Genomic DNA, 41461 nt, shown 5'->3' on the forward strand with positions numbered 1-41461 from the left:
ACTCCACACCGACATCGGCCGGGTCCAGAGATGGGACCCGGCCGAGTCGTTTCGGGCTGCCGCCGGTATGTGCGGCGCGACTCGTTGGTATCTGAAGGAGAAGACGTGGGATCGGCCTTGGAGTGGGTGCTACGCGACGAGGTCGCTGCCGCCGACTTCGCCGAGGTGACCAGCGCGCCTGGCGCACTTGTCGCCGGTTGCCATCTCACCGCTCTCGAGATCGGTTACTCGGCTCGGTCTCATGCCGATTACCTCGCCAAGATCGCCGGTCAGAAGTCTTTGGTCTGGCTTCCGGTAACGGAAGAAGCGATGGACCGGGCATTGGAAGTCCAGGGTCTTCTCGCTGCCCGAGGCGCGCATCGCCTGCCGATCCCGGATTTGATCCGCTCGGCGACCGCCGAGGTGCACGGGGCGACCGTTCTGCACGTCGACAGCGACTATCAGACGATCGCGGATATCACCGGTCAGCCGCATCGGCGGCTCGGGACGAGCTGACTCGGTCACCGGTCGGTACAGCGAGCAGCGGGCAAGGGCTCAGCACGCGCGGAAGTCGGTGCCGGGCCGGAGTGGTCACCCCGGCCCGGCACCGGACTACGGCCGGGTCAGCGCGGCGTACCGGGCGAGATGTTCGTCGCTGGAACCGAATTCGTGCTCGACCACGGTGAGCCGCTTGAAGTAGTGGCCGATGGCCAGCTCTTCGGTCATGCCCATCGCACCGTGCAGCTGCACGGCGTTCTGCCCGATGAACCGCGCCGCCCTGGCGACGGTGACCTTCGCCGCCGAGACGGCGCGGGCGCGGTCCTCGGCGGGTGCCCGCAGCGAATGGACGGCCAGATGGACCGCCGCGATGGCCTGTTCGAGTTCGATGTACATATCGACCATGCGGTGCTGCAATGCCTGGAAACTGCCGATCGGCTGACCGAACTGCTCGCGCTGCTTGGCGTAGTCGATGGTGTCGGCGAGCACTTTGCGCATGCAGCCGACCGCCTCGGCGCAGATCGCCGCGGTCGCCTCCGCGATGGTCGGTTCGATGACGGTCCAGCCGTCCGATTCCGTGCCCAGCAGCGCGTCGGCGGGCAGGCGCAAGCCGGTGAACACGAGATCGGACGCGGTCCGGTCATCGATGGTGCGATAGGTATGCACGTCGACGCCGGCCGGGGGCTCCGAAGCGTCGAATTCGAGCCGGAACAGCGAGATGCCCGCCTCGTCGCGCCGTTCGCCGGCCGTGCGCGCGGTGATCAGCAGGTCGGTGGCCAGCGGGGCACTGGTCACCACCGTCTTCGCGCCGTCGAGCACCCAGGCGTCGCCGTCGCGGCGGGCGGTGGTCGATATGTCGTTGAGCGCGTGTCCCGATGTCGGTTCCAGCCCGGCGAACGCGATGAGCGCGTCACCGGACACGATCCGGCGCAGCACGGCATCGGCCTGCTCTCCGCCGGACCGCTCGAGCAGCCCGGCGCCGATCACGACGGTGTCCACGAACGGCTCGACCACCAGCGCGCGGCCGAGTTCCTCGGCGATCACCATGAGCTCCACGGGACCGCCGCCGGTGCCGTCCACCCGCTCGGGCAGGGTCGCGCCGAGAATGCCCAGTTCGTCGGCGAACCCGCGCCAGACGGCAGGCTGCCAACCCGACTCCGATTTCGCCGCGGCGCGGCTCTTCTCCAGGTCGTAACGGGCGCCGAGGTATCCGGCGATCGCGGAGCGGAGCATTTCCTGCTCGTCGGTAAGCGTGAAGTCCATCAGAGCCCCAATGCTGCTTTGGCGAGGATGTTTCGCTGAATCTCGTTGCTGCCCGCGTAGATCGAGCCCGCGCGGTCGTTGAAGTACTTCAGCGGCGCGACGGCCTGCCAGTCCGCGCCACTGTGGTAACCGTCGGCAGGTGGCGTGAACTGTGCGATCGGGCCGCCCGGTTTGGTGGCGTGCGGCTGATAGACGCGACCGCGCGGTCCCGCGGCTTCCAGCGCCAGCTCGGTGAGCTTCTGGCTGAGTTCGGTGCCGAGAATCTTGAGTATGGAGGACGCGGGACCCGGATTCTTACCCTGCGCCATCGCGGAGAGGGTGCGATATTCCAGGACCTCGAGCACCTCGGTGCGGATCCGCAGATCCGCCAGCTTCGCCGCGAACGCGCGGTCGTCGATCAGCGGGTTGCCGTCCGGGCCGGGCTGCTGCGCGGCGTTGGTGGCGATGTCCTGGGCCATGACCTGCAGCCAGGGCGACGCCGCTCCGCCGCGCTCGTGCACCAGCAGATACTTCGCGACGGTCCACCCGTCGTCGATCCGGCCGAGCACATTGGTCTTGGGCACCCGCACGTTGTCGAAGAAGACCTGGTTCTGCACCTGCTCGCCCGAGGTCATCACCAACGGCCGGATCTCGATGCCCGGCGCGGTCATGTCGATCAGCAGGAACGTGATGCCCTGCTGTTTCTTACCCGTGCGCGAGGTGCGCACGAGACAGAAGATCCAGTTCGCCTCGGTGGCGTGGGTGGTCCAGATCTTGCTGCCGGTGCACACGAAATCCTCGCCGTCGTCGACGGCGGCCATGGCGAGCGCGGCCAGGTCCGATCCGGCCTCGGGCTCGGAATAGCCCTGGCAGAAGAAGACCTCGCCGGTGAGAATGCGCGGCAGATAGAACGCCTTCTGCTCCTCGGTGCCGAACGCGATGATCGCGGGCGCCACCATCCTGATGCCCATCGGCGACAGCGCGGGCGCACCGGCCAGCGCCGATTCTCGCTGGAAGATGTAGTGCTGGGTCAGGCTCCAGTCGCATCCGCCGTGTTCCACCGGCCAGGCCGGCGCCGCCCAGCCGCGCTCGTGCAGGATGTGCTGCCATCGCATGCTCGCCTCGTGGTCGGGATACACGCTCGTCGCCAAGCGCCCGGCCTGCCGCAATTCCGGCGTCAGCTTCGCGGCGAGGAATTCGCGCACCTCGTCGCGGAACGCCAGATCCTCCGCTGACCAGTCGTAATCCATCTGCCCTCCCAGAGGGGTGTGCACCGTTGCTTCCGTGGCGAATATCCCGCCACCACGAGACAGAATGTACGGCCGCTTCTCTCAGCGAGTCAAACTGACGTCACACGCCCGCAGATTCTCCGCCAGGAGGACCAGAGCCGCCGACAGCCGGGCCCGCATCGCGAGCCCGGCTACCGATCGGCACACTAGGAGCGGGGTCAGCCGCAGGAACTCGGCTCGCCGATCTTGACCACCGACAGCACGGCCTCACCTTCGCCGATCAAGGATCCGGGTGTGGGCGCCTGCGCCACCACGATCCAGTTCCGGTCCATCACCTGCATGCGCCCCTTCCCGGTCGCGTCTTTGGATCGAGAGAAGAAGACGCCTGCCGCCTGGATCGCGTCTTGCGCATCCTGCAAGTTCATGCACACGACGTTCGGCATAGCGGCGCGGGGAGCCGCCGGTTGCGATGCCGGCGCAAGAGGAGGGGTCGTCGATGCCGCGGGAGCGACGGGCGCCGCCGGAGCGGGCACGGCCACCGCGGACGTAGCGGAGGTGATCACAGCACTTCGGCTCACCGGCGTCGCGGAGGCTCGTTGCGACGTCGAATCGTCCTTGCCGCCACCTCCGACCGCACTGCCGATTGCGCCGAGCACCAGGAGCCCACCTAGCGCGGCCGCCACCCACACCCACAGCGGCGCCCGATTCTTGCGCGGCTGCTGCTGCCCCGGAGGGGGACCGTACGGGCTGAACGGGGGCTGTTGGGTCATCGGCAGTTTCCCTTGCTCTCATCCGGATTCACGCACCGACGGTCGATGCACACAGACAGAAGATCGAGACGTCAGTCACAGTTGTTACCGACTTGCTATCAATTCGGTCCTGTGGCAGAGCGAATCGATCAGCAGTCTTCGAAGAAGGCTTTCGCGTAGCCCACGGACTGATAGGCGTAGTCGTAAGCCCAGCGGGGGAGGGAGAGATCGGGTTCGGGGTCGATGAAAAGGAGTTCTCCGTCCCAGCACTTCCGCAGGATGTAGCGGGCACGGGAGATATGGGGAGTGAAGGTGACGACGATGACTCGGCGCCAATTGTGGGCGCGGGCGAGGCGGGCGAGTTCCCGGCCCTCGCCGCGAGTGGTGCGCGGCGACGGGTCGAAGCACAGGACTTCGAAGCTGTAGCCGCCGTGGCAGATCCGGTTCAGCATGACGCTGTTCTCATAGGGATCGGAGAACACCACGCGGGGCGCGTACCCGTCGCGCGCCAGGCGCAGGCCCAGTTGTTCGCGGCCGTCATGCGCCCCGCCCAGGACGAGAACGGCGTCCGCAGGCGCGAGCGGGTCGGTCCGCGGACGCACGTACACCGGCCACAGCGCGACCGTCGCGACAACCACCGCCAGACCGGCGCCGAGCACGCTCCAGGCCAATCGACGACGTCGCACCACGCCGATGCTAGCCGGGCCGCGGCCACCGTTACGCCAGGTCAGGGCACCTGGTCCGGGGATGTCGCCGCATGTACATCTGCTGTTGCCCCGACCCTTGCCTCACTGACGTGGCGTGGCCACCGGCGGGGCTTACCAATCGATCATGCGATGCACAGTCTTCGGAACCGGGTATCTCGGGGCCACGCACGCGGCGTGCATGGCCGAACTCGGGCACGACGTCATCGGAGTGGACGTGGACCCGGGCAAGGTCGCGAAGCTGTCCGACGGAGTGGTGCCGTTCTACGAACCGGGCCTGGAGGGTGTGCTGCGTCGCAACCTCGATGCGGGCCGCCTTCGGTTCACCACCTCCTACGCCGAGGCGGCCGCGCACGCGGAAGTGCATTTCCTCGGCGTGGGCACCCCGCAGAAGAAGGGCGAGTACGCCGCCGACCTGAAGTACGTGCACGCGGTGGTGGACACGCTCGCCCCACTACTGGAACGTCCCTCGGTGATCATCGGCAAGTCGACGGTTCCGGTCGGCACGGCGGCCGCGCTCGGGTCACGCGCCCGCGCACTGAGTTCCACCGACGTCGAGGTGGCGTGGAATCCGGAGTTCCTCCGGGAAGGCTTCGCGGTCAAGGACACCTTGCGGCCGGACCGGCTGGTCCTCGGCGTCGACCGGGAACGCACTGCCGCCGGATGGGTGGAGGAGCTGGTACGCGAGATATACGCCGACCTCATCGCCGCCGAGGTGCCGTTCCTGCTGACCGACCTGGCCACAGCCGAATTGGTCAAGGTCTCGGCGAACGCTTTTCTGGCGACGAAGATTTCGTTCATCAACGCGGTATCGGAGGTGTGCGAGGCGACCGGCGCCGACGTGACCATGCTGGCCGACGCGCTCGGCTACGACGCGCGCATCGGCCGTCGATTCCTCAACGCCGGCCTCGGTTTCGGCGGCGGATGTCTGCCGAAGGACATCCGGGCGTTCATGGCCCGCTCCGGCGAACTCGGCGCCGATCACGCCGTCGCCTTCCTGCGCGAGGTGGACAACATCAATATGCGCCGCCGAACCAAGGTGGTCGACATGGCCGCCCGCGCCTGCGGCGGCTCACTGCTCGGGGCCAACGTCGCGGTGCTCGGCGCGGCGTTCAAGCCGGAGTCCGACGACGTCCGCGATTCACCCGCGCTGAATGTGGCCGGCATGATCCAGCTGCACGGGGCGGTGGTGACCGTCTACGATCCCAAGGCGCTGGAGAATTCGCGCCGGGTGTTCCCCACCCTGAACTACGCGACCTCGGTCGCCGAGGCGTGCGAACGCGCCGACGTGGTGCTCGTGCTCACCGAATGGGACGAATTCACCGCCCTGCGCCCGCAAGATCTGGCGGGAGTGGTGCGCGCCCGCTCGATCATCGACGGCCGGAACTGTCTCAATCGTGCCACCTGGAGAGCAGCCGGATGGGTGTACGCGGGACTCGGCACACCGTAGAGTTGCGGGTCGAGGCGGGCTACTGCCAGACAGACGACCAGTCCTGCCTTAAGCACAGCTGATCGCCGGCGGTAGGGTCCGTCCAGCGGGCCCTCCGCCGACGCACGGCGCAGGCTCGCATGTCGTGCAGTGTGAAACGAGATGGGCAGCTGATGAGTTCGGTACTGGGAGTTTCGGTGGGGGCCGGCGCTGTCCGTATGGCGCGACCACACGCCGACAACCCCCACGGGCATGTCTCCCCGCATTCTTTCGATCTGCAGACTATTGCGGTCGTCGACCAGAGCGTGGAAGAGCTGGCGGCCGAAGCCATCGGGGTCACCCTGGAAGCCACGCCGGGCATCGGCGCCACCGCGATCGCCTACCGCAGTGAGCAGCACGCCCGCGCCATTCGCGCCGCCATGGCGCGCCAGCAGCTGACCAATTACGAACTCGTGCCGGAGATCGCGGCGGCACTCGAGTTCGCGCAAGCCACCGGCGACATCCGGGGCATCTCCTCGCTGGTCGTCTACGACCTGGGCAGCTCGGGGCTGACGGTGAGCGTGGTCGACACCCAATCCCGCGAGGTGCGCCACAGCGAGCGCACCAGCGACATCAGCGGTGACTATCTCGACTCGTTGATCCGCGAGCAGCAGATCGCCTCGGGGCGGATCGCGCATCCGCCGAACGCCGCGGGTCTGGCCGCCTTGGACGCGCTGTGCCGGGAGGCCAAGGAGCAGCTGACCACCAACACCGCGGTGGCACTGCCGAGCGAGCAGGGATTGGTCCTGCTCGCGCAGGAGAACTTCGAATCGTTGATCATGCTGGCCATCGAGTCGTCGGCGCGGATGGCACGCGACGTGATCGTGCGCTCGGACCGCCCCGTGCACGGTGTGCTGGCCATCGGCGGTTGCGCCCGGATCCCGTTGGTGGCCAAGGTGCTCGAACGCTGGATGGGCGTGCCCGTCGTCGTGCCGGACAGCCCGGAGACGGTGATGGCCCGCGGCGCCGCGCTGCTGGCCAGACCGGTGCGCAAGGAGACTCCCGCCGCGGGCGCCGCGCTGGACGACGAGCTGTCGCCCGCCTGGTTGTCGGCCCCCGCCCAGCGTGGCAGACGCGAGATCAGCGGCGCGGTGCTGACGGTCAGCGCGCTGGCCGTGGTCGCCGCGATCGGGCTCGGCCTCGGCTACGGACCGCAGGTGCTGGAACGGGATTCGCACACCAGCGAGGGCTCGCCCTCGTTGACGCCGACCACCGCACCGCGCACGACCAGCTTGGATCCGCAGATCGCGGTCGCGCCGGGTACCACGGAGTCGCCCGCGCACGAATCGATCGCCGCGCCACCGCCGAACCGGCGGCAGACCACCAGCGAGGCGGCACCGACGCCCGGCCCGAACACCATAGTGGTGCCCGGCCTTCCGCCGATCGTGGTTCCCACGATCCCGCCGGAGGTCTTTCCCTTCCCCCCGCCGCCGCCGCGCTGAGCGGGGCGACCGCCGGGCGAAGTCAGGCCCTGGCGTGTCGGGCTCGGCGCGGAGGCGGGGGCGGGGTGGGCTGTTTGGTCGTGAACGGCCGGGCCAGCAGCACCGCGATGCCGGTGGTCAACGGCACCGAGAGCGCCAGCGCGATGCCGCCGACCGCCGAGCGCGCGATCTCGATGGCCACCGCGTCACCGGTCAGCACGTCGCGGATCGACCGCCCCGCCACGCTGAACAGCAGCAGCAGCGGCAGCGCCCCACCGGCGTAGGCCAGCACCAGCGTGTAGACGGTACTGGCGATGTGGTCGCGCCCCACCCGCATTGCGGCGGCGAAAACCTCGCGCCGGGAAGCCGATTCGTCGAGGGCGGCCATCTCGAACGCGGTCGACGCCTGGGTGATCGTGACGTCGTTGAGCACGCCGAGCGAACCGATGATGAACCCGGCCAGCAACAGGCCGGTGATGCTGACGTGCTCGATATAGGTCGCGACGTTCGTGTTCTGTTCCTCGGAAAGCCCGGTGAGATGGGTGATCTCGATGGTGAGCCAGGACAGCGCGGCGGCGAGCAGCATCGAGGTCAGCGTGCCGAGCAGCGCCGAACTGGTGCGCAGGTTCACCCCGTGAGCCAGATACAGCACCGCGTAGAGGATCAGGGAGCCCGCGACCAACGCGACCGGAATCGCGGGTTTGCCGTCCAGCAAGGCGGGCAGCAGGAACAGCACCAAGACCGCGAAGGCGAATACCAGGCCCAGCAACGCGCGGACGCCGCGCCAGCGCGCCACCGCGATGATCACCACCACGAAAGCCACAAAGATCAGCGTGAGCGGCAGCCCGCGTGAGTAGTCCTCGAACGAGTACAGCGGCGTGCCGCTCGGATCGGTCTGGCGGACCAACCGCAGTTCGTCGCCGGCGTGCAGGTCGGGTTGTCCTGGGCCAGGGGCGATCTCCAGCAACGTGTGGTTGCCCTTGTGCGGCCCGGACTCGATCGCGATCAGGCTGCGCTGACAGGCGTAGGCGGTGCTGCGCGGCGGTTCGGGCTTTTCGACGAACACCTTGCCCAGCGACGGGCTGCCGCACGGACCGACATCCTGCAGCACCACGGTGCCCGCCTCGGTCTGCACCGCGCCGCCGCCCGCGTTCTGCATCGGCAGCGGAATGTCGATGTGCTGCTTGCTCGGCCACAGCACGATCGCGGCGATGACGACGACGACCCCGATCACGGTGAGTAGCCCGATGACCACCCGCGCCGCGGTCGCGCCGATCGCGATCGGCCCCGAATGATCGTGGTGATGGTGGTGGTCGCTCACCGCGCTCCTACCTGTCAGATGTTGGTTCTGCCCGGAGCGAGCCTAAAGGATTTCATTTTCAAGACCGTCGCTGCGTTACCGAACCCAGTGGATACACGGCCAGAGCGATCCGATCGGAAAAGAAAGGGGGTTTTAGAGGGGGCGGCGGAGAGCAGGGGGATGTCTCCGCCGCCCGCAGGGCAGGCGGCCCAGGGGGGTAGGCGGCCTAACCCGAGGCCGGATGTGCCCAGGGGGGGTAGGCAATCCGACCAGGCACTCAGAGTGCCGAGGACCACTGTACACAAAAGTACTTCTTTTGCGCTAGTTAGTCGCCAAACCCGACATGTATCCGTACATCAGGTTTGTTTACGGGCCGGAAGCGGGGCGATTATATTGTTCGCCGCCAACTTCCCATTACTGGCGATAGCTGGCGAGGAAGTTGCCGAAGCGTTCGATCGCGACCGCGAGATCCCGGGCCCATGGCAGCGTGACGATCCGCAGATGGTCGTGGTTCGGCCAGTTGAAGCCGGTGCCCTGCACCATCAAGATCTTCTCCTGCAAGAGCAGATCCAGGATCAGCTTGGAGTCGTCGCGGATCTCGTACACGTTCGGATCCAGCTTCGGGAACGCGTAGAGCGCGCCCTTCGGCTTCACACACGACACTCCGGGGATCATGTTCAACCGCTCCCAGGCGACGTCGCGCTGTTCGAGCAGCCTGCCGCCGGGCAGGATCAGATCCTCGATGCTCTGATGACCGCCGAGCGCGACCTGAATCGCGTGCTGCGCGGGCACGTTCGGGCACAGTCGCGAGGAGGCGAGCAGGTCGATGCCCTCCAGGAAACCGGCCGCGTGCTCCTTCGGGCCGGTGATCGCCAGCCAGCCCGAGCGGTAACCCGCGACCCGGTAGGCCTTGGACAGCCCGTTGAAGGTCAAGCACAGCAGGTCGGGCGCCATGGTGGCCAGCGAGATGTGTTTGGCGTCGTCGTAGAGGATCTTGTCGTAGATCTCATCGGCGAGCAGCAACAGCTGATGTTTGCGCGCGAGGTCGGCGAGTTGCTGGAGCACTTCGGCGGAGTACACCGCGCCGGTGGGGTTGTTCGGATTGATCACCAGCAGCGCTTTGGTGCGGTCGGTGATCTTCGATTCGATGTCCGCGATATCGGGTTGCCAGCCATTGGCCTCGTCACACAGATAGTGCACGGGAGTGCCGCCCGCCAGGCTGGTCATCGCGGTCCACAGCGGGTAGTCCGGCGCCGGGATCAGCACCTCGTCGCCGTTGTCCAGCAGAGCCTGCATGGTGATGGTGATCAGCTCGGAGACGCCGTTGCCGAGGTAGACGCCGTCCACGTCGAGCTCGGGGAAGCCGGGCACGAGTTCGTAACGGGTGACGATCGCGCGACGCGCCGACAGGATGCCCTTGGACTCGGAGTAGCCCTGGGCGTACGGAAGTGCCGCGATGATGTCGCGCATGATCACGTCCGGCGCCTCGAACCCGAACGGGGCGGGATTGCCGATATTGAGCTTGAGGATGCGGTGGCCCTCGGCCTCCAGCCGTGCCGCGTGCGCGTGTACCGGTCCACGGATCTCGTAGACGACGTTCTGCAGCTTCGTGGACTGCTCCAGAACACGCGGGGGGCGGTGCGGATGATGAGGACTCACCCGTCCCATGGTGCCATCCGTCGCAACCGGATAAACCGTCACTCCGAGGTCGTGCCGGGCCGCCGTGCCCGCGACGGCGTCCCGGGCACGGCGGATGTGACGCGTCACTCATTGGGCCGGGCCGACCGGCGGGATGTCCTTCGCCGCGGTAGCGCCGCAGAATTCCTCGATCCGCTCGTCCAACCGGCGCGCCTCGACCGAGTCGCGGAAGGCCGGGGCCGCGATCCACCTGCGCATATCGGTCAGCCGCTCCTCGAGCTGCGCGATGCGCTTGTCCTCATCGAGCCCGAGTACCGGTTGCAGCGCCTCGGCGGCGCCGTCCAGGCTGCCGTTGATCAGGTGGGCGGCCGCGCAGTCGACCCTGGCCAGGGCTTCCGCGCCGTAGGAGCGCTGTTCGGAAGGCCCGTTCGAATACAGCTCGATGGCCCGCTGCGTGGCGCCGAGCGCGCGCTCCGCCTCCCCGAGGTGGATATAGGTGGCGCCGGCGTAGTAATTGGCCTTGGCGTCGTTGAAGCCGAAGACACCGCCCACTTCGTCGTGCAAGGTGTCGGTCGCGGCGATCTCGCGGGCGTCGTCGGCCGCACGGACGCAGCGATCGGTGTCCGCGGCGCTGCCCAGCGCCGACCAGATGCGCGCCTCGATGTTGAGCAGTCGCACCTGCGCGGTCGCCGACTCGGCGAATTCCTGCCCACTCTGGGCGAGCTGCACCGCCCGGCGAGGACGCTGCGACCAGTACTCGATCAGCGCGTGCATGCCGCGGGTCCAGGCTCGAAGGCCGTTGTGCCCGCACAGCTCCGCGTAGGCCCAGGCAGCCCGGATCTGTTCCCCCGCCGCGTCGTAATGGCCCAGATCGGTGCTCGCGTTGGCGAGCAGACCCGACAGCGTGCCCGCCAGGAGATACAGATGACCGGTATCGGCGGGCCGCTGATGGCCTTCCAATAACCGATACACCCGGCGTCGCACCCGCACCATGTCCACCATCATCGGAACCGGCGGAATACGCACGTAGTCGTTCGCGATGCGCACGACATCCGCGTCGAGCTGTTCCAAAGTGCTCGCACCGACATTGGTGCTCTCGGCCTTGCCGGCGTGCTCGCTGGCCTCGTGGGCAGCCGCCATGATCAGATCCCTCTCCGAAATCGCTGCTAACGCAACACCTCTCATCGCACCGGCGTCTATGAGAGCCAAAAGGTCCGCGTCACTCGAATAATGGACGCGCGCCGAGGCGTCGGCGCGCGTTTCGAATCCCGGCGGGGCGGCTCGATCGCTCGAGGGCTGATCGATCAAGGCCGCGAACCGGGCCCGCACCACATCGTCGGACCTGGCCAGTGAGGTATCCAGAGCGGCTTGGTTGATCGGACGTGGATGAACTCGGACGCCCCCGGCTTCCCACTTCGATACCAAACGTTCGTGCACACCCAAATGGGCGGCGAATTCCCTGATGCTCATCCGCTTGGCATCGCGAAGGGCGCGGGCCTCTTTGCCTGACCAATGCCTGACCACGGTGCCATCCCTTCCGAACGAACCCCTTCCAGAGTACGAGCGGTTTGTGAGCGCGGCCACAGGTGAAATGCGAACGGTATCAAAGGCAGCGGAAGGGCAGCGGTAAGCGGGCTGGCGGGCGATACCCAATCACGCTGCGGGCCGGGACCATTGAGCCGGAAGGCAAGGAGTTCGCCGTGAATGTCGAGAAGCTCAGGACCGTGGACGATTGGGTGGCGTTCTATCGGCACGAGTTCGGATTGCCGGTCACCGAGCGTGGCGGTTTCGTCATGCTACCGGTCACCGGGCGCGTCTGCGTCGTCCACCTGCCGACCGCGCGTGCCGAAAAAGTGCGCGCCTCACTGGAACAGCAGGGAACGAGGGGTCCCATGTTGGCCAGGCAGATCCGATGGAGCTTCCTCGCCGAGCCCGACAGTCGACCGGGACCGCAGGTGCTCGAGGTGCTCAATCGGCTGGATATCGGCCTGCCCACCATCGGCAGCGCCGTGATGTTGCCGACCGGTCTCGGTCGCTGGACCCGGGAAGGGTGCTTCTGGGTCAGCCCGCCGAGCCGCGGTGACACGCTTCCACCGCTGTCCGTCATCCTCACTACGGCGCTCGCGGTGGGAGCGGGCGGCGGGGACTGATCACCTCCGCGATCAGATCCCCGCTGCCGTCCGCCGGGTCCGCTTCTCCCCCACAGTCGACGAAGCGGACCCGGCGGTCAGCGTGATTCGGCAGCGTCGATCGCGGCGGCCGGAAGCGGGAAGTTGAGGTAGGACCGCGACGGAGTCGGTCCGCGCTGGCCCTGATATTTCGAGCCCGCCACGGCACTGCCGTACGGATGCTCGGCCGGGCTGGTCAGCCTGAGCAGGCACAGCTGGCCGATCTTCATACCGGGCCACAGCGTGATCGGCAGGTTGGCCACATTGGACAGTTCCAGCGTGATGTGCCCGCTGAACCCGGGATCGATGAAGCCCGCGGTCGAGTGGGTCAGCAGCCCCAATCGGCCCAGACTGGACTTGCCCTCCAACCGCCCGGCCAGATCGTCCGGCAGCGTGCACACCTCGAGGGTGGAGCCGAGCACGAACTCGCCGGGGTGCAACACGAACGGTTCACCATCGGCCGGCTCGACCAGGCTGGTGAGCTCGTCCTGCCGCTTCGCGGGATCGATGTGGGTGTAGCGGGTGTTGTTGAACACCCGGAACATCCGGTCCAGGCGCACGTCGATGCTCGACGGCTGGATCAAGTTCTCCAGCAGTGGCTCGACCCCGAGACGCCCAGCGGCGATCTCCGCACGGATGTCACGATCGGAAAGCAGCACGCGACGAGCGTAGCGCCTGCTCGCCGGTGCTCCTCAGCCGCACAGTGATATAGAGAGAGCGATATCCTCGCATCCATTCGGGCGGCGCCGCCCGCGATCGAAGGGATGAATCATGACCGAGGGCTCGCTGTTCGACCTGACCGGCCACGTCGCCGTCGTCACCGGAGGCAATTCCGGCATCGGTCTCGGCTTCGCCCGTGGGCTCGCGCGGGCAGGGGCCGACATCTGCGTCGTCGGCCGCAACACCGAACGCAACGAAGCCGCCGCCGCGGAATTGCGCGCGTTCGGCGGGCGCGCACTGGCGCTGAGCTGCGACGTGGGCGAGGAGCAGCAGGTGATCGACACCTTCGGGCGCGCGGCCGCCGAACTCGGCCGCATCGACTCGTGCTTCGTGAACGCCGGTGTCCCGCAAGGATTCATCCCCTTCGTAGAAACCGATCTCGCGGAATTCCGCCGGGTCACCTCCGTCAACCTCGATGCCGCGTTCGTGACGCTGCGTGAAGCGGCGAAGGTCATGCTCGCCCAGGGCGAGGGCGGCAGCCTGGTCGCCACCGCGAGCCTCGCCGCCCAGCAGGGCGTGCCGCGCGGGCAGTCCTACGCGGCGAGCAAGGCGGGGCTGATCGCCATGGTCAACTCGATCGCGGTGGAGCTGGCCAAGCACGGCATCCGCGCCAACTCGGTGCTGCCCGGCTGGGTCGAGACGCCGATGACCGAGGGCGCTTTCGCCTGGGACCGTTTCCGCGAACGCGTCCAGCCAAGGATCCCGGTTCGCCGCTGGGGCCTGGCAAGCGATTTCGAATCCGTCGCCGTTTACCTCGCCAGCCCCGCCAGCGCCTACCACACCGGCGACACTCTCCTGATCGACGGCGGCTACAGCAAGTTCTGAGGTCTTTCCGCGTCGGCACTGCTGCACTTGCCCCACCGAGCTGTGTTGCGCGGTCGTCGCCGGGGGCGGTGCTCACCCGCCCGGCCACGTTGCGTGGTGGCGACCGGCGGCGGCGTTCGTCTGGTGCTCACGCCCCGGATCGCGGGGCCGATCGTCCCTCGGGCACTAGCCGCCGCGTGCGCGCTGGTCGTCGAACACCGACGGGCCGCGATCGTCGGCCTGCACCCCTGGCGTTCGCCGACGTCGCCGGTGTCATCCGTGGCGGGAAGCGGACCGGTTACCTCGCAGCGTCCGGCATGGCAACGTGGAGTGGTGACCTCCTCCCGCATCCGGAACGTCATCGTGGCAATCACCGTGTTGCTGGTGGTGTGCGCCGCGGTTCTCACGGCAGGTGTGGTCGGGGGCGGCGGTCCCGGCAGGATCGATCGTGGTATCGCCGACTGGGCGGTCGCACACCGCACGGACGCACTGACCCCGGTCGCGGTGGTGGTGAGCGTGCTGGGCGGAACGCTCGCGATGACGGCCCTGGCCACCGCGAGTTGTCTCGTGCTGTCCTGGCGGCGGCGCTGGGCGCCGGCCGCGCTCGTCGCGATCACCGGACTAGGCGGCGGGTTGCTGGTGCGCGGTGGCAAACGGCTGACCGACCGCGACCGTCCGCCCGTCGAGGAACACCTGATCAACGTATCCAACCAGGCGTATCCGTCCGGGCACAGCATGGGCTCGTTCGTCGTGGTCGGCATCGTTCTGGTGGTCGCGCTACCCGGCATCCACGGACCTGCCCTCCGAGCCGGCACGGCGATCGTCGCTGCCCTATTCGTCGCAGCGGTCGGCCTATCCCGCATCTATCTCGGCGTCCACTGGACGACGGACGTCGTCGGCGGCTGGTGCTTCGGCGCGCTGTGGCTCATCGGCTGCCTGACGGTTTATCGGCATCTGGTGCCCATGTCCCCGAGCACCTCCGGGGACCACCTTTCGAGCAGAGAGACGGACAAGACCGCGACTTCCTCCGGTCATCGAGCGGAATAGTCCGGAGTAGACACCCGACGGCCGTACCGAGGTCCGAACAGCTCGTCATCAGCCTGTTACGAGATCGCCGTCCGAACACCGGGAATAGGCACGGTCCGGATGACGGACCCGAGGCCGTCGATTGCGCGGTTCGCGTCATCGCGGCTCGGCCATCTCTTCGAGCAGACGCGTGATCCCCGCCTCCGCGATCTCTTTCGCGCGCCCGAGGTCGTCGGTCGTCTCGGAGTACGCGCGGATCAACCCGCCCTCGGCGTCGCCTATGGTGACACGCAACGTGCCATCGGCTCGGATGACCCGGATGACGGCGTAACCACCGTCGAACGGTCTGGTCAACCAGTGGTCGGCCGCTGGACCACTCAGCGCCCAACCGTCGGCGGCGTCGATCGCGCGAATCCGCGACCACCCGGAGTGCTCCATCTCAGCCCGCCATCGTGGTCAGCTGAAACGGAGTACCTGGACGCTCGCCCTTCACCCTCGACCGATCAGGTGCGTGCTCCGCTGCCTGCGGAGGCTCGGCGACGCTCGTTCCGGAGGACCACGGACGCAGGCACAGTGCGCAGCAGGAATCCGCGGCTTCTCGGGCGATCGAGCCGACCAACAGCCTCACCCCGCCGAAGTAACACGCCATTGTCCATACGGCGGCGGCGATGGCCGCGACAGTCGCGGCCATCAGTAGTCACTCCGGGTCGAGCGGCTGTCCGGCATCGTCGACCGAGCTTTCCGCCTCCCGTGTACTTGATCGGCCCAAGCACGCACAGCAGCGACCACTACTTGCCCCGAGGGTCGAAATGTGTTGCGCGGAGGGACTATCCAGTGGCGGATCGCCCCAGCCGACGCGGTGGGCGATGGCAGCGCGATGCACGCCCCCGTCCGCGCGACATTGACATCCAGGCGGAACATCTCGGCGAACAACTTCACGTCGCCCAAGTCGATGTCGGGGCGAATCAGAAAGGTCCACCTGCCGGAGCGGGGGTGCCCGATAATCGGTCCGACCGCGTTCCCACAGCTCTGCAAGTGAGCCTTCACCACCTGACCGAGCCGCGTAGGCATCGTGACTCCCCACACGCTGCCCGCGCGAAGGACGATCCGGCCCAACTCGGGTGGATCGATGACGACGGGTAGATCGCAGGTCCGTCGGTAGTACTGACAACGGGACAGCAAGGTGTCCCCGAACGCTCCTTCGTCCATCAGAAGACCTCTGCTCACATCGAAGACGGTGGTTGGGTGCGCAGCGCCTCGCTGGGCCAGCCGGAACGTTTACCGAGGCGAGAAGTGGGGCGATTGGGACAGCCTCCCCACCGGCGCAGGACTAGGAGACCACCGAGGTGACACCTTGGGCTCTATCATTCTGAAATTTTCAGCATTCACGCTTGAACCCCCAGGAGAACTCTCATGCAAGTAGCTAATATCTTTCAATCTGAAACATAGGAGGATCTATGGGCCGAGAAGGTACTCCCCCGCCCCCGTCCCTGCCGAGACGTCGGTTCGGCAATCACATCCGCGACGCCCGGCACGCAGCGAACCTCAAGCAGCCCGATGTGGCCAAGGCGATGCGCTGGAGCGTTCCGACGCAATCTCGCATCGAGCGCGGCTACCTCGGCACGTTGAACGACCGGGACGTGCGCGACCTGTGCGCTGTTCTCGGAATCGAAGCCGAGGACGAGGTCGCGGCATTGATCGGGATGCTCGAAGAGGCGACCGCTCAACCCAAGAAGTGGTGGCAGCAGCAGTACGGCGAGGTCATGCAGGAACGGTTCGACGTCTACGTAGGACTCGAGTACGAGGCTCGCGCGATCGACATCTACCGCTCGGAGTTGGTGCCCGGCTTGTTTCAGACCGCCGATTACGCCCGGGCGCTGAACCACTTGTTCTTCCCGCACGAATCCGAAGAACAACAAGCGCGCCGAATCGAACTGAAGCTGAAGCGACAGGCAAGTCTCACCCGAAAGACCAAACCCCTGGAAGCAACCATGGTGATGGACGAAGCGATCCTGCGGAGGGTCGTCGGTAACGAGCGAACCATGGGCTCCCAACTGCACCATCTCGCCGACGTGAGTACGCGAGACAACATCGACATCCGCATACTGCCGTTCACCGCCGGATATCCCATGGGAACAGCAACCGGCGCGTTCTCGATACTTTCGTTCGAGGGCGACCCCCCTGTGGTGTACGTCGAGTCCTTTACGAGCAACATGTACCTTGAGGACGAGTCGGAGGTCGCGACGTACCGAGCCGCGTCCACGATTATCCGCCGCTCCGCGTTGGATGCGACAGCGAGCAGGAATCTGCTGCGGCAGATGGTGAAGGAGTTTGCAAGGTGAGCACCGACCTAGTGGGGGCACGATGGTTCAAAAGCAGCCACAGCGGGGGTCACGGTGATTGTGTCGAGGTCGCATTCCTCCGAGGGGGCGAAATCGGTGTCCGCGACTCCAAAGACCCAACTGGTTCTGCGCTGGTGTTCGCCCCCAGCGAGTGGGACGTCTTCACCTCTGGTGTAGCGGCCGGAGCGTTCGACCGCCCTCAGCGGCCCTGACTGACCCATAGCCCCAGGTCACAGCACTCTAGCTGGACTTTTCCCACCCCGTGCGCAGCTTCTGCTACAGTCTCGGTTGGCGCATCTGCGTCTTGCCGATGTAGTTCAATGGTAGAACTTCTGCTTCCCAAGCAGACAGCGCGGGTTCGATTCCCGTCATCGGCTCCACCGAAAGACCCTGGACCGGCACTCCGCCGATCCAGGGTCTTTCGTCTACCCGGCCCACGCCCGTCCTCGAGTTCGAGTGGCACATGGCTGAGGCGAATCGCGAGAGGCCCCTCCGTCATGTGCCACTCAACGCGGTACCAGGCGGTAGAGGGTGGTGGTTTCGGCGGCGCGGGCGGTGGCGAGTGGGGAATCCGGGTTGTTGGCTCGGGGGTGGGTGGGGCGGGTGTTCAGTTGGGCCGCTACTCGGAGGTTGGCGGTGGTGATGCGAGTTAGGAGTTCGTCGCGGGTGCGCAGGCCGAGGTGTTCGGGGAGATCGGAGAGGATCAGCCAGCCTTCGCCGCCTGGGTTCAGGTGGGCGCGCAGGCCGGAGAGGAAGGCGTGCAGCATCGACGAGTTCTCGTCGTAGACGCCGCTTTCCAGGGTCGAGGTGGGGGTGCCGGGGAGCCAAGGCGGGTTGCACACCACGAGGTCGGCCTTGCCGTCCGGGAAGAGAGCGGGGCCTTCGACGGCGACGGAGGACAGGCCCAGCCGGTCGAGATTGGCGCGGGCGCAGGCGAGCGCGCGAACACTGTTGTCAGTGGCAACGATTCGGCGGCATCCACGTCGAGCCAGGACCGCCGCGAGTACGCCGGTGCCCGTGCCGAGATCGAACGCGGTTCCGGCGCGCGCCGGCAGTGGCGCGGCGGCGACGAGGTCGACGTACTCGCCGCGCACCGGGGAGAACACACCGTAGTGCGGATGGATATGCGCGCCGAGGGCGGGCACGTACACGCCCTTCTCTCGCCATTGCGCCGCACCGAGTACGCCGAGCAGCTCGGTGAGCGCGACCACCGTGCGCCCCTGCGGCAGGCCATACGCCTCGGTGCACGCGCGGCGCACGTCGGGTGCGCGCCGCAACGCCAGGGAATACTCGTCTTCCAGCAGCACGAGCAACTTGCCGAGCACCTCCGCGCGCCGACGACGCGACGCGCGATACCGCCGGAACGCTTCGGCCGGATCATCGCCCGGCGGAACCTTCCGGTCCACCCGCCGGCCCATCGCACGCAGCAGCTGCCGCGCATTGTGAAAATCACCGCGCCATAGCAGGCCGGTTCCCGCTCGCGCCAGTCGACCAGCCGCGGCGGCGGTCGTGCGGTCGTCCACCACCACGACCGGGTCGGGTGGCGGCGCGCCATTCGCCGAATGCCAGCGGGCGGTAGTAGAGACGTCGTCTTCGGTCCAGGAAACGGTGGACACCGCGAACTCCTCGTAATCGAACGTGCATGGGCACGACGAGCACTTCGCCGCAGGGTCGCGCACAGAACTGTGCGGCTACCGCACAGGAATCACCCGGTCTGCCTACACCCGCGCCGAAGTGCGCGAGGAATCACCGAGAACCATGCCGAGCGTCACGACCAGGGCCTTTCCGAGGGAGACGCATGAGTCTCCCACAGCGGCGACTACCGGAGCAAAGCCCCCACCCTCAGTCGAGCAACCGGACGGCCGTGCGGATCGCCGCTTCGAAGCTACGGCGATTGTCCGGATGATTGATGCCGGGCGGAGAAGGCGAGGCTCCGCGCACCAAGTGGATATCCGCGCCGGTCAACGACATCTTCTGCCAGGCATGCTGTGCCGGACGGCCGAGCAGGACCACCACGCGCAGCCGCGGAAGCAGTTCGAGCATTCGGCGCGTGTACGGCTCGGCCCTGCCGAGTTCGAAACGCGAGGGGGTGCCACCCCTGATCGGAAACGGGCAGGCGTTCCAGGCGGTACACCGCGCCCGGTCAAGACCGGTCGCGGCACATGTGCGGAAGAAGTTCTCCGCACCCACGTCATCGTTGTCCCAGCTGAGAAATCTTCTGTCACGCAGGTCGGGGTCGGCATCGCCCTCAGGAGCTTTCAGCACGAACAACAGCTCCGCCTCGACACCGCCGAACAGCGGATCAATGTAGGGCAGATTCTCGGATCGGGTATCGGCTTCGATGCGCTCGACCAGCTGATTGAGCGCACGAACGTGCGGCAACTCGATCGCGGCCGCGGCCCGTTCGCGCCGAATCCGGCGCTCGCTCAGCGCTCTCGGATGATCGGGGATTTTCACGGACCACCTCGGGAACCGCCGACAGCGCTACAGCATCACTCTACGCGCTCGGATCAGGTCGTCGGGCGGTTCTCACCCGCGATTCAGGCCGCCCCGTTCGCCGTTTCGGCGTGCAAGCGGCGGAACTTGCTGCCGTGGAAGACGAGAGGGTCCACGTCGGTGCGGGTGGCGATGCGGTGGATACGCAGGATGACGACCGCGTGGTCGCCCGCCGGGACGTGCGCCTCCTGGACGCCCTCGATCCACGCGGACGCGCCGTCGATGAACACGGCGTCGCCCGACCCTCGGTGCAGTTGGATGTCGCGGAAGCGATCGCCGTCGCGGGTGCCCAGCGAGCGGGCGGCGGCCTGCTGGTCGGTGCCGAGCAGGCTGAGACCGAGGTGGCTCGCGGCGGCGAGCTTGGGCCAGGTGGCCGAGGAGTTCTGCACGCAGAACGAGACCAGCGGCGGGTCGAGCGAGACGGGAACGAACGTGCTCACCGCCAGGCCGTGCGGGGTTCCATCGATTTCGGCGCACACCGCGACGACACCGCTGGGGAAATTGGCGAACGCGCGACGCAGACCGGCTCCGTCGGCGGGGAATTCGAACAGGTCATGCATGATTCGCAGCCTTCGAGCTGTGGGCCAGTGCCTGGGCGACCGAACGCCACCGACCACTGTACCGGTCGATGACGCCGTCTTCGGCGAATGTGCGATCGGACAGGTAGAGCCCGGGCAACGCAGCGGTGGCCCTGATTTCGACGAGCACGGGCTTGAGCAGCAGGTCGGGAGCGAGGGCGTGGGCCGGGCCGGCGCCGAGCATCACCGGGACGGCGAGCACGCCTTCCAGGCCGGTCCCGCCCTCGAACTGTTCGAGGAACAGCTTCAGCAACCCGGTGTAGGTCGCCTTGAAGGTGGGGCTGGCGAAGACGACGAGTTCCGAGCTCGCCACGGTGCGCACCGCCTCGGCCACGGCCGGGTCACCCCAGCTCAGCAGGCCGGAACCGAACTCGACCAGGTCGATCACGGTGGGTTCCACCTCCGGCCGCAGCCCCTTGGCGACCAAGGTGGCCGCGGTGAGCGTGCGGGAGGCGGGTTTCGGATTGCCGACGACGACAGTGACTGTCATTTCGTCTCCTTTCAGATCACACCGTGTAGCGGCGGCGTGGCGTCGTGCAGCAGAGCCCTGCCGATGTGCTGGTACTTCCAGCGCACCGGATCGTGCAGGGTGTGCGTGCGCGCGTTGCGCCAGAAATGGTGCAAGTTCAAATCCGCTGCGGCGCTGCGCGTTCCGCCGACCTCGAACAGCGCGGCGGACACGTCGTTGGCGGCGCGGTCGGCGAGTATTTTGGCGGTCGCGACGGCCAGCGACGCCCGGGCGACGCTGTCGATGCTCGAATCCGCCCTGGTGGCCGCGTCCACCGCCCATCCGGCCGACGAGAGGGTCGCCTCCGCGGCGGTGACCGCGACGGACAATTCACCGAAGCGTTGGATCAACAGCGGATCGTCCACCGCGTTCGCCACCCCCGCCTCGAACCACGGGCGACTCTTCGTGCGCGCGAATTCCGTTGCCGCGGTGAGGGCGCCGCGCGCGATGCCGGTGTCGATGGCGGCGTGCAGCAACTGTGCGAAAGCACCGTAACCGGTGGGCGCGCGCACCGCGCCGGAGCGGGGAATCACTTGGTCACGGTCGACGAGCACTTCGTCGAAGGACACAGTTCCGCTGCCGGTGGTGCGCTGCCCGAGCCCGTTCCAGTCGTCCACGACGCGCACGCCGGGTGTGTTCGCGGGCAGGTAGGCGATGTACTCCCCGGGCTCGAGGCCGCTACTGCCCTCCGGATCGTCCAACCGGGTCAGCACCGCGAACAGGTCGGCGAACAGCGATCCGGTGCAGTAGTACTTCACGCCGTCCACCCGGAATCGGTCGCCGACCGGCCGCAGCGTGGTCGAGATGTCGGCAACGGTCGCGCCGCCGCGCTCGGACTGCGCGTTGGCGATGCGTCCTCCATCGAGCACCCGCCCGAAGTACCGCTCGCGCTGCTGTGCCGTACCCGCGAGCCGGAGCAGGTTCACATACACGAAGTGGCTGTGCGGGATCTGCGCGATATTGGGGTCGGCCGTGGCGAGGATCCGCGTCACTTCCGCGACGGTGCTCGGCGGCAGATCCGCGCCACCGTAGGCCGCGGGCACGGTGATCGCGAGCAGACCACTGGCCGCCAGCCGATCGACCTCTGGATACGGCAGCACGCGATCCCGGTCGCGGTCCGCGGCCCCCGGCGTGAAGTCCGCCGCCAGCCGCTGCGCGACCGCGAACGCTTGTGCCGCCGACAGGATGCGATCGGCGGCGACCGCGGTCATCAGTTCACCGCCGCGACAGGCCGCTGTGCGGCTTCCAGCTCGCGCACCAGCGGGAGCACCTTCGCGCCGAAGTACTCGATCTCCTCCTGGAAGTGCAGGAAGCCGCCGAGGATCAGGTCGACGCCGCGCTGCTTGTAGGCGACGATCCGCTCGGCCACCTGCTCCGGGGTGCCGATCAGCTGGGTGCGGAAACCGTCGTTGTATTGCACCAGGTCTTCGAACGTGGAGTCGGCCCACATGCCTTTGCGGTCCTGCGTGGACGCGCCCGCCTGCTGCACCGCGTCGCGGAAACCCTGCACCGCGGGCTTGTTCGCCTTTTCGATGATCTCGCGCAGGGTGTCGCGGGCTTCCTTCTCGGTGTCGCGGGCGATGATGAAGCCGTTGAGCCCGAATTTCACCTCGCGGTCGTGGGCGCGGGCGACGGCGCGCAGGTCGTCGAGCTGTTCGGTGACGCCGTCGAAGTCCTTGCCGTTGGAGAAGTACCAGTCGGCATAACGCCCGCCGTTGCGCCGGGCTGCCGTCGAGTTACCCCCCTGGAAGAGTTCCGGGTTCGGGCGCTCGGGCGTGTTCAACGGCTTGGGCTTCAAGGTGAAATCCCGGATTCGGTAGAAGTCGCCGCCGTAGTCGACGTTGTCCTCGGTCCAGATCTTGCGGATCACCTCGAGGAATTCCGCGCTGCGCCGGTAGCGCTCGTCGTGCTCGAGCCACGGCTCGCCGAGCGCGGTGAACTCCCCGGCGAACCAGCCGGACACCACGTTGATGGCGAACCGGCCGTTCGACAAGTGGTCGGCGGTGGCGCCGAACTTGGCCAGCACCGCGGGGTGCCACAACCCAGGATGCACAGCCGCGATGACCTTCAGCCGTTCGGTGGCGCCGAGCAGCGCGAGGCTGAAGGAGGTCGATTCGTGCTGGTACTCCGCGCCGTAGGAGGCGGTGTAGCGCACCTGGGAGAGCGCGTAGTCGAAACCGTTGTTCTCCGCGGTCTGCGCGAGCTTCTTGTTGTACTCGAAATCCCAGCTGGTTCGCTGTTCGATGTCGCTGGTGACCAGTCCCCCGCTGACATTGGGCACCCAGTAGGCGAACCGGATCTGCTCGGCGATCTGCTCCGTGGTCATAGCTGCTCCATGGTTATCGGGGGTAGCCGTCGGATCGGAGGCCGGACGCCACGCAAGCGTCCGGCGCTCCTTCCACTCCAGCACCGGCCCCCGGTTGGTACGAGATTTTGAATCTGTGGGATTCGGATCAGGCGTCGGCGAGTGCGGGCGAATAGTTCGACCTGGCGAACTTGCCCGCGGGGGCGAAACGGCCCAGCAGCGTGGTGGCGTCCTCGCCGGTGACCCGCGTGATGAACTCGTTGACGGCTTCCGGCGAGTCGACCGGCAGGAAGGGCTGCGGGCGATGCAGCAGGCCGACCAGCGCCGAGGCGAACGCCGGGTCGACGGCCGCCGCCGCGAAGAACGCGTTGCCGATCTCGCCCAGTTCCGGATCACTCAGGAACAGCCTGGTCACCTTGTTCGCCGCGTCTGCGCGCGCGGCCAGGAACGCGGCGTACTGCCGCGCGATCCACGCCTCGTCGAACGGTCCTTCGTGCACGGCGGCCGCCGCGACCAGCCGTTGAGCCTGGATCAGGCCGCTCTGCGCGCCTTGGCCTGCGATCGGGTCGTAGGCGATGGCGGTGTCACCCAGCGAGGCGACCACGTGCCCGCCCGCGGTGTGCCCCACCCCGGACCGCACGACGGGGCGCACCGCACCCTTCAGCCAGGAGTGCGGGTCCTCGGGGATGGTCTTCGTGGCCAGCACCTCCGGCAGATCCCAGTCGATGTAATCGCGGTAGAGGTCCTGCACGATCCGGTGCGCCGACTCGGCGGAGTCCGCGGCGGCGAAACGCTTCTCCCAGTCGCTGCCGGGACGCGCCCAACCGAGGAACGCCCAGCTCGGCCCCACGTCCTTGTGCAGGTACGGACCCCACCACCCTTCACCCTGGTCGGCGAGGATGGAGAAGCCGCTGTGCGCGCCGCCCGCCACGCTGCGATGGGCGAAAACGTCCGCGTCGTGGCCGATTCCGGTCACGGTGACGGTGAGCAGCGAACGCTGCGGCGCGTCGTACGGGGTGCGCTGCGCGTCGACGGGGAACAGGTCCGACAATCCGCCGCGACCGGTCGCGACCAAGGTGAGGTCGTTGGCGGCGGCGATGCCGTCGAGCGTCTCCGGCGTCACCGGTTCGACCACGAATCGGCCGCCGCGCTCCAGGAACGCGGTGAGCCGCTCGTCGGCCTTGAGCCGGGTGTCCACCGCCACGCCGGCATATCCGTCGAAATGGCCGTCGAATTGGATCAGTTCGGGGCGGTCGGGGCCCGGTCCCGCGATGCGCACGCTCAGGCCGGTGTGCCGAGGCGCCCGTGCGGTGTAGCTGTCCAATCCGAGCGCGGCCTCGGCCTGCTGGGTCTCACCGAATTCGAGCGCGGTGCCGGTGGCGGGCACGTCGTCGCGCAAGGCGCGCTGATCGCGCTCGCTGTAGAGGGTGACGTCGAAACCGGCGTCGAGAAGTCCTAGCGCCGCAGTGACGCCGGTCTGTCCGGCGCCGATAACCGCGGCCGAACGAGTGGAACGGGAAACGGATTGCTGCGATGTCATGCAGGGATGATGCGATGCCCGCATGGTGCCCGCAGAGTGTTGCGATCACCGAGAATCAATGGGCAGACAGCGAATTCCCAGCGCGTACCATTCGGGCCATGTCGTTTGTCGTCGCCGACCTGACCGGAGACCGAACCGAGCAGTACCGGCAACTCGCCGCGCAGGCCGAGGCGCTGGTCGCGGGCGAGACCGACCGCGTCGCCAACGCCGCCAATCTCGCCGCGCTGGTATTCCACGCGCTACGCGATGTGAATTGGGTAGGTTTCTATTTCTACGACGGGCGGGAACTGGTGGTCGGTCCGTTTCAGGGCAAGCCCGCGTGTGTGCGCATCGCGCTCGGTAAAGGCGTGTGCGGCACCGCGGCCGAATCGAGAACCACCCGACTCGTGCCCGACGTGCACGCGTTCGACGGCCATATCGCCTGCGATGCCGACACGCGCTCGGAAATAGTCGTGCCGCTGGTCCGGAACGGTGAGCTGATCGGGGTATTCGATCTCGATAGTCCGCGGCCGGGCCGTTTCGATGACATCGATCGGGCGGGGCTGGAAGCGGTAGCCGGGATATTCCTCGCCGCTCTCTGATCAACGTTCGCCGGGGCAGCGCCGGGCCGTTCCGGCGCCGTCCGACTACGTCACGAGCGCGTCTCGGCCGTTGCCCCCGGCCGCGAAACCTCGTCCGGCAAAGCGGTCGAGCCCGCACCGCCCAACCGGTAGCTCGCGCCGCGGTGTTGCGCGGGCAACCGGTCACCCGCGCCGAACAGCGCATTGCGCAGCGTGCCCGGCACGTATTCCTCGGCGTACGCGCCTCGGGCGGTCAATACCGGAACCACGTGCCGGACAATGTCTTCGAACGATCCCGGCGTGATCGCGTAGGCCAGGTTGAACCCGTCCAGATCGGTCTCGGCGGCCCACTCCTGGAGCAGATCGGCGACCGTCTCCCCCGAGCCGACGAACACCGGTCCCATGCCGCCGATCCCGGCCCATTTACCGATATCGCGGACGGTCCACTCCCGGCCGTCGTCGTCGAATTCCTGGAACGCCGCCACCGCGGACTGGATCGCGTTGCTCTCCACCTGGCCGATCGGGTCGTCGAGGTCGTAGCGGGACAGATCGATGCCCATCCAGCCGGACATGAACACCAAGCCGCCTTCGACACTGGCGTAGGACAGGTACTCCTCGTGCTTGCGCCGCGCCGCCTCGTCGGTCGCGTCGGTGATGATCGTCGCGAGGGCGTAGACGCGCGCCGCGTCCCGGGCGCGGCCCGCTGCTTCCAGCGCGTCCCTGATCCGGGAAACCGTCTGCGCGAGCACCCTTTTCGAGGGTCCGGCGATGAAGATGGCCTCGGCGTTCTCCGCTGCGAAACGCACACCGCGCGGTGACGCCCCTGCTTGGTAGATCACCGGTGTCCGTTGCGGCGACGGCTCGGAGAGGTGGATGCCGGGCACGGTGTAGTGGGTGCCGCGATGACCGATGTGGTGCACCTTCGCCGGGTCCACGTAGACGCCCGCGGCCGCGTCGCGGACCACCGCGTCGTCCTCCCACGAGCCTTCCCACAGCTTGTACAGCACTTCGAGGTACTCGTCGGCCTGGTTGTAGCGCTCGTCGTGGTCGAGCTGGTCGGCCGCGCCGAAATTGCGCGCCGCGGAGGGCAGGTACCCGGTCACCACGTTCCAGCCGAGCCTGCCCCCGGTGAGATGGTCGAGCGTCGACAGCCGCCGCGCGAACGGGTACGGATGCTCGAATCCGGTGCCGGTGGTGATGCCGAACCCGAGATGCTCGGTCACCGCGGCCATGGCGGAGACCAGCAGCAGTGGGTCGGCCACCGGGATCTGCGCGCCTTGGCGCAGCGCGGCGAGGTCGTTGCCGCCGTAGACGTCGTAGGTGCCCAGGACGTCGGCGATGAAGATGCCGTCGAAACGGCCGCGTTCCAGCAGCTTCGCCAGCTCGGTCCAGTAGCCGAGCTCCTTGTAGCGGTGCGACTGGTCGTCCGGATGCCGCCACAGCCCGGGTGACTGATGAGCGACACAATTCATGTCGAAGGCGTTGAACCGGATGCGGCGGGTCACTGCGCGGCTCCCCCGGCGCGTTCGCCGGCGCTCCACGCGAACGGCAGATCGGCGCCGTTGAGCAGATGATCGCCGATGGCGCGCGCTTTCTGGATCGCGGGGTTGTGCACCGAGATGGTGCGGGCGTTGCGCCAGTGCCGATCCAACCTCAGCCGTTCGGTGACCACCGAAGCACCGCCCACCTCGAACAGCAGCGATGTGGCGGGCAGCACCAGGTCGATGACGGCGAGTTGAGCCCGCGCCGCGGCGAGTTCGGCCGCTACCAACGCACTCTCGTCCTTCGCTCCGCCCGCCAGCACCTCGTCGAGCACGTCGGCGACGGCGAGCACACTGGCTTCGGCGGCGAAGGCGGCGGCCGACAGGCGCCCGATCACCTGCTGCACCAGTGGGTCGTGCCGGGGCAGATCGGCGGCGGAGTGCGTGTAGCCGCGAGTGCGCGCCGCGACCCATTCCCGGATGTCGCGTTCGGCGCGTTCGGCGATGCCCGCGAGCACCGCGAGCTGGACCAGTTGCAGATATGAGGTCGCGTAGGTCGGGCCGGGCGCCCCGTAACCGGGACCGAGAATCCGATCCTCGGTCACCACCACGTCGGTGAATTCCGTAGTGCCGCTGGCCGTCAGGCGCTGACCGAAGCCGTCCCAATCGTCGTGCTGACGCACTCCATCGGCGTGCGCGTCCACCAGCACGCCGACGCGTTCACCGTTGCGGTCGGCGGCGGCCAGGATGTAGTCCGCGTACAGCGATCCCGTGCTGTAGTACTTCACACCGTTGAGCAGCCACCGCCCGTCGTCTTCGGTGAGTGTGGTGCGGTAGCGGTCCACCGCGCCGACGCCCGGTTCGGTGATCGCGTTACCGACCAGCGTGCCCTCGGCCACCGCGCGCAACCAGCGCTCCCGCTCGGGCCCCTGGTCCGCCAGCAGTTGGTCCTCGACGAACGAGAAGTGCACCCGCAGCGCTTGCGGCAGATTCGATTCGGCGCCGGCGAGCGCGATGAGCAACCGGAACAGCTGCCGGACGGTGACGCCGTAACCGCCGAGCTCGACCGGAACGCGCAGCGCGCCGAATTTCGCCGCACGCAGCTCGCCGACCTCCTCATACGGCAGCGTACGATCGTTTTCCCGCGCTACGGCGCCCTGGGCGATCCGGTCGAAGATCGGGCCGAAGATCGCATCCAGTTCGGAGTCGGTGGTGGATTTCGCCTCGGTGGTCGTCATCAGTTCACGATCGCGCACCACGGCCGGGTGCTCACGGGTTGCGCGCAGCGCGATCGAAATGCGGACCAGCGGCCTTCGGTCGCGTTACTGGGCCGGAGGCTCGAGCCGATCGGCCGAAAGCCAACCGCCCCTGGCGATCGCCGGGGGCGGTTGGCTGTTGATCAGGTACTTGCACGTTTCCGGTGCCGCGGTCTATCTCCGCGCCACCTCGAGCCGACTCGGGACAGGTTCGGCCGATACCGCTCAGGAGATCTTGCGGCGGTAGGTGTTCATGGCGAAGAGGTAGGCGACGATGAGGATGCCGACGCACCAGGCGAGGGCGATCCAGATGTCGGTGCCGACCGGCTGCTCGGTGAACAGGTTGCGGATGGCGTTGATGATGGAGGTCACCGGCTGGTTTTCGGCGAAGGCGCGCAGCGGGCCGGGCATGGTGTCGGTGGGTACGAAGGCCGAACTGATGAACGGCAGGAAGATCAGCGGATAGGAGAAGGCGCTCGCGCCGTCCGGGGTCTTCGCGGACAGACCGGGGATGACCGCGATCCAGGTCAGCGCGAGGGTGAACAGGATAAGGATGCCGGCGACGGCGAGCCAGGCCAGTATTCCGGCCCCCGATCGGAAGCCCATGAGCAGGGCGACGAGCACGACGACCACGAGCGAGATCAGGTTGGCGACCAGCGAGGTAAGCACGTGCGCCCATAGGACCGCCGATCGTGCGATGGGCATGGATTGGAATCGCTCGAAGATCCCGCTTTTCATGTCCAGGAAGAGCCGGAACGCGGTGTAGGCGATACCCGAAGCGACGGTGATGAGCAGGATGCCGGGCAGCAGGTACTGCACGTACGAGTCCGACCCCGAGTCGATCGCACCGCCGAAGACGTAGACGAACAGCAGCATGAAGGCGATCGGCATGATCGTGGTCGTGATGATGGTGTCCACGCTGCGCGTGATGTGGCGCAGGGATCGTCCCAGCAGCAGCGTGGTGTCGGCGAAGAAATGCGTGGTCATCGTTGTTCCTCAGTTCTTCCGTACCGCGCTGCGGTCATTGCCGGGGACGCCGTCTTCGCTCTCGTCACCGACGAGGGCGAAGAAGACGTCTTCCAGGCTCGGCTGCTTCTCGACGTATTCGACCTTGGCGGGCGGGAGCAGCTGCTTGAGCTCGTCGAGGGTGCCGTTGACGATGATCCGGCCCTTGTGCAGGATCGCGATCCGATCGGCGAGTTGTTCGGCCTCGTCCAGATATTGCGTGGTGAGCAGCACTGTCGTGCCGTGCTCGGCGAGTTCCTCGACCGCCTGCCACACCTCGACGCGCGCCTGGGGGTCGAGCCCGGTGGTCGGCTCGTCGAGGAAGATGACCGGCGGGTTCCCGATCAGGCTCATGGCGATGTCGAGGCGGCGGCGCATGCCACCGGAGTACGTCGACACCTTCCGGGTGGCCGCGCCGGTCAGCGAGAAACGCTCGAGCAGGTCGTCGGCGACCTTGTCCGCGTCCTTCAGGTGCCGCAACTTGGCGATGAGCACGAGATTCTCGCGCCCACTGAGAATTTCGTCGACGGCGGCGAATTGCCCGGTGAGGCTGATGGACTCGCGCACCTGGCCCGGTTGCGCGGCGACGTCGAAGCCGTTGACCGTTGCCGTCCCCGCGTCGGCTTTGAGCAGCGTGGACAGTATTTTCACGACGGTGGTCTTGCCGGCCCCGTTCGAGCCGAGCAGGGCGAAGATGCTGCCCCGCTCGACTTCGAAGTCCACGCCGCGCAGCACTTCCAGCTTGTCGTAGGACTTCTGCAGACCCTGCACATGGATCGCCGCAGCTCGCTGTGTCGTCATCGAACGGCCTCTACTTTCCTTCTCCGGCGGCGCGCTCGATGGCGCTGGTCAGCCGTGCCCGTTCCCGGTTGAGCCAGGAATCTTCGTTGTAGTTCCGCGCGAACGTCTCGATGAAGCGCACGGGGTCCTCCCCGACGACCGCGCGTATCGGGGTTCCGTCGGCCGCGCTCTGTTCGAACAGAACGGCAAGGTCCTCGAACATCGAAACGCCGCTTCCCGCCCCGGCGTACATCAGGTACCGCTCGAAGGCATCGACCGCAGTGCGATGACTCGGCGGAAGCTGCCTCGCCCGCGACTTGTACTGCCGCCACCGCCTCTTGTCGCCGATGTCGCCGATCACCTTCGCGGTGAGATCCGAGATGTCCATGGCTGTCCGCCTCCTTTTCGCTGAGCTGTTCGAGCCGTTCAGCCCTGTCACCCTGACTCGGCATCGACTGGATATAAGTAGATGTATACGTACACGTTCTGGCCTAACTATAAGTAGACATATACGTACACGCAAGTCCTGATTTGCTCGGCTCTCCGGAGTTCGCCCCACGGCCCGTCCATCAGCATGAAACCCGCGGCCTGCCCCTGTCTCCGACGGAGGTCACCCAGGGTTGCGACTCCGCCCAGCATCGACTGCTGGTAGGAGCGCGCTCGGAGCAGAATCGAGCGATGCCCGGAAGGAAAGGCGCTCCGGCGCACAGACACTCGCGCCGCGTCGACGGCTGGGTAAGGACTCCCGTGCGGTCGCTCTGTCGGAACCCGCCGCTACAGTCGCGGCGTGGCTGGTTCGCGGTACTCGTTCACGGCGGAAGTATGGGAACACCAGGGCGACGCCGCCTGGCATTTCGTGTCACTGCCCGAGGACGTGGCCGATGACATCGAGGAGCGCTACGCGCATCGGTCGGGTGGGTTCGGCGCGGTGCGAGTGCATGTGATCGTCGGCGGCACCCGGTGGTCCACTTCACTGTTCCCGGACAAGTCGCGGGCCACCTATGTCCTTCCGGTGAAGAAGGCGGTGCGCGTCGCGGAGGGACTGGAGGCGGGGTCGGCCGCACATATCGAACTGACGGTCGCGCTGTAAGGCTTCGAACCCGGAGTTCAGCGCCCGAGCCGTCCCGCAGCGGCACTGCGCTTGCTCGCATTTCGTTTGATCGCCACCACCGCGATCACGAGCACACCGAGCACCACGCCACCGAAGCCGAGGGCGAGGGCACCGAGCAGCGTGCCGACGAACGACGAGCCGAGGCCTCGGCCGATGGCGACCGTCACCTCGGAACTGCCGGCCGTGGTGACGCGGTATTCGCCCGGATGGGCGGCCTCGAAGGAGAACCCGGCCCGGCCCTCGTGGCCGCCGAAGGAATAGGTGATGCTCGCGTCGTACTTCCGCAAGTCCACATGCTTGCCCTCCGGATCGAGCACCCGCAGGTTGACCGTGCCGGAAGCGCCCTCCGACGACGCCCCGGCGTACTCGAAGTACACGGTGTGTCCGCCCGACTCCGCGAGGTGCACCACACCCGAGCCGGGCACGTGGACCCGCTGGAAATCGTCGATGCGTCCCGAGGTTTGCAGGAAACCGAAGGTGCCGAGGGCGATCCCGCCGATGATGCCGAGGGCGATCAGCGCACCACCCAGCACGAACCAGCGACCGGACGGGGTGACGATCTGCGACTCCACCGGATTCGGCGATGTCGGAAAAGGTGGCTGTGACACGGTCGGATCCTCGGGCTTCGGGGTCGACACCCTGGTCGACGTAGCGTCAGCGTACGGTCTGCCCTACCGCCTCGCTACGCGAAGCATCTGCCCCACCGCGACGGTTGTCTCCGACCGCCGACGCTCAGCGCGGCTGGGCCGCCGACATGCACTCGCTCGCGATGCGACCGCTGGCGGAGCGCGCCTTGTCGGCGTCCTCTTTGCTCATCCCCAGCGTTTCCTGGTCGGGAGCCTTGGTGTCGTACTCGTCGCTGATCATGATCCGCAGTCCGTCCTGCGAGATCCCCTGATCGACGAACACCTTCGCGGCGCAATCGGCCAGCTGCTTGTTCTTGAGGCCCTTGTCCTGCAACGACTTGGCCAGATCGGCCTGCGTCACAGTGGGCGCCGCCGTGTCCTTGTCGCTGCCGCATGCCGCGAGCACCGGCAGCGCGATCAGCGCAGCGGCGATCATGCAGATCCGCACCTGACTCCTCTTCCTCGACTGACCACTGTCGGTGGCGTGGCCACCATAATGCCGCGCGGCGTCCAGCGGTAGTCGTCTGCCACGGCGAACACGAGATATCCTGCCGCGCAACGTACTACGCGCCGAGCCTCAGAGGTCCATCGCCGCGCGCAACGCGGTGTCGAGCCGCTCCAGGGTGTCGCTGTCCACCATGTCCACCCGCTCGGCCAGCCAACCGCGGAAGACGCGCCCGATGTTCCCGGCATGCACCCAACCGTGTTCCTGCACTGGAACCGCGAGGATGTCCTGCGGATCGTCCTCGATCACCTCGGCCGCGATCAGCCAGGGACGCGGCGATTCGTTGATGCCGTCACTGCTGATGAGCACGACCGTTCGGCGACGCGGCGAACCATGCGGGTTGTAGATCCACAGTTCACCCCGACGCACGCATCTCCTCCTCGGCGGCCGCCAACTCGGCCGCGTCCGCGGCGGCCTCGGCGGTCGCATCCGACACCGGACCGACGCCGGTGCGCACGGCCTCCCGTCGCGCGGCCTTCGAAATCCACGCCGACGGCGACATTCCCGCCCGAGCCGCCGCCTGTTCCGCGTACGACCAAGCGGCTTCGTCCAGCGAAAGGGTGACCTTACGCGTTGCCATACCAATTATCGTACCGGCATCGCCGGGCGCGGACCAGCCCCGACGGACGCCCGCGAGATCCCAACTGATGACAGGTGACTGCTGTTAGGGTTGGCGCATGACGACCTTGCACCATCATCGCGTCGGCGCGGGCGAACCGCTCGTGCTGGTACACGGGGTCGGGAGCCGGTGGCAGGTGTGGGAGCCGATCATCGACACCCTGGCCGCGTCGTACGAGGTCATCGCGGTCGACCTGCCCGGCTTCGGTGGTTCGACGCACCCACTCGCGCACACCACGGTGCCCAACCTGACCGAGGCGCTCGCCGAGTTCCTCGCCGCGCAAGGGATCGATCGGCCACATCTCGCGGGCAATTCGATGGGCGGGCTGATCACCCTGGAACTGGGTGCCCGCGGGCTGGCTCGCTCGGTGACCGCCTACTCGCCGATCGGATTCTGGGACACCGCCGGTCGAGTGTGGTGCCAGCAGTCGCTGGGCAAGTCACGGGCGCTCGCGCGCCGGTTGCGCCCCGCCCTGCCGTCCGTGCTGAGCACCGCCGCGGGCCGGACCGTATTCCTCTCGCTGATCTTCGGCAAGCCATGGGCGCTGGATGCCGAGGTGGCGCTGGACACCGCCATCGGCGCGGCGGACTCGGCCGGATTCGACGAGGCGCTCGCCTCGTTCACCGATGTCCGGCTGCCCGAAACCGGCGCGCTCGCCGACATCCCGGTGACGATCGCCTGGGGCAGCCGGGACATCCTGCTCACCTACGCGACCCAGAGCCGCAAGGCGCGCGGCGCGCTGCCGGACGCCGAGCACGTCACGCTGCGCGGCAGCGGGCACACGCCGTTCTTCGACGACCCGGCCGGCTGCGCACAGGTCCTGCTCGAGACAGTCACCCGCCGGCGGTAGGTTCAGCCCGCGGGCGGGTCGAGCAACGTGCCCGCGGCCGCCGTGCCGAGCAGGACACGCACGGCGTTCCCCCACCGGTGCCGAAGGAGCCGGTTGCGGGACAGGTCGCCGGTGAGCAGCACGCGCAAGGCCTGCCCGGTCATGATCTCGATGGTGAACTCGGTGATGGTCGGAACCCGCGGATCGTCCGGGAATTCGCGCCGGAAGCTGTCGCGAATGCTGGTGTGCATCAGTTCGAACAGGCCGACCTCCAGCGGCAGGAACGCCGCCCGCAGTTCCGGGTCGGTCCGCGCACCCACCCACATCTCCAGCGCCGCCCAGAACGACGGACCGCTGAGCATCCGCATGGTCAGCTCGACAGCCGTCTCCAGCCGGTCCGCGCCGTCCGGAATGGCCTCGAATTCGCTTGTCAGCTGGTCGAATCGACGCCTCGCCACATGCTCGACAGCGCCGGCGAGCAGATCGGCGCGGGTGGGGAAGTAGTGCTGCAACGTTCCCCGCGGCACATCCGCCCGCTTCTGCACCTCGAGTGTGGTGGTGCCCGCGTAACCGACCTCCACCAAGCTCTCCACCGCCGCGTCCAGCAGCCGCGTGCGCATACGCTCCCTGCGCTGCGCTTGCGGCCGCCGGACGTGTCCCGGCCCGCCCGTCAGCGGCCCTGCCACTGCGGCTCGCGCTTCTGCGCGAACGCCAGCGCTCCTTCGGCAGCGTCCTTGGACAGCAGTGCGGGCAGGGCGATCTCGCCCTGCTTCGCGAACGCTTCCGCGACCGTCCAATCCGGCGACTCGTCGAGGATGCGCTTGCTCGCGGCCACCGCGAGCGGTGCGGCGGCGGCGATCTCGGCCGCCAATTCGAGCGCCACCGACAGCGCCGCACCCGGCTCGGTGACCCGATTGACCAGGCCGAGCTGATAGAGCCGCTCCGCGCCGATCCGGCCGCCGGTGAGCGCGAGTTCGGCGGCGGTGCTGCGCGGCAGCCGCTGGGTCAGGCGCAGTACGCCACCGCCCGCGGCCACCAGACCGCGTTTGACCTCGGGGATGCCGAACTGCGCGTCGCGCGCGGCGACGATCAGGTCACCCGCGAGCGCCAGCTCGAAACCACCGGCCAGCGCGAAGCCCTCGACCGCGGAGACCATCGGCTTGGCCGGGGGTTTCGCCGCGATGCCGAGCGGGCCGCGGCGCTGCGTCATCGGCATCTCGCCTTTCGACGCGGCGACCAGATCCATTCCGGCGCTGAAGGTTCCGCCCGCACCGGTGAGCACGAGCACGCGCGCGGCGTCATCGGCCTCGAACTCGTCGATGGCGGCCTCGATGGCCTGCGCGGCGGCCAGGTTGATCGCGTTGCGCGCTTCGGGACGGTTGACCGTCAGCACGGTGATCGCGCCGCGCCGCTCGATAAGGACCGAGTCGCTCATCGGGCGCTCCTCTCGGTGAGCAGGGTGAAGGTGTCCGCGGCGATCTCGGCGTCCGCACCGAGCGGGTCGCCCGCGGTGAACGCCGCGAGGGTGTCGGCATCCGACGCCCGGACCAGTATGCGGGTCCCCTCGGGTGTCAGTGCGCTGACCACAACGGCTTCCGGCTCGTCGGCCCGATCCGGCGCCGGGCCCTTGCGGTAGGCGACGGTGTACGCCTCGACCGAGGCGGGGCCGGTGTACCCGAGCGCCGGTTCGCGCCGCGCAGGAGGCACCTGTGCCTCGATCGCACGGAACAGTCGCTCGGGCGGCCTGGCCGAATACACGCCGACACCGTGCTTGGTGCTGTACCAACCGAGTGCCGTCGCCAGGCCGTAGGCGCCCGGGTCCGCGCGCAGCATGCCCGACAGCGTCGCGATCGAATGGGTCGTGTAGTTGTTGCCCGGCCCGCCCGCGAAGGTGAGACCGCCGGTGACCGACAGCGGCCGGGCCGGATCGTCGATCGGCAGGCCGAATTCCTCGGCGGCGATCTGCACCGCGACCGGGAAGCAGGAGTAGAGGTCGATGTGCGCGACATCGTCTATCGCGATCCCCGCCGCGCCCAGCGCCGCTTTCCCCGCCGCGGCGATGGCGGGTGAGCGGGACATGTCCGCGCGCTCGGAGACGAACCACTCGTCGGTCGCGGTGGCGCCCGCATGCGGGAATACCCACCGGTCCCGCGGCACGCCGGCGGCGTCGGCCGTCGCCGCACTGCACAGGATGAGCCCGGCGCCCTGGTCGACGGTGAGGTTCGCGACCATCAGCTTCGGGTACGGCGTCGACACCATCCGGTTGGCGGGCGCGGGCGTCACGAGATCGGCGGCGGCCTGCGCGGTGGGCTGCCAGGCATACGGATTGCGCGCCGCGATCTCCGACAGCCGCGACCACAGTACGCCGATCCGCTCGCGATGCGCGGCTTCACTCGACCCGAGCCGGTGGCGTAGCGCCGTCTCCATGAGCGCGTAGAAGTACACCGGCCCCCACAGGCCCGCGGCGGTCTCCATGTCCGAGTTCGGTCCGCGATCGGAGCCGATGATCTCGTCGGGGCCCACGTCCTCCGGCTGCTCCGGCCAGTCCACCGGCGTGCCGGAGCGGGTGGCCGTGTTCCCGGAGTACACCGCTTCGGACCCGGTGAGCAGTGCGACGTCCGAGCGGCCGTCGGCGATGGTCTGCGCCACGGTGTTGAGCAGCCGCTGCGGTGCGTCGCCGCCGAAACGCACCGACTGCACGGTCCGTCTCGGCGTCGCGCCGAGTTCGGCCGCGACGAGCGCGCCCAGATCGCCATAGGGGCGACTGACCGGGGCGACGGCGGCGATCATGTCGGCCGACCGCAGCAGACGATCACCGACGCCGCTGTCTGCGCCCGCGCGGCGCAGGGACTCGGCGGCGAGTTCGACCGGGCCGGGCAGACCCGGCTCGCCCGGTCGGTGTACGACCTGCCCGGCGCCGACGAGCACCGGCGTCCTCGGGTCCATTCCGGCTGGCAGCATGCGTCCTCCGCTCCATAACCGTCAGCATTGACGGTAACTCGAGTCCGATTAGAACAGAGCTCAGGCGCTCGGGCAACAGGTGCCCACGACACAACTGACTGATGAGTAAGATGCGGGGATGGGCACCAACATCGCCGTGCGATTCGACGACCACCGCGCATACGTCACGCTCGACCGCCCGGACAAGCACAACGGCCTGACCATCGACATGCTGCGCGGGCTGGTTGCTAGCGCGAAACTGGTGGCCCGCCGAAGCGATGTATGGGCGGTCATCCTATCCGGCAACGGACCAAGCTTCAGTAGCGGCTTGGACATCGCCGCGGCAAGTAGCAATCCTTTGGCAATCGCTCGAAACTTCGTGCCGTCACCCTGGCGCGGCACCAACGCCTTCCAAGAGGCGTGCTGGGCTTGGCGTCGCCTGCCCGTGCCGGTGATCGCCGCGGTGCACGGGCGCTGCTTCGGCGGTGGACTCCAGCTCGCGCTCGCCGCGGACGTCCGTTTCGCCACCCCCGACGCCGAGTTCTCCGTCATGGAAACCAAACACGGCCTGGTCCCGGACATGACCGGGGCGGCGACACTGTCCAGGCTGATCGGCATCGACAAAGCCCTCCTGCTCACGATGACCGCGGATACCGTCGACGCCGCCTATGCGGCGAAGATCGGCTTGGTCACCGAGCTGACCGCGGACCCGGTCGCGGAGGCCGAGAAACTCGCCGACCACCTCGCGACGCGATCGCCGCATGCGGTCGCCGCCGCCAAACGGCTGTTCGAGAAGTCCTGGCAAGCATCCGCCCGGCGAACATTCGCCGTCGAGCGCGCGAGCCAGCTACCGCTGATCGTCCGCAAAGCACTCGGTAGATAGCTGCAAATTCGCCAGTCTTGTCAGAAGCCCTCATGGCGACCGGTTCCGCTGCTACCATTTGCACGATTTGCCAGCCTGTCGACTAGTGGTGCGCGGCACACTGCGAAGGGTCTGTGTATCGCGGGACGCCCATGGTTCGCACCGCTCTCGGGAAGAAACCGGAGGGCTCACGAACAGTGATCAAGACCGCATCCTTCCTGCTCTCGGCGCTGGCGGGTGTCTCGGCCTTGCTCTTCACGGCGACCACCCCCGCCATCGCCAACCCGAACGCCATCAATCCGATTCCAGTACTCAACGGCACGACCGGATTACCGAATCTGCCCGGGCGCACCAAAGCGGTCTTCCAGGTGACCGGTATCGCCAGCCCGAACAACACCCAGACCTATAACGTCCTCGGCACCGATCTCGGCATCATGTGGGACAACGGGCACGGCGAAATGCTCACCGCGTTCGGCGACACCGCGGGCGTCGGCTTCCCGAATCTGCTCGCGGGCAGCATGTGGGCTTGGCGCAGCAATATCCTCCTTCGCAGCCACACCACGAATCCGGCGGAAGGCATCTATTTCGACAGCGTGGTGCGCGATATGTTCGGTCAGGCACGCGATCTGATCCCGAGCCCGAAGATCCCGTTCCTGGAGATCAGCCGGATCCCCACCGCGGGCATCTCGGTCAACGGCGTGCAGTACATGAGCCTGATGTCGGTGAAGACCTGGGACGACGTCGGTCAGTGGAGCACCAATTTCTCCGGTCTCGCCACCTCGGGGGACAACGGCGAGACGTGGGCCGAACTGCCGGAAACGCGGCGGAACAACGAGGGAGGGAACGCCAACTTCCAGATGAACGCTTTCCTCGCCGACGGCGGGTACATCTACGAATACGGCACCCGATCCGGTCGCAATCACACCGCCCACGTCGCTCGCGTCCACGCGCAGGACATCGGAAATCTCGCCGAATACGAATACTGGGACGGCGGCGCCTGGCGAAAGAACGACGTGAATGCCGCCGCGCCGATCATGTGGGGCGTCGGCGAACTCTCGGTGATGTACAACGCCTATCTCGGGCAATACATCGCGCTCACCACCGACCAATTCAATTCCGTGGTGCTGCGGCGCGCGTCCACCCCGGTCGGCCCGTGGAGCGATCCCGAAGTGCTGATCGATACCCGCGAATTGCCTTCCGCCTACGCACCCTCGATTTTCCCGTACCAGACCGGGCGTGATCTCTACTTCCTCACGACGGTGCACAGCCAGTACAACGTCGTGCTGATGCGCACGACGCTGTAGCTCGCGGCCCGGCGATCCGACGCGGCGCTTGACCTCAACAATGGTTCATGTATGAGGCTGCACCGCGTTGGATCGTTCACGTTTGCGGGAGGCACCATGCTCAGCACCACTGTCGACGTTCGCGCCTGGCTGCGCGACAACGCCGTCGCGATCGACAGCTCCGATCCCGGCTCCTCCGGCTCGGATCTCGACGCCCTGATCGCACGGCTCGGAACCACCACGGTGGTCGGGCTGGGCGAGTCCACGCGGTTCTCCCGGCAGACCTTCGGGGTGCGCGAGCGGCTGTTCCGCGGGCTGGTCGAACGGCATGGCTTCCGCGCGTTGGCGATTCAGGACAGCGCGCGTTCCGGCGAGCGCTGGGACCGGTTCGTCACCGCTGGCGACAGCGACCCGGAAACGGTACTCGCCGGCGCCTGGCGCCCGTGGCGTACCGAGGAATCGGTGGCCACGTTGCGCTGGATCCGCGCATGGAACATGGCGCATTCGGAAGACCCGGTGCGGATCTTCGGCGTCGAACCACCCCGCGCCGAGCCGAGCGACTACGACGCGGTGCTCGACTACGTGCGCCGAACGGCTCCGAACCGGTTCGCCGCGATCGAGGCGCACCTCGCGCCGATCCGCACCGCTCACCAGGTCGATGAGCACGTCCAGCGCCACCAGGGCAGCCACCCCGGCCGACCGTTCGCCGAAGACGCCGAAGACGCCCTCGCGCTGCTCGCGGAGTTGCCGGACACGAAGGAGCGCGCCACAGCACTCGCCCATGCCCGTCTCATCCTCGACTTCCACCGGCAGAGCGTCGCGAGCCGAGGGTTCGCCCGGGACGAACGGCCGTCCGCCGAGACGATGCTGGAATGGCAGCGCTCGACCGGCGCCAAGATCGTCTACTGGGACGGGCTCGCGCACACCTCCAGTCTTCCGATCGTTTACAACACGTCCGAATTTCGCGGTGCCGGAAGTCATTTGCGTGATCGCCTGGGCGATGGATACGTGTCCGTCGGCATCGGGTTCCATCACGGCGACCTCGGTACGGCCGTGGCGCCCGACCCGTTGCCGGACCTGGTCGATGCCGCATTGGGCGAGGTCGAGCTGCCCGCCTACTACCTGGACCTGCGCGCCGAAGCGCCGGAACCGGTGCGTGACTGGCTGACCGGCCCGGTGAAGCTGCGCACCATCAGCGGCGTCTACGACCCGGCCGCCGACGCCACCGCGAACATCCGGCTCGCCTCGCTCGCCGGCGCGTTCGACGTGCTGATCCACCTGCGCGAGACCACGCCGGTGCGCTGGCTCTCGCAGGTATCGGACTGACTCGAGCAACCCCGATGGGCGCGGGCCGCGCGATCAATACACTCGAAACATGGATGCGGCCGACTGGGATGAGCGCTACGCGCAAACGGAATTGGTCTGGGGCGCACCGCCGAACAACACCGTGGTAGAGCACGTCTACGGGTTGGAACGCCGTGCGTCGCTCCCGGCCGCCACACCTGAGGGCGATGCGCCGGAGCTCCCCCGCGCCCTCGACTTGGCGTGCGGTGAGGGTCGCAACGCCCTCTGGCTCGCCACGCACGGCTGGCAGGTGCATGCCGTCGACTACTCCCAGGTGGGCATCGACAAAGGCCGCACCGTGGCCTCGCGCTTGTCCCGATCGGTGCGCAGCCGCATCGGCTGGCAGTGCGCCGACGTCACCGACCTGGACGAGGCGGCGATCACCGGGCCGTTCGAGCTGGTCTTGATGGTCTTCCTGCACTTGCCCGCCGAGCAGCGCCGCGCGCTGGTCCGTCGGGCCGCCGGCCTGCTGGCCCCGGAGGGCACCCTGCTGGTGCTCGGCCACGACACCACCAACATCACCGATGGCTGCGGCGGCCCACAGGACCCGGCCATCCTCTTCACCCCCGACGACATCGTCGCCGACCTCGGCCCCATGGCGGCGGCCGGCCAGGTCCGCGTACGCCTCGCCGACCGCGTCTACCGGCCGACCGAAACCGGCGACGCCATCGACGCACTGGTCATCGCTACCCGTCCCGCCGGATAGAGGTCAGGACCAGCGCTCCAGCCAGGGGGTCACGGTTTCGGCGATCAGGTCGAAGCCGGCGCGGAAGGCGTGCGGCTGCCCCGGGATGACGCGCACTTCGGCGGCGTCGGCGGGTTCGGGTATGCCGAACGGATCGTTGGCTCCGTTGACGACCACCACGTCGATATCGCCGGGGGCGAGCAGCTCGTCCCGGCGCGAGTTCTCCGGCTTGCCCGGCGGATGCAGCGGGAACGACAATGCCAGCACCCCGCGGGCCCGCGCCGCGACCGCCGTCCTACAGGCGACCCGCGCCCCATTGCTACGCCCACCTTGGATCAGCGGAATGCGTTTGCGACCGCGCAGCTGGGCGACGACCTCGAGCCAAGCCTCGTCCTGCTTGATCGCCGACCCCGGCGCACGTCGCCCGGCGACCCGGTACGGCTGCACCACCCGCGCGACCCCACCCCCCAGCCGCAGCGCGGCATCACGCACCGCGAGCAGGTCCTTCGCCTCCACCCCACCACCCGCGCCATGCGTGAGCAGCAGCAGGAAGGCGGGCCTGCGCGGCTGTTCGAGCTCGACCTCGGCCGGCCCCGCACTCGTCTCGATGCGCATCGTGCTCATTCTGCCGCGCCGGTTTCGCAACACTCGCGCGCGACCTACTCCACAGCCGAGCGAGCCCGCGCGCAGTGAACCAGAAACTCCGGCCCAGCTCCCCCGCTCCCGCAAGTCACGCGCACCGACTCCCGAGATCGAATGCCACCGCGCCCAGCGCACCTCAACCCCCGGTTTCGAGCGAAGCGAGACCGAGCATGTTCCGTTCGCGGCCCGGCTCGCGTCCGAGCGGCCGCCGCGTAGGC

General features: G+C 67.8%; 44 protein-coding genes and 1 tRNA gene. 16 read left to right on the top strand and 29 right to left on the bottom strand.

Annotation, left to right across the window (positions count from 1 at the left end; translation table 11 throughout):
- The first annotated feature begins 105 nt into the window (after nt 1–105).
- On the top strand, nt 106–495 hold the full coding sequence (locus ACFU5M_RS22535) for a PIN domain-containing protein (protein ID WP_379052370.1): 390 nt from the start codon (nt 106–108) through the stop codon (nt 493–495).
- Nucleotides 496–591: 96 nt separating this feature from the next.
- Here ACFU5M_RS22535 and ACFU5M_RS22540 read toward each other — a convergent pair whose 3' ends face one another.
- The 4 genes from ACFU5M_RS22540 to ACFU5M_RS22555 form a co-directional block, all read right to left on the bottom strand.
- The gene (locus ACFU5M_RS22540) at nt 592–1740 is read right to left on the bottom strand and encodes an acyl-CoA dehydrogenase family protein (RefSeq protein WP_379052371.1); all 1149 of its coding nucleotides are present in this window, start codon (nt 1738–1740) and stop codon (nt 592–594) included.
- Entirely contained in the window at nt 1740–2969 is a 1230-nt protein-coding gene (locus tag ACFU5M_RS22545) for an acyl-CoA dehydrogenase family protein (protein ID WP_379052373.1), read from the bottom strand. The genes ACFU5M_RS22540 and ACFU5M_RS22545 overlap by 1 nt, the downstream gene beginning before the upstream one ends.
- Before the next feature lie 197 nt (nt 2970–3166).
- The gene (locus tag ACFU5M_RS22550; RefSeq protein ID WP_379052374.1) at nt 3167–3373 is read right to left on the bottom strand and encodes a calcium-binding protein; all 207 of its coding nucleotides are present in this window, start codon (nt 3371–3373) and stop codon (nt 3167–3169) included.
- Nucleotides 3374–3846: 473 nt separating this feature from the next.
- Complete coding sequence (locus tag ACFU5M_RS22555; RefSeq protein WP_379052376.1) at nt 3847–4383, bottom strand: YdcF family protein; 537 nt, start codon at nt 4381–4383, stop codon at nt 3847–3849.
- 145 nt (nt 4384–4528) lie between these two features.
- On the opposite strand from ACFU5M_RS22555, the gene ACFU5M_RS22560 reads away from it, so the two are divergent.
- Nucleotides 4529–5851, top strand: a complete 1323-nt coding sequence (locus ACFU5M_RS22560) for a UDP-glucose dehydrogenase family protein (protein WP_379052378.1) — start codon at nt 4529–4531, stop codon at nt 5849–5851.
- 152 nt (nt 5852–6003) lie between these two features.
- Nucleotides 6004–7311, top strand: coding sequence for an Hsp70 family protein (locus ACFU5M_RS22565; protein ID WP_379052379.1), 1308 nt, complete (start codon nt 6004–6006; stop codon nt 7309–7311).
- A 22-nt stretch (nt 7312–7333) separates the two neighbouring features.
- Here the strand turns inward: ACFU5M_RS22565 and ACFU5M_RS22570 are convergent, their stop codons facing one another.
- The 3 genes from ACFU5M_RS22570 to ACFU5M_RS22580 all read right to left on the bottom strand — a co-directional run bounded on the left by ACFU5M_RS22570 (nt 7334) and on the right by ACFU5M_RS22580 (nt 11368).
- Nucleotides 7334–8611, bottom strand: a complete 1278-nt coding sequence (locus tag ACFU5M_RS22570) for a YibE/F family protein (protein WP_379052380.1) — start codon at nt 8609–8611, stop codon at nt 7334–7336.
- Nucleotides 8612–9004: 393 nt separating this feature from the next.
- A complete protein-coding gene (locus ACFU5M_RS22575; RefSeq protein ID WP_379052382.1) occupies nt 9005–10258 on the bottom strand; it encodes a pyridoxal phosphate-dependent aminotransferase in 1254 nt (417 codons plus the stop codon).
- 99 nt (nt 10259–10357) lie between these two features.
- The gene (locus ACFU5M_RS22580) at nt 10358–11368 is read right to left on the bottom strand and encodes an XRE family transcriptional regulator (protein ID WP_379052383.1); all 1011 of its coding nucleotides are present in this window, start codon (nt 11366–11368) and stop codon (nt 10358–10360) included.
- Nucleotides 11369–11928: 560 nt separating this feature from the next.
- On the opposite strand from ACFU5M_RS22580, the gene ACFU5M_RS22585 reads away from it, so the two are divergent.
- Nucleotides 11929–12378 carry a hypothetical protein gene (locus ACFU5M_RS22585; RefSeq protein ID WP_379052385.1) on the top strand — a complete coding sequence of 150 codons (450 nt, stop codon included), beginning with the start codon at nt 11929–11931 and terminating at the stop codon, nt 12376–12378.
- Between the two features lie 77 nt (nt 12379–12455).
- Here the strand turns inward: ACFU5M_RS22585 and dcd are convergent, their stop codons facing one another.
- Nucleotides 12456–13055 carry a dCTP deaminase gene (gene dcd / locus ACFU5M_RS22590; protein WP_379052387.1) on the bottom strand — a complete coding sequence of 200 codons (600 nt, stop codon included), beginning with the start codon at nt 13053–13055 and terminating at the stop codon, nt 12456–12458.
- 112 nt (nt 13056–13167) lie between these two features.
- Between dcd and ACFU5M_RS22595 the strand changes: the two genes are divergently transcribed.
- Both ACFU5M_RS22595 and ACFU5M_RS22600 read left to right on the top strand, forming a co-directional pair.
- Complete coding sequence (locus ACFU5M_RS22595) at nt 13168–13941, top strand: SDR family NAD(P)-dependent oxidoreductase (RefSeq protein ID WP_379052388.1); 774 nt, start codon at nt 13168–13170, stop codon at nt 13939–13941.
- A gap of 312 nt (nt 13942–14253) precedes the next feature.
- Nucleotides 14254–14967, top strand: a complete 714-nt coding sequence (locus ACFU5M_RS22600) for a phosphatase PAP2 family protein (protein ID WP_379052390.1) — start codon at nt 14254–14256, stop codon at nt 14965–14967.
- 135 nt (nt 14968–15102) lie between these two features.
- Here ACFU5M_RS22600 and ACFU5M_RS22605 read toward each other — a convergent pair whose 3' ends face one another.
- Nucleotides 15103–15384: a hypothetical protein gene (locus ACFU5M_RS22605; RefSeq protein WP_379052392.1), complete on the bottom strand. Its 282-nt coding sequence runs from the start codon at nt 15382–15384 to the stop codon at nt 15103–15105.
- Nucleotides 15385–16403: 1019 nt separating this feature from the next.
- Between ACFU5M_RS22605 and ACFU5M_RS22610 the strand changes: the two genes are divergently transcribed.
- The 3 genes from ACFU5M_RS22610 (at nt 16404) to ACFU5M_RS22620 (ending at nt 17668) form a co-directional block, all read left to right on the top strand.
- Nucleotides 16404–17288, top strand: a complete 885-nt coding sequence (locus tag ACFU5M_RS22610; RefSeq protein ID WP_379052393.1) for a helix-turn-helix domain-containing protein — start codon at nt 16404–16406, stop codon at nt 17286–17288.
- A gap of 11 nt (nt 17289–17299) precedes the next feature.
- Nucleotides 17300–17500 carry a DUF397 domain-containing protein gene (locus ACFU5M_RS22615; protein WP_379052432.1) on the top strand — a complete coding sequence of 67 codons (201 nt, stop codon included), beginning with the start codon at nt 17300–17302 and terminating at the stop codon, nt 17498–17500.
- Between the two features lie 94 nt (nt 17501–17594).
- Nucleotides 17595–17668, top strand: a tRNA-Gly gene (locus ACFU5M_RS22620).
- 126 nt (nt 17669–17794) lie between these two features.
- Here ACFU5M_RS22620 and ACFU5M_RS22625 read toward each other — a convergent pair.
- From ACFU5M_RS22625 to ACFU5M_RS22655, 7 genes are all read right to left on the bottom strand, one after another.
- Nucleotides 17795–18904, bottom strand: coding sequence for a methyltransferase (locus ACFU5M_RS22625; RefSeq protein ID WP_379052395.1), 1110 nt, complete (start codon nt 18902–18904; stop codon nt 17795–17797).
- Nucleotides 18905–19130: 226 nt separating this feature from the next.
- Nucleotides 19131–19745: a hypothetical protein gene (locus tag ACFU5M_RS22630; protein ID WP_379052396.1), complete on the bottom strand. Its 615-nt coding sequence runs from the start codon at nt 19743–19745 to the stop codon at nt 19131–19133.
- An 83-nt stretch (nt 19746–19828) separates the two neighbouring features.
- Entirely contained in the window at nt 19829–20344 is a 516-nt protein-coding gene (locus ACFU5M_RS22635) for a flavin reductase family protein (protein WP_379052397.1), read from the bottom strand.
- The gene (locus ACFU5M_RS22640; RefSeq protein ID WP_379052399.1) at nt 20337–20852 is read right to left on the bottom strand and encodes an NADPH-dependent FMN reductase; all 516 of its coding nucleotides are present in this window, start codon (nt 20850–20852) and stop codon (nt 20337–20339) included. Before ACFU5M_RS22640 ends, ACFU5M_RS22635 begins: the two co-directional genes overlap by 8 nt.
- 11 nt (nt 20853–20863) lie before the next feature.
- Entirely contained in the window at nt 20864–22081 is a 1218-nt protein-coding gene (locus ACFU5M_RS22645; protein WP_379052400.1) for an SfnB family sulfur acquisition oxidoreductase, read from the bottom strand.
- Nucleotides 22081–23196, bottom strand: a complete 1116-nt coding sequence (gene sfnG / locus ACFU5M_RS22650; RefSeq protein ID WP_379052402.1) for a dimethylsulfone monooxygenase SfnG — start codon at nt 23194–23196, stop codon at nt 22081–22083. Before sfnG ends, ACFU5M_RS22645 begins: the two co-directional genes overlap by 1 nt.
- Before the next feature lie 127 nt (nt 23197–23323).
- Entirely contained in the window at nt 23324–24715 is a 1392-nt protein-coding gene (locus ACFU5M_RS22655; RefSeq protein ID WP_379052403.1) for a styrene monooxygenase/indole monooxygenase family protein, read from the bottom strand.
- A gap of 98 nt (nt 24716–24813) precedes the next feature.
- Here ACFU5M_RS22655 and ACFU5M_RS22660 point away from each other — a divergent pair, with 98 nt between their 5' ends.
- Nucleotides 24814–25296 (top strand): GAF domain-containing protein, encoded by a 483-nt coding sequence (locus ACFU5M_RS22660; protein ID WP_379052404.1) that lies wholly within the window; start codon nt 24814–24816, stop codon nt 25294–25296.
- A gap of 50 nt (nt 25297–25346) precedes the next feature.
- Here the strand turns inward: ACFU5M_RS22660 and ACFU5M_RS22665 are convergent, their stop codons facing one another.
- The 5 genes from ACFU5M_RS22665 to ACFU5M_RS22685 form a co-directional block, all read right to left on the bottom strand.
- Nucleotides 25347–26780 (bottom strand): LLM class flavin-dependent oxidoreductase, encoded by a 1434-nt coding sequence (locus ACFU5M_RS22665; RefSeq protein WP_379052405.1) that lies wholly within the window; start codon nt 26778–26780, stop codon nt 25347–25349.
- The gene (locus ACFU5M_RS22670; protein ID WP_379052406.1) at nt 26777–27994 is read right to left on the bottom strand and encodes an acyl-CoA dehydrogenase family protein; all 1218 of its coding nucleotides are present in this window, start codon (nt 27992–27994) and stop codon (nt 26777–26779) included. Before ACFU5M_RS22670 ends, ACFU5M_RS22665 begins: the two co-directional genes overlap by 4 nt.
- A 243-nt stretch (nt 27995–28237) precedes the next feature.
- Nucleotides 28238–28999, bottom strand: a complete 762-nt coding sequence (locus tag ACFU5M_RS22675; protein WP_379052408.1) for an ABC transporter permease — start codon at nt 28997–28999, stop codon at nt 28238–28240.
- A 9-nt stretch (nt 29000–29008) separates the two neighbouring features.
- Nucleotides 29009–29818 carry an ABC transporter ATP-binding protein gene (locus ACFU5M_RS22680; RefSeq protein ID WP_379052410.1) on the bottom strand — a complete coding sequence of 270 codons (810 nt, stop codon included), beginning with the start codon at nt 29816–29818 and terminating at the stop codon, nt 29009–29011.
- 10 nt (nt 29819–29828) lie between these two features.
- A complete protein-coding gene (locus ACFU5M_RS22685) occupies nt 29829–30185 on the bottom strand; it encodes a DUF1048 domain-containing protein (protein WP_379052411.1) in 357 nt (118 codons plus the stop codon).
- Between the two features lie 399 nt (nt 30186–30584).
- On the opposite strand from ACFU5M_RS22685, the gene ACFU5M_RS22690 reads away from it, so the two are divergent.
- The gene (locus ACFU5M_RS22690; protein WP_379052413.1) at nt 30585–30887 is read left to right on the top strand and encodes a DUF1905 domain-containing protein; all 303 of its coding nucleotides are present in this window, start codon (nt 30585–30587) and stop codon (nt 30885–30887) included.
- A gap of 17 nt (nt 30888–30904) precedes the next feature.
- Here the strand turns inward: ACFU5M_RS22690 and ACFU5M_RS22695 are convergent, their stop codons facing one another.
- The 4 genes from ACFU5M_RS22695 to ACFU5M_RS22710 form a co-directional block, all read right to left on the bottom strand.
- Nucleotides 30905–31516 (bottom strand): hypothetical protein, encoded by a 612-nt coding sequence (locus ACFU5M_RS22695; protein WP_379052414.1) that lies wholly within the window; start codon nt 31514–31516, stop codon nt 30905–30907.
- A 124-nt stretch (nt 31517–31640) separates the two neighbouring features.
- Entirely contained in the window at nt 31641–31982 is a 342-nt protein-coding gene (locus ACFU5M_RS22700; protein WP_379052416.1) for a hypothetical protein, read from the bottom strand.
- Nucleotides 31983–32111: 129 nt separating this feature from the next.
- Nucleotides 32112–32408: a hypothetical protein gene (locus ACFU5M_RS22705; protein ID WP_379052418.1), complete on the bottom strand. Its 297-nt coding sequence runs from the start codon at nt 32406–32408 to the stop codon at nt 32112–32114.
- Nucleotides 32395–32619 carry a hypothetical protein gene (locus tag ACFU5M_RS22710; protein ID WP_379052419.1) on the bottom strand — a complete coding sequence of 75 codons (225 nt, stop codon included), beginning with the start codon at nt 32617–32619 and terminating at the stop codon, nt 32395–32397. The genes ACFU5M_RS22705 and ACFU5M_RS22710 overlap by 14 nt, the downstream gene beginning before the upstream one ends.
- A 97-nt stretch (nt 32620–32716) precedes the next feature.
- Between ACFU5M_RS22710 and ACFU5M_RS22715 the strand changes: the two genes are divergently transcribed.
- Nucleotides 32717–33508, top strand: a complete 792-nt coding sequence (locus ACFU5M_RS22715; protein WP_379052421.1) for an alpha/beta fold hydrolase — start codon at nt 32717–32719, stop codon at nt 33506–33508.
- A 2-nt stretch (nt 33509–33510) separates the two neighbouring features.
- On the opposite strand, the gene ACFU5M_RS22720 is transcribed toward ACFU5M_RS22715, so the two are convergent.
- From ACFU5M_RS22720 to ACFU5M_RS22730, 3 genes are read right to left on the bottom strand one after another with little or no spacing between them, the layout of a single operon-like run.
- Nucleotides 33511–34107 (bottom strand): TetR/AcrR family transcriptional regulator, encoded by a 597-nt coding sequence (locus ACFU5M_RS22720; protein ID WP_379052422.1) that lies wholly within the window; start codon nt 34105–34107, stop codon nt 33511–33513.
- A gap of 50 nt (nt 34108–34157) precedes the next feature.
- The gene (locus tag ACFU5M_RS22725) at nt 34158–34922 is read right to left on the bottom strand and encodes a crotonase/enoyl-CoA hydratase family protein (RefSeq protein WP_379052423.1); all 765 of its coding nucleotides are present in this window, start codon (nt 34920–34922) and stop codon (nt 34158–34160) included.
- Nucleotides 34919–36448 (bottom strand): acetyl-CoA acetyltransferase, encoded by a 1530-nt coding sequence (locus tag ACFU5M_RS22730; protein ID WP_379052424.1) that lies wholly within the window; start codon nt 36446–36448, stop codon nt 34919–34921. The genes ACFU5M_RS22725 and ACFU5M_RS22730 overlap by 4 nt, the downstream gene beginning before the upstream one ends.
- 118 nt (nt 36449–36566) lie before the next feature.
- Here ACFU5M_RS22730 and ACFU5M_RS22735 point away from each other — a divergent pair, with 118 nt between their 5' ends.
- From ACFU5M_RS22735 to ACFU5M_RS22750, 4 genes are all read left to right on the top strand, one after another.
- Nucleotides 36567–37310: a crotonase/enoyl-CoA hydratase family protein gene (locus ACFU5M_RS22735; RefSeq protein WP_379052425.1), complete on the top strand. Its 744-nt coding sequence runs from the start codon at nt 36567–36569 to the stop codon at nt 37308–37310.
- Between the two features lie 176 nt (nt 37311–37486).
- The gene (locus ACFU5M_RS22740; RefSeq protein ID WP_379052426.1) at nt 37487–38593 is read left to right on the top strand and encodes a DUF4185 domain-containing protein; all 1107 of its coding nucleotides are present in this window, start codon (nt 37487–37489) and stop codon (nt 38591–38593) included.
- A 96-nt stretch (nt 38594–38689) separates the two neighbouring features.
- Nucleotides 38690–39898 carry an erythromycin esterase family protein gene (locus tag ACFU5M_RS22745; RefSeq protein ID WP_379052427.1) on the top strand — a complete coding sequence of 403 codons (1209 nt, stop codon included), beginning with the start codon at nt 38690–38692 and terminating at the stop codon, nt 39896–39898.
- 49 nt (nt 39899–39947) lie between these two features.
- Nucleotides 39948–40622, top strand: coding sequence for a class I SAM-dependent methyltransferase (locus tag ACFU5M_RS22750; RefSeq protein ID WP_379052428.1), 675 nt, complete (start codon nt 39948–39950; stop codon nt 40620–40622).
- Nucleotides 40623–40625: 3 nt separating this feature from the next.
- On the opposite strand, the gene ACFU5M_RS22755 is transcribed toward ACFU5M_RS22750, so the two are convergent.
- On the bottom strand, nt 40626–41216 hold the full coding sequence (locus ACFU5M_RS22755) for an alpha/beta family hydrolase (protein ID WP_379052430.1): 591 nt from the start codon (nt 41214–41216) through the stop codon (nt 40626–40628).
- Nucleotides 41217–41461 lie beyond the last annotated feature (245 nt).

It is taken from the genome of Nocardia sp. NPDC057455 (genome assembly GCF_042802775.1).
Taxonomy (GTDB): domain Bacteria; phylum Actinomycetota; class Actinomycetes; order Mycobacteriales; family Mycobacteriaceae; genus Nocardia.

Excerpts from the sequence above, each read along its gene's own strand:
- ACFU5M_RS22545 (WP_379052373.1), bottom strand. The coding sequence starts at position 2,969 with ATGGATTACGACTGGTCAGCGGAGGATCTGGCGTTCCGCGACGAGGTG.
- ACFU5M_RS22655 (WP_379052403.1), bottom strand. The coding sequence starts at position 24,715 with ATGACATCGCAGCAATCCGTTTCCCGTTCCACTCGTTCGGCCGCGGTT.
- ACFU5M_RS22675 (WP_379052408.1), bottom strand. The coding sequence starts at position 28,999 with ATGACCACGCATTTCTTCGCCGACACCACGCTGCTGCTGGGACGATCC.
- ACFU5M_RS22540 (WP_379052371.1), bottom strand. The coding sequence starts at position 1,740 with ATGGACTTCACGCTTACCGACGAGCAGGAAATGCTCCGCTCCGCGATC.
- ACFU5M_RS22645 (WP_379052400.1), bottom strand. The coding sequence starts at position 22,081 with ATGACCGCGGTCGCCGCCGATCGCATCCTGTCGGCGGCACAAGCGTTC.
- ACFU5M_RS22635 (WP_379052397.1), bottom strand. The coding sequence starts at position 20,344 with ATGCATGACCTGTTCGAATTCCCCGCCGACGGAGCCGGTCTGCGTCGC.
- ACFU5M_RS22745 (WP_379052427.1), top strand. The coding sequence starts at position 38,690 with ATGCTCAGCACCACTGTCGACGTTCGCGCCTGGCTGCGCGACAACGCC.
- ACFU5M_RS22550 (WP_379052374.1), bottom strand. The coding sequence starts at position 3,373 with ATGAACTTGCAGGATGCGCAAGACGCGATCCAGGCGGCAGGCGTCTTC.
- ACFU5M_RS22565 (WP_379052379.1), top strand. The coding sequence starts at position 6,004 with ATGAGTTCGGTACTGGGAGTTTCGGTGGGGGCCGGCGCTGTCCGTATG.
- ACFU5M_RS22640 (WP_379052399.1), bottom strand. The coding sequence starts at position 20,852 with ATGACAGTCACTGTCGTCGTCGGCAATCCGAAACCCGCCTCCCGCACG.
- ACFU5M_RS22660 (WP_379052404.1), top strand. The coding sequence starts at position 24,814 with ATGTCGTTTGTCGTCGCCGACCTGACCGGAGACCGAACCGAGCAGTAC.
- sfnG (WP_379052402.1), bottom strand. The coding sequence starts at position 23,196 with ATGACCACGGAGCAGATCGCCGAGCAGATCCGGTTCGCCTACTGGGTG.
- ACFU5M_RS22735 (WP_379052425.1), top strand. The coding sequence starts at position 36,567 with ATGGGCACCAACATCGCCGTGCGATTCGACGACCACCGCGCATACGTC.
- ACFU5M_RS22685 (WP_379052411.1), bottom strand. The coding sequence starts at position 30,185 with ATGGACATCTCGGATCTCACCGCGAAGGTGATCGGCGACATCGGCGAC.
- ACFU5M_RS22580 (WP_379052383.1), bottom strand. The coding sequence starts at position 11,368 with ATGGCGGCTGCCCACGAGGCCAGCGAGCACGCCGGCAAGGCCGAGAGC.
- ACFU5M_RS22750 (WP_379052428.1), top strand. The coding sequence starts at position 39,948 with ATGGATGCGGCCGACTGGGATGAGCGCTACGCGCAAACGGAATTGGTC.
- ACFU5M_RS22710 (WP_379052419.1), bottom strand. The coding sequence starts at position 32,619 with ATGGCAACGCGTAAGGTCACCCTTTCGCTGGACGAAGCCGCTTGGTCG.
- ACFU5M_RS22730 (WP_379052424.1), bottom strand. The coding sequence starts at position 36,448 with ATGCTGCCAGCCGGAATGGACCCGAGGACGCCGGTGCTCGTCGGCGCC.
- ACFU5M_RS22560 (WP_379052378.1), top strand. The coding sequence starts at position 4,529 with ATGCGATGCACAGTCTTCGGAACCGGGTATCTCGGGGCCACGCACGCG.
- ACFU5M_RS22610 (WP_379052393.1), top strand. The coding sequence starts at position 16,404 with ATGGGCCGAGAAGGTACTCCCCCGCCCCCGTCCCTGCCGAGACGTCGG.
- ACFU5M_RS22680 (WP_379052410.1), bottom strand. The coding sequence starts at position 29,818 with ATGACGACACAGCGAGCTGCGGCGATCCATGTGCAGGGTCTGCAGAAG.
- ACFU5M_RS22755 (WP_379052430.1), bottom strand. The coding sequence starts at position 41,216 with ATGCGCATCGAGACGAGTGCGGGGCCGGCCGAGGTCGAGCTCGAACAG.
- ACFU5M_RS22725 (WP_379052423.1), bottom strand. The coding sequence starts at position 34,922 with ATGAGCGACTCGGTCCTTATCGAGCGGCGCGGCGCGATCACCGTGCTG.
- ACFU5M_RS22720 (WP_379052422.1), bottom strand. The coding sequence starts at position 34,107 with ATGCGCACGCGGCTGCTGGACGCGGCGGTGGAGAGCTTGGTGGAGGTC.
- ACFU5M_RS22670 (WP_379052406.1), bottom strand. The coding sequence starts at position 27,994 with ATGACGACCACCGAGGCGAAATCCACCACCGACTCCGAACTGGATGCG.
- ACFU5M_RS22605 (WP_379052392.1), bottom strand. The coding sequence starts at position 15,384 with ATGGAGCACTCCGGGTGGTCGCGGATTCGCGCGATCGACGCCGCCGAC.
- ACFU5M_RS22595 (WP_379052388.1), top strand. The coding sequence starts at position 13,168 with ATGACCGAGGGCTCGCTGTTCGACCTGACCGGCCACGTCGCCGTCGTC.
- ACFU5M_RS22715 (WP_379052421.1), top strand. The coding sequence starts at position 32,717 with ATGACGACCTTGCACCATCATCGCGTCGGCGCGGGCGAACCGCTCGTG.
- ACFU5M_RS22575 (WP_379052382.1), bottom strand. The coding sequence starts at position 10,258 with ATGGGACGGGTGAGTCCTCATCATCCGCACCGCCCCCCGCGTGTTCTG.